At 70.1% G+C, this 55,946-nt stretch carries 50 protein-coding genes, 1 other RNA gene and 1 pseudogene (1 of these 52 running past the window's edge); 13 read left to right on the forward strand and 39 right to left on the reverse strand.

The window, feature by feature from the left end:
• Positions 1–123: 123 nt before the first annotated feature.
• The 25 genes from ACX12L_RS19225 to ACX12L_RS19345 all read right to left on the reverse strand — a co-directional run bounded on the left by ACX12L_RS19225 (position 124) and on the right by ACX12L_RS19345 (position 26,763).
• Entirely contained in the window at positions 124–300 is a 177-nt protein-coding gene (locus ACX12L_RS19225) for a hypothetical protein (protein ID WP_459264047.1), read from the reverse strand.
• A 9-nt stretch (positions 301–309) separates the two neighbouring features.
• A complete protein-coding gene (gene lpxC, locus ACX12L_RS19230) occupies positions 310–1,233 on the reverse strand; it encodes a UDP-3-O-acyl-N-acetylglucosamine deacetylase (protein WP_459264048.1) in 924 nt (307 codons plus the stop codon).
• A 122-nt stretch (positions 1,234–1,355) separates the two neighbouring features.
• Positions 1,356–2,576 (reverse strand): cell division protein FtsZ, encoded by a 1,221-nt coding sequence (ftsZ, locus tag ACX12L_RS19235; RefSeq protein WP_459264049.1) that lies wholly within the window; start codon positions 2,574–2,576, stop codon positions 1,356–1,358.
• Positions 2,577–2,747: 171 nt separating this feature from the next.
• Entirely contained in the window at positions 2,748–3,977 is a 1,230-nt protein-coding gene (gene ftsA, locus ACX12L_RS19240) for a cell division protein FtsA (RefSeq protein WP_459264050.1), read from the reverse strand.
• A 5-nt stretch (positions 3,978–3,982) separates the two neighbouring features.
• Complete coding sequence (locus tag ACX12L_RS19245; protein ID WP_459264051.1) at positions 3,983–4,855, reverse strand: cell division protein FtsQ/DivIB; 873 nt, start codon at positions 4,853–4,855, stop codon at positions 3,983–3,985.
• A 4-nt stretch (positions 4,856–4,859) separates the two neighbouring features.
• Positions 4,860–5,828, reverse strand: coding sequence for a D-alanine--D-alanine ligase (locus tag ACX12L_RS19250; protein WP_459264052.1), 969 nt, complete (start codon positions 5,826–5,828; stop codon positions 4,860–4,862).
• On the reverse strand, positions 5,825–7,258 hold the full coding sequence (murC, locus tag ACX12L_RS19255) for a UDP-N-acetylmuramate--L-alanine ligase (RefSeq protein ID WP_459264053.1): 1,434 nt from the start codon (positions 7,256–7,258) through the stop codon (positions 5,825–5,827). Before murC ends, ACX12L_RS19250 begins: the two co-directional genes overlap by 4 nt.
• Entirely contained in the window at positions 7,255–8,322 is a 1,068-nt protein-coding gene (gene murG / locus ACX12L_RS19260) for an undecaprenyldiphospho-muramoylpentapeptide beta-N-acetylglucosaminyltransferase (RefSeq protein WP_459264054.1), read from the reverse strand. Before murG ends, murC begins: the two co-directional genes overlap by 4 nt.
• 79 nt (positions 8,323–8,401) lie before the next feature.
• A complete protein-coding gene (gene ftsW, locus ACX12L_RS19265) occupies positions 8,402–9,673 on the reverse strand; it encodes a putative lipid II flippase FtsW (RefSeq protein WP_459264055.1) in 1,272 nt (423 codons plus the stop codon).
• Positions 9,670–11,451 carry a UDP-N-acetylmuramoyl-L-alanine--D-glutamate ligase gene (gene murD / locus ACX12L_RS19270; RefSeq protein WP_459264056.1) on the reverse strand — a complete coding sequence of 594 codons (1,782 nt, stop codon included), beginning with the start codon at positions 11,449–11,451 and terminating at the stop codon, positions 9,670–9,672. The genes ftsW and murD overlap by 4 nt, the downstream gene beginning before the upstream one ends.
• Positions 11,448–12,626: a phospho-N-acetylmuramoyl-pentapeptide-transferase gene (gene mraY / locus ACX12L_RS19275; protein ID WP_459264057.1), complete on the reverse strand. Its 1,179-nt coding sequence runs from the start codon at positions 12,624–12,626 to the stop codon at positions 11,448–11,450. The genes murD and mraY overlap by 4 nt, the downstream gene beginning before the upstream one ends.
• On the reverse strand, positions 12,617–14,008 hold the full coding sequence (locus ACX12L_RS19280) for a UDP-N-acetylmuramoyl-tripeptide--D-alanyl-D-alanine ligase (protein ID WP_459264058.1): 1,392 nt from the start codon (positions 14,006–14,008) through the stop codon (positions 12,617–12,619). The genes mraY and ACX12L_RS19280 overlap by 10 nt, the downstream gene beginning before the upstream one ends.
• On the reverse strand, positions 14,005–15,510 hold the full coding sequence (locus ACX12L_RS19285; protein ID WP_459264059.1) for a UDP-N-acetylmuramoyl-L-alanyl-D-glutamate--2,6-diaminopimelate ligase: 1,506 nt from the start codon (positions 15,508–15,510) through the stop codon (positions 14,005–14,007). Before ACX12L_RS19285 ends, ACX12L_RS19280 begins: the two co-directional genes overlap by 4 nt.
• A complete protein-coding gene (locus ACX12L_RS19290) occupies positions 15,507–17,255 on the reverse strand; it encodes a peptidoglycan D,D-transpeptidase FtsI family protein (protein WP_459264060.1) in 1,749 nt (582 codons plus the stop codon). Before ACX12L_RS19290 ends, ACX12L_RS19285 begins: the two co-directional genes overlap by 4 nt.
• Positions 17,252–17,566, reverse strand: coding sequence for a cell division protein FtsL (gene ftsL, locus ACX12L_RS19295; protein ID WP_459264061.1), 315 nt, complete (start codon positions 17,564–17,566; stop codon positions 17,252–17,254). The genes ACX12L_RS19290 and ftsL overlap by 4 nt, the downstream gene beginning before the upstream one ends.
• On the reverse strand, positions 17,563–18,489 hold the full coding sequence (gene rsmH / locus ACX12L_RS19300) for a 16S rRNA (cytosine(1402)-N(4))-methyltransferase RsmH (protein ID WP_459264062.1): 927 nt from the start codon (positions 18,487–18,489) through the stop codon (positions 17,563–17,565). The genes ftsL and rsmH overlap by 4 nt, the downstream gene beginning before the upstream one ends.
• 9 nt (positions 18,490–18,498) lie before the next feature.
• Positions 18,499–18,927: a division/cell wall cluster transcriptional repressor MraZ gene (gene mraZ / locus ACX12L_RS19305; RefSeq protein ID WP_459264063.1), complete on the reverse strand. Its 429-nt coding sequence runs from the start codon at positions 18,925–18,927 to the stop codon at positions 18,499–18,501.
• A gap of 245 nt (positions 18,928–19,172) precedes the next feature.
• A complete protein-coding gene (gene hslU / locus ACX12L_RS19310) occupies positions 19,173–20,513 on the reverse strand; it encodes an ATP-dependent protease ATPase subunit HslU (protein ID WP_459264064.1) in 1,341 nt (446 codons plus the stop codon).
• A gap of 76 nt (positions 20,514–20,589) precedes the next feature.
• Positions 20,590–21,135 (reverse strand): ATP-dependent protease subunit HslV, encoded by a 546-nt coding sequence (gene hslV / locus ACX12L_RS19315; RefSeq protein WP_459264065.1) that lies wholly within the window; start codon positions 21,133–21,135, stop codon positions 20,590–20,592.
• A gap of 59 nt (positions 21,136–21,194) precedes the next feature.
• On the reverse strand, positions 21,195–22,901 hold the full coding sequence (locus ACX12L_RS19320; protein WP_459264066.1) for an STAS domain-containing protein: 1,707 nt from the start codon (positions 22,899–22,901) through the stop codon (positions 21,195–21,197).
• Between the two features lie 31 nt (positions 22,902–22,932).
• Positions 22,933–23,424: an RNA polymerase-binding protein DksA gene (gene dksA, locus ACX12L_RS19325; protein WP_459264067.1), complete on the reverse strand. Its 492-nt coding sequence runs from the start codon at positions 23,422–23,424 to the stop codon at positions 22,933–22,935.
• A gap of 363 nt (positions 23,425–23,787) precedes the next feature.
• Positions 23,788–24,858, reverse strand: coding sequence for a CobW family GTP-binding protein (locus tag ACX12L_RS19330; RefSeq protein WP_459264068.1), 1,071 nt, complete (start codon positions 24,856–24,858; stop codon positions 23,788–23,790).
• Between the two features lie 103 nt (positions 24,859–24,961).
• Positions 24,962–25,192, reverse strand: a complete 231-nt coding sequence (locus ACX12L_RS19335) for a hexameric tyrosine-coordinated heme protein (protein WP_459264069.1) — start codon at positions 25,190–25,192, stop codon at positions 24,962–24,964.
• A 172-nt stretch (positions 25,193–25,364) separates the two neighbouring features.
• On the reverse strand, positions 25,365–26,096 hold the full coding sequence (locus ACX12L_RS19340; RefSeq protein ID WP_459264070.1) for a response regulator: 732 nt from the start codon (positions 26,094–26,096) through the stop codon (positions 25,365–25,367).
• On the reverse strand, positions 26,089–26,763 hold the full coding sequence (locus tag ACX12L_RS19345) for a response regulator (protein WP_459264071.1): 675 nt from the start codon (positions 26,761–26,763) through the stop codon (positions 26,089–26,091). Before ACX12L_RS19345 ends, ACX12L_RS19340 begins: the two co-directional genes overlap by 8 nt.
• A gap of 79 nt (positions 26,764–26,842) precedes the next feature.
• On the opposite strand from ACX12L_RS19345, the gene ACX12L_RS19350 reads away from it, so the two are divergent.
• From ACX12L_RS19350 to ACX12L_RS19365, 4 genes are all read left to right on the forward strand, one after another.
• On the forward strand, positions 26,843–27,229 hold the full coding sequence (locus ACX12L_RS19350; protein ID WP_459264072.1) for a response regulator transcription factor: 387 nt from the start codon (positions 26,843–26,845) through the stop codon (positions 27,227–27,229).
• Positions 27,226–27,987, forward strand: a complete 762-nt coding sequence (locus tag ACX12L_RS19355) for an HD-GYP domain-containing protein (RefSeq protein ID WP_459264073.1) — start codon at positions 27,226–27,228, stop codon at positions 27,985–27,987. The genes ACX12L_RS19350 and ACX12L_RS19355 overlap by 4 nt, the downstream gene beginning before the upstream one ends.
• A gap of 83 nt (positions 27,988–28,070) precedes the next feature.
• Positions 28,071–29,804 carry a sensor histidine kinase gene (locus ACX12L_RS19360; RefSeq protein WP_459264074.1) on the forward strand — a complete coding sequence of 578 codons (1,734 nt, stop codon included), beginning with the start codon at positions 28,071–28,073 and terminating at the stop codon, positions 29,802–29,804.
• On the forward strand, positions 29,801–31,537 hold the full coding sequence (locus ACX12L_RS19365; RefSeq protein WP_459264075.1) for a sensor histidine kinase: 1,737 nt from the start codon (positions 29,801–29,803) through the stop codon (positions 31,535–31,537). The genes ACX12L_RS19360 and ACX12L_RS19365 overlap by 4 nt, the downstream gene beginning before the upstream one ends.
• Here the strand turns inward: ACX12L_RS19365 and ACX12L_RS19370 are convergent.
• From ACX12L_RS19370 to dapF, 11 genes are all read right to left on the reverse strand, one after another.
• The gene (locus tag ACX12L_RS19370; protein ID WP_459264076.1) at positions 31,524–31,880 is read right to left on the reverse strand and encodes a DUF2149 domain-containing protein; all 357 of its coding nucleotides are present in this window, start codon (positions 31,878–31,880) and stop codon (positions 31,524–31,526) included. The two genes, ACX12L_RS19365 and ACX12L_RS19370, sit on opposite strands and share 14 nt — an antisense overlap.
• Positions 31,873–32,388, reverse strand: a complete 516-nt coding sequence (locus tag ACX12L_RS19375) for a MotA/TolQ/ExbB proton channel family protein (RefSeq protein WP_459264077.1) — start codon at positions 32,386–32,388, stop codon at positions 31,873–31,875. Before ACX12L_RS19375 ends, ACX12L_RS19370 begins: the two co-directional genes overlap by 8 nt.
• On the reverse strand, positions 32,385–36,524 hold the full coding sequence (gene cobN, locus ACX12L_RS19380; RefSeq protein ID WP_459264078.1) for a cobaltochelatase subunit CobN: 4,140 nt from the start codon (positions 36,522–36,524) through the stop codon (positions 32,385–32,387). Before cobN ends, ACX12L_RS19375 begins: the two co-directional genes overlap by 4 nt.
• Positions 36,525–36,526: 2 nt before the next feature.
• Positions 36,527–37,255, reverse strand: coding sequence for an energy transducer TonB (locus ACX12L_RS19385; RefSeq protein WP_459264079.1), 729 nt, complete (start codon positions 37,253–37,255; stop codon positions 36,527–36,529).
• Positions 37,252–37,620 (reverse strand): ExbD/TolR family protein, encoded by a 369-nt coding sequence (locus tag ACX12L_RS19390; RefSeq protein WP_459264080.1) that lies wholly within the window; start codon positions 37,618–37,620, stop codon positions 37,252–37,254. The genes ACX12L_RS19385 and ACX12L_RS19390 overlap by 4 nt, the downstream gene beginning before the upstream one ends.
• 2 nt (positions 37,621–37,622) lie before the next feature.
• A complete protein-coding gene (locus ACX12L_RS19395) occupies positions 37,623–38,048 on the reverse strand; it encodes a MotA/TolQ/ExbB proton channel family protein (RefSeq protein ID WP_459264081.1) in 426 nt (141 codons plus the stop codon).
• Positions 38,049–38,061: 13 nt separating this feature from the next.
• A complete protein-coding gene (locus ACX12L_RS19400; protein WP_459264082.1) occupies positions 38,062–40,341 on the reverse strand; it encodes a TonB-dependent receptor in 2,280 nt (759 codons plus the stop codon).
• Positions 40,342–40,630: 289 nt separating this feature from the next.
• Positions 40,631–41,023 (reverse strand): DUF2946 family protein, encoded by a 393-nt coding sequence (locus ACX12L_RS19405; protein ID WP_459264083.1) that lies wholly within the window; start codon positions 41,021–41,023, stop codon positions 40,631–40,633.
• Between the two features lie 60 nt (positions 41,024–41,083).
• Entirely contained in the window at positions 41,084–42,049 is a 966-nt protein-coding gene (locus ACX12L_RS19410; RefSeq protein WP_459264084.1) for a tyrosine recombinase XerC, read from the reverse strand.
• 93 nt (positions 42,050–42,142) lie between these two features.
• Complete coding sequence (locus ACX12L_RS19415; protein WP_459264085.1) at positions 42,143–42,838, reverse strand: DUF484 family protein; 696 nt, start codon at positions 42,836–42,838, stop codon at positions 42,143–42,145.
• Positions 42,835–43,713, reverse strand: coding sequence for a diaminopimelate epimerase (gene dapF, locus ACX12L_RS19420; RefSeq protein WP_459264086.1), 879 nt, complete (start codon positions 43,711–43,713; stop codon positions 42,835–42,837). The genes ACX12L_RS19415 and dapF overlap by 4 nt, the downstream gene beginning before the upstream one ends.
• A gap of 83 nt (positions 43,714–43,796) precedes the next feature.
• On the opposite strand from dapF, the gene ACX12L_RS19425 reads away from it, so the two are divergent.
• Positions 43,797–45,491, forward strand: a complete 1,695-nt coding sequence (locus tag ACX12L_RS19425) for an MBL fold metallo-hydrolase (RefSeq protein ID WP_459264087.1) — start codon at positions 43,797–43,799, stop codon at positions 45,489–45,491.
• Positions 45,484–46,209 carry an RNA pseudouridine synthase gene (locus tag ACX12L_RS19430; RefSeq protein WP_459264088.1) on the forward strand — a complete coding sequence of 242 codons (726 nt, stop codon included), beginning with the start codon at positions 45,484–45,486 and terminating at the stop codon, positions 46,207–46,209. The genes ACX12L_RS19425 and ACX12L_RS19430 overlap by 8 nt, the downstream gene beginning before the upstream one ends.
• A 42-nt stretch (positions 46,210–46,251) precedes the next feature.
• Here ACX12L_RS19430 and rnpB read toward each other — a convergent pair.
• Positions 46,252–46,689, reverse strand: an RNA gene (rnpB, locus tag ACX12L_RS19435) — RNase P RNA component class A.
• 15 nt (positions 46,690–46,704) lie between these two features.
• Positions 46,705–46,875 (reverse strand): hypothetical protein, encoded by a 171-nt coding sequence (locus ACX12L_RS19440; protein ID WP_183043450.1) that lies wholly within the window; start codon positions 46,873–46,875, stop codon positions 46,705–46,707.
• Between the two features lie 166 nt (positions 46,876–47,041).
• Here ACX12L_RS19440 and cysK point away from each other — a divergent pair, with 166 nt between their 5' ends.
• The 3 genes from cysK to ACX12L_RS19455 all read left to right on the forward strand — a co-directional run bounded on the left by cysK (position 47,042) and on the right by ACX12L_RS19455 (position 51,011).
• Complete coding sequence (cysK, locus tag ACX12L_RS19445) at positions 47,042–47,959, forward strand: cysteine synthase A (RefSeq protein WP_459264089.1); 918 nt, start codon at positions 47,042–47,044, stop codon at positions 47,957–47,959.
• Between the two features lie 35 nt (positions 47,960–47,994).
• Entirely contained in the window at positions 47,995–49,155 is a 1,161-nt protein-coding gene (locus ACX12L_RS19450; RefSeq protein WP_459264090.1) for a J domain-containing protein, read from the forward strand.
• Positions 49,156–49,241: 86 nt separating this feature from the next.
• Positions 49,242–51,011 carry an NAD(P)/FAD-dependent oxidoreductase gene (locus tag ACX12L_RS19455; RefSeq protein WP_459264091.1) on the forward strand — a complete coding sequence of 590 codons (1,770 nt, stop codon included), beginning with the start codon at positions 49,242–49,244 and terminating at the stop codon, positions 51,009–51,011.
• Positions 51,012–51,019: 8 nt separating this feature from the next.
• Here the strand turns inward: ACX12L_RS19455 and ACX12L_RS19460 are convergent.
• Positions 51,020–51,520 (reverse strand): annotated as a pseudogene (locus ACX12L_RS19460) (MarR family winged helix-turn-helix transcriptional regulator); the annotation flags it as partial.
• 131 nt (positions 51,521–51,651) lie between these two features.
• Between ACX12L_RS19460 and badH the strand changes: the two are divergent.
• The 4 genes in view from badH to aliA are tightly spaced (at most 45 nt apart) and all read left to right on the forward strand, a layout consistent with a single transcriptional unit that may run on beyond the window.
• Positions 51,652–52,419, forward strand: a complete 768-nt coding sequence (gene badH / locus ACX12L_RS19465) for a 2-hydroxycyclohexanecarboxyl-CoA dehydrogenase (RefSeq protein WP_459264092.1) — start codon at positions 51,652–51,654, stop codon at positions 52,417–52,419.
• Positions 52,420–52,464: 45 nt separating this feature from the next.
• A complete protein-coding gene (badI, locus tag ACX12L_RS19470; RefSeq protein ID WP_459264093.1) occupies positions 52,465–53,247 on the forward strand; it encodes a 2-ketocyclohexanecarboxyl-CoA hydrolase in 783 nt (260 codons plus the stop codon).
• A gap of 19 nt (positions 53,248–53,266) precedes the next feature.
• Positions 53,267–54,424, forward strand: a complete 1,158-nt coding sequence (gene aliB, locus ACX12L_RS19475; RefSeq protein WP_459264094.1) for a cyclohexanecarboxyl-CoA dehydrogenase — start codon at positions 53,267–53,269, stop codon at positions 54,422–54,424.
• A 35-nt stretch (positions 54,425–54,459) separates the two neighbouring features.
• A protein-coding gene (gene aliA / locus ACX12L_RS19480) for a cyclohexanecarboxylate-CoA ligase (RefSeq protein ID WP_459264095.1) crosses the window boundary here: on the forward strand, positions 54,460–55,946 show its 5' portion. Its footprint extends 169 nt past the window's final position; the window shows 1,487 of its 1,656 coding nt (coding positions 1–1,487); its start codon is at positions 54,460–54,462; its stop codon lies off the right edge, out of view.

A 55,946-nucleotide genomic window follows, 5' to 3' on the forward strand; every position in this document is an offset into this window, starting at 1 on the left:
CCTCAAGACGTTCCCATTGGTGATCTGTCAGTTCGTAGCGGCTCGGGCGAGACATTCAGGCTGGTTTCCTCCTACCTGTATCGTCTCATTTCCCATGCGCGTCGCTCTGAATGTCGATTCGCCCTAGAGCACGCGTTCAAGGATCAGCACCAGGAAGAACATGGCCGCCGCGATGACGGTCCACTTGACGGTCACGAGCCCGAAGCGCTTGTAGCGCTGCTGACCCGTGGCCGCGAAGAAGACGAACGACACGGCCGCCACGAGCAGCAGCAGCATGACGGCCCAGCGAAAGAGCAGCATGGCGGCCCGCTACCAGGCGCGCGCCGGCTGGGCGAAGCCCGTGGGCGCCTGGCGCTCGTTGTCGAAGCTCACGACCTCCCAGGCGTCGGGCTGGGCCAGCAGCGCGCGCAGCAGCTGGTTGTTCATGCCGTGGCCCGAGCGGAAGGCGCTGTAGGCCGCCAGCAGCGGCTTGCCCACGAGGTACAGGTCGCCCATGGCGTCCAGGATCTTGTGCTTGGCGAACTCGTCGTCGTAGCGCAGGCCGTCGGCGTTGAGCACCTTGTAGTCGTCCATGACGATGGCGTTGTCCAGCCCCCCGCCCAGCGCCAGGCCGCTGGTGCGCAGCATCTCCACGTCCTTGGTGAAGCCGAAGGTGCGCGCGCGGGCGATGTCGCGCGCGTAGTTGCCTTCCCCCAGGTCGAACTCCACGCTCTGCCCCGTGGAATCGACGGCCGGATGGGCGAAGTCGATCTCGAAGCGCAGCTTGAAGCCATGGTAGGGCTCCAGGCGCGCCCATTTCAGGCTCGTGCCCTCGCCCTCGCGCACCTCGACGGGGCGCTTGACGCGGATGAAGCGCTTGAGCGCGTTCTGCAGTTGCACGCCCGCGCTCTGCAGCAGGAACACGAAGGACGCCGAGGAGCCATCGAGGATGGGCACCTCCTCGGCCGTGATGTCGATGTACAGGTTGTCCAGCCCCAGGCCGGCGCAGGCCGACATGAGGTGCTCCACCGTGTGCACCTTGGCTCCGCCCGCGCCGATGGTGGAGGCCATGCGCGTATCGACCACGGCCGTCGCGGTGATGGGGATGTCCACCGGCTCGGGCAGGTCCACGCGGCGGAACACGATGCCCGTGTCCGGCTGGGCCGGGCGCAGCGTCAACTCGACCCGCTGGCCGCTGTGCAGCCCCACGCCGACGGCGCGGGTCAGGGTCTTGATGGTGCGTTGCTGGAGCATTGCGTGATTTTAGTGGGACCGTCCCCATTCGGCAGGCAGCTCTTCGCTATGGCGCCGATAGCAACGGGAGAGGAAAACCGGCGCGGCCAGGACAGGCCACGCCGGCTTGTGGCAGCGGGAAATCAATCCGCCTGCTTGCGCAGGAACGCGGGGATCTCCAGCTCGTCCATGCCGCCCGAGGACAGCGCGTCCACGCGCGCCGTGGCCGCCGTGCGGGTGCTGCGCCAGACGCTGGGCACCTGCATGTTGCCGTACTCGGCCTGGGCCGCGCCGCCAAGCACGCCGCCCGGCACGGCGGCGCCCGCCATGGGCATCTGGTAGGCCACGTTGTCGGTGCCGGTGCGCAGGGACTGCACCACCTGCATGGTCTGGCGGCGCGCGTTCTGGCGCGACAGGCCCGTGGCCACGACGGTCACGCGGATGTCGTCGCCCAGCGTGTCGTCGTAGGCGGCGCCGAAGATGACGTGCGCGTCGGGCGAAGCGTAGGCGTTGATGGTGTTCATCGCCAGGCGCGACTCGGACAGCTTGAGGCTGCCCTTGCTGGCCGTGACCAGCACCAGCACGCCCTTGGCGCCCGAGAGGTCGATGCCTTCGAGCAGCGGGCAGGCGATGGCCTGCTCGGCGGCGATGCGCGCGCGGTCGGGGCCGCTGGCCGTGGCCGTGCCCATCATGGCCTTGCCGGGCTCGCCCATCACGGTGCGCACGTCCTCGAAGTCGACGTTGACCTGGCCGTACTCGTTGATGATCTCGGCGATGCCGCCCACGGCGTTCTTGAGCACGTCGTTGGCGTGCGCGAAGGCCTCGTCCTGGGTGATGTCGTCGCCCAGCACTTCGAGCAGCTTCTCGTTGAGCACCACGATCAGCGAATCGACGTTGGCCTCCAGCTCGGCCAGGCCCTCGTCGGCGTTCTTCATGCGGCGGCCGCCCTCCCAGTCGAAGGGCTTGGTGACCACGCCCACGGTGAGGATGCCCATTTCCTTGGCCACGCGCGCGATCACGGGCGCGGCGCCCGTGCCCGTGCCGCCGCCCATGCCGGCCGTGATGAACAGCATGTGCGCGCCGGCGATGGCCTGACGGATGTCCTCCTGCGCGGCCTCGGCGGCCTCGCGGCCCTTGTCGGGCTTGCTGCCCGCGCCCAGGCCGTTGCTGCCCAGCTGGATGGTGCGGTGCGCCGTGCTGCGCGTGAGCGCCTGGGAGTCGGTGTTCGCGCAGACGAACTCCACGCCCTGCACGCTGCGCGCGATCATGTGCGCGACGGCGTTGCCGCCGCCACCGCCGACACCGATCACCTTGATCTGCGTGCCCTGGTTGAACTCTTCGGACTCGATCATTTCGATGGTCATGATGCTGCTCCTGAAACTTGCGTTGTGATATGCAATTGCCAAAGGTTTGTGTGTGTTCTTGTCTTGTGACGGGTCGTCCCGCCGGGGGGCGGGGCGGTACTTCGCCATCGCCCCCGTTTCCTGCGGGGCGGTCCGGCGCGCGCGAGCCAGAGCAGTGGGGCCGTCGTCATGTCAGAAGTTCCCCACGATGAAGTCCTTGAAGCGGCCGAAGGCGGTCTTCACCGAGCCGCTCTTGGCCGCCACCTTGAAGCCGCGCAAGCGCGCCAGGCGCGCCTCTTCGAGCAGGCCCATGACGGTGGCCGCGCGCGGCTGGGCGATCATGTCGGCCAGCGCGCTCGAATACTTGGGGATGCCGCGGCGCACGGGCTTGAGGAAGATGTCCTCGCCCAGCTCCACCATGCCCGGCATGACCGAGCTGCCGCCCGTGAGCACGATGCCCGAGGACAGCACTTCCTCGTAGCCCGACTCGCGCACCACCTGCTGCACGAGCGAGAAGATCTCCTCCACGCGCGGCTCGATCACGCCGGCCAGCGCCTGCTTGGACAGCATGCGCGGGCTGCGGTCGCCCAGGCCCGGCACTTCGACCTGCGCCTCGGGGTCGGCCAGCAGCTGCTTGGCGTAGCCGCTCTCGACCTTGATGTCCTCGGCGTCCTTCGTGGGCGTGCGCAGCGCCATGGCGATGTCGCTCGTGATCAGGTCGCCCGCGATCGGTATCACGGCCGTGTGGCGGATCGCGCCGCCCGTGAAGATGGCCACGTCGGTCGTGCCCGCGCCGATGTCCACCACGGCCACGCCCAGCTCGCGCTCGTCGTCGGTCAGCACGGCCTGGCTGCTGGCCAGCGGGTTGAGCAGCAGTTGCTCGACCTCCAGGCCGCAGCGGCGCACGCACTTGATGATGTTCTCGGCCGCGCTCTGCGCGCCCGTGACGATGTGGATCTTGGCCTCCAGGCGGATGCCGCTCATGCCGATGGGCTCCTTCACGTCCTGCCCGTCGATCACGAACTCCTGCGGCTCCACGAGCAGCAGGCGCTGGTCGCTGGAGATGTTGATGGCCTTGGCGGTCTCGACCACGCGCGCCACGTCGGCCTGCGTGACTTCCTTGTCCTTGACCGCGACCATGCCGCTCGAATTGAGGCCGCGGATGTGGCTGCCGGTGATGCCGGTGTAGACGCGCTGGATCTTGCAGTCGGCCATCAGCTCGGCCTCCTTGAGGGCCTGCTGGATGCTCTGCACCGTGGCGTCGATGTTCACCACCACGCCGCGCTTGAGGCCGTTGCTGGGCGCCACGCCCAGGCCGGCGAGCTTGAGCTCGCCGCCCGGCATCACCTCGGCCACCACGGCCATGACCTTGGCGGTGCCGATGTCCAGCCCCACGACCACGTCTTTGTATTCTCTTGCCATAGTTCTCAGTCCTGCCCTCGGTTGTTCTTTGCTGCCGCGCGCGCACGTGCCGCCGCGCGCGCCGCCGCCTTGCGCTCCGCCTCGCGCTGGGCGGCCACGCGCTGCGCCTCGGTGGCCACCGTGGTCACCCCGCGCAGGCGCAGCGCGTAGCCGTCCGCATAGCGCAGGTCGGCGTATTCCAGCGCGTCCACGCCGCGCCCCTGCTGCCTGGCCACGCCGGGCAAGGTGCTCACCAGGCGGCGCGCGCGGTCGAGCACCAGGTCCTGCGTGCCGCTGCCCAGCTCCAGCACGGCGCCGCCGGCCAGGGCGACGCGCCAGCCGCCGTTGCCCGTGAGCTCCAGCGTGTCGATGCCCGCGGCGAGCGGCTCCAGCACGGGCGCCAGGCGCCGGACCATGTCCAGCATCTCGGCGGACCGCCCGGGCGCGCCCAGCAGGCGCGGCAGGCCGTCCTGCTCCACGTCGTCGGCATCGGCCTCGAAGACGTCGCCCTGGCTGTCGACCAGCGTGGCGCTGCCCTCGGGGCCCCAGTAGGCCGCCACGTCGTGCTCCTGCAGCTGTACGCGCAGGCCGCTCGGGAATTCGCGGCGCACGTGGGCGCTGCGCACCCAGGGCACCTGTTCGAAGGCGCGGCGCGCGGCCTCCAGGTCCACGGTGAAGAAGTTGCCCACGAGCTGCGGCGCCACGTTGGCGCGCAGGCTCAGCGCGCTGGTGTGCACCAGGTCGCCCTCGACGGCGATGTGCCCGATCGCGAACGCGGGCTGGCGCAGCAGCCAGGTCCCGCCGGCCGCCAGCACGCCCACGGCGCAGCCCACGAACAGGACCGTGGCGGTCATGTTCATGAGCCTGACGTCGAACGGCGCGGGCAGCGTGGCGTTCATGTGGTCACTTCCCCTGCGATGCGTCCAGCGACGCGCTGGCCAGGATGCGCAGGCACAGGTCGGGGTAGCTGATGCCGCTGGCCTTGGCCGACATGGGCACGAGCGAGTGGCCGGTCATGCCGGGCGAGGTGTTGATCTCCAGCAGGAAGGGCTTGCGGTCGCTGGCGCGGATCATGATGTCGGCGCGCGCCCAGCCGCGGCAGCCCAGGGTGCGGTAGGCCTGGACCACGATGCGCCGGATCTCGCGCTCCTCGGCCTCCGGCAGGCCGCTCGGGCAGTGGTACTGCGTGACGTCGGTGAAGTACTTGTTCTGGTAGTCGTAGTTGCCCTCCGGCGCCACGATGCGGATCACGGGCAGGGCCTGCGCCGCATCGCCCTGGCCCAGCACCGGGCAGGTGGTTTCGTCGCCGTCGATGAACTGCTCGCACAGCACCTCGGGGTCGTGCTGCGCGGCGAGGCGGTAGGCCTGCTCGCACTGGCCCAGCGAGGTGACCTTGGTCAGGCCGATGGTGGAGCCCTCGCGCGAGGGCTTGACGATCATGGGGGCGCCCAGCGCCTGGAAGGCCTGCGCCGTCTCGGCGCTGCTGGAGACGAGCCGCCAGTCGGGCGTGGGCAGGCCCTCGAAGCGCCAGATGCGCTTGGTCATGATCTTGTCCATGGCGATGCTGGAGGCCATGACGCCGGGGCCGGTGTAGGGGATGCCCAGCAGCTCCAGCGCGCCCTGCACCGTGCCGTCCTCGCCGTGGCGGCCATGCAGGGCGATGAAGCAGCGCTGGTAGCCGTGGGTCTTGAGTTCCGACAGGTCGGCGTGCGCGGGGTCGAACGCATGGGCATCGACGCCGCGCGCGCGCAGCGCCTGCAGCACGCCGCCGCCGGACATGAGCGAGACCTCGCGCTCGGCCGAATCGCCGCCCATGAGCACGGCCACCTTGCCCAGCGCCTGCACGTCGATCTTCAGGTCATTTTGGGTCATTGCGCCCGTCCTTCCTGCGCTGGCAGCTCGTTTTTTTGAAGCATCTCGACGATCTTCGCGGGCACGCCGCCGATCGAGCCCGCGCCCATGCACAGCACCACGTCGCCGTCCTTCGCGCCGGCGGCGATGCGCTGGGGCATGTCGGCCACGTCGTCGATGAACACCGGCTCCACCGCGCCGGCCACGCGCAGCGCGCGCGCCAGCGACCGGCCGTCGGCCGCCACGATGGGCGCCTCGCCCGCGGCGTAGACCTCGGTGAGCAGCACGGCGTCGGCCGTGCCCAGCACCTTCACGAAGTCCTCGAAGCAGTCGCGCGTGCGGCTGTAGCGGTGCGGCTGGAAGGCCAGCACCAGGCGCCGGCCGGGGTAGGCGCCGCGCGCCGCAGCCATGGTGGCGGCCATCTCCACGGGGTGGTGGCCGTAGTCCTCGATGAGGGTGAAGCGCCCGCCGTCCTGCGCGGGCAGGTCGCCATGGCGCTGGAAGCGCCGGCCCACGCCGGTGAAGCCGGCCAGGGCGCGCAGCACGGCCTCGTCGGGCACGTTGAGCTCGGTGGCCACGGCGATCGCGGCCAGCGCGTTGAGCACGTTGTGCTCGCCCGCGAGATTGAGCACCACATCCAGGTCGGGCAGCGTGACGCCGTTGCGCCGCTGCACGCTAAAGTGCATCTGCGTGCCCACGGCGCGCACGTCGAGCGCGCGCACCTCGGCGCCCTCCGACAGGCCGTAGCTCGTGACCGGGCAGGTCACGCTGGGCAGGATGTCGCGGATCGCCGGGTTGTCCACGCACAGGATGGCCGTGCCGTAGAACGGCATGCGGTGCAGGAAGTCCACGAACGCCTGCTTGAGCCGGCCGAAGTCGTGGCCGTAGGTCTCCATGTGGTCGGCGTCGATGTTGGTGACCACGGCCATCACGGGCAGCAGGTTGAGGAACGATGCGTCGGACTCGTCCGCCTCGACCACGATGTACTCGCCCTGCCCCAGCTTGGCGTTGGTGCCCGCGCTGTTCAGGCGCCCGCCGATCACGAAGGTGGGGTCCAGCCCCGCCTCGGCCAGCACGCTGGCCACGAGGCTGGTGGTGGTGGTCTTGCCGTGCGCGCCCGCGATGGCGATGCCCTTGCGCAGGCGCATGAGCTCGGCCAGCATCACGGCGCGCGGCACGACGGGGATCTTGCGCTCGCGCGCGGCCAGCACCTCGGGGTTGTCCTGCTGCACGGCCGTGGAGGTGACGACCGCGTCCGCGCCCTGGATGTGCGCGGCCGCATGGCCCACGTGGGTGGCCACGCCCAGCGCGCGCAGGCGGCGCAGCGTGGGGCTGTCGGCCAGGTCCGAGCCCGAGACGCCGTAGCCCAGGTTGTGCAGCACCTCGGCGATGCCGCACATGCCCGAGCCCCCGATGCCGACGAAGTGGATGTGGCGAATGGCTTGCTTCATACGGCCAGCTCCTCGCAAGCGGCAACCACCTCGCGGGTGGCCTGGGTCTTTTGCATGTTTTTTGCCTTCAGCGCCCGTTCCATCAGCACAGGGCGCTCCATATTCAATAGCATATCGGCGAGGCCGCGCGGCGTCAGGTCGGCCTGCTGCACGAGCCAGCCTCCGCCCGCGTCCACGAGGAAGCGCGCGTTGGTCGTCTGGTGGTCGTCCACCGCGTGCGGGAACGGCACGAACACCGCGGCCGCGCCCACGGCGGCGATCTCGGTGACCGTGCTCGCGCCCGCGCGGCAGACGATCACGTCGGCTGCGGCATAGGCCGCGGCCGTGTCGTCGATGAACGGGGTGAGCTCGGCCTGCACGCCCGCGGCCTCGTAGCTGGCGCGCAGCTGCTCGATCTGCGCCGCGCCGCTCTGGTGCGTGACGACGGGGCGCCGCCCCTCGGGGATCAGCGCGAGCGCCTGCGGCACGATCTCGTTGAGCGCGCGCGCGCCCAGGCTCCCTCCCACGACCAGCAGCCTGAGCGGCCCCTGGCGGCCCGCGAAGCGCTCGGCAGGGCCGCCTTGCTGCGTGAACGCCGTGCGCAGCGGGTTGCCCACCCACTGCCCCTTCTTGAAGACGCCGGGGAAGGCCGTGAAGATGCGGTCGGCCACGCCGGCCAGCACCTTGTTGGCCATGCCCGCGACCGAGTTCTGCTCGTGCAGCACCAGCGGCCTGCCGGCCAGCACGGCCATCATGCCGCCGGGGAAGGTGACGTAGCCGCCCATGCCGAGCACCACGTCGGGCCTCACGCGCCGCACCACGGCCAGCGCCTGCCAGAACGCGCGCAGCAGCCTGAGCGGCAGCAGCGCCAGCGTGACGAGGCCCTTGCCGCGCACGCCCGAGAAGTCGATGGTCTCCACGCCGAAGCCATGCTGCGGCACGATGCGCGACTCCATGCTGCCCGGCGTGCCCAGCCAGCGCACCTGCCAGCCGCGCGCGCGCAGCTCCTCGGCCACGGCCAGCCCCGGGAAGATGTGGCCGCCGGTGCCGCCGGCCATGATGAGGGCGGTTTTCTGCCGGCTCATGTGCGGCCTCCGCGCATCGGCGCTACGCGCCTGGCCGTGCTTGCGCACGGCCGCAGCTTGTTCTGGTGAAACAAACTTCTCATGCGCGGCCTCCGCGCATGAGAAGTTTGTTTTCATAATCCACCCGCAGCACCACCGCGATCGCCACGAGGTTCATGAGGATGGCCGAGCCGCCGAAGCTCATGAGCGGCAGCGTGAGCCCCTTGGTGGGCAGCGCGCCCAGGTTCACGCCCATGTTGATGAAGGCCTGGAAGCCCATCCAGATCCCCACGCCCTGGGCCACCAGGCCCGAGAACACCCGGTCCAGCGCGATGGCCTGGCGGCCGATCTGCATGATGCGCCGCGTGAGCCACAGGAAGCATACGATGAGCACGAGCATGCCCACGAGGCCGAATTCCTCGCCGATCACGGCCAGCAGGAAGTCGGTGTGCGCCTCGGGCAGCCAGTGGAGCTTCTCCACGCTGCCGCCCAGGCCCACGCCGAAGATCTCGCCGCGGCCGATGGCGATGAGCGCGTGCGAGAGCTGGTAGCCCTTGCCCAGCGCGTGCGCCTCGCTGAACGGGTCGAGGTAGGCGAAGATGCGCTCGCGCCGCCAGGGGCTGGTCATCACGATGACGGCGAAGGCCGCCACCAGCACGGCGGCGATCAGGAAGAACATGCGCGCGTTCACGCCGCCCAGGAACAGGATGCCCATGGCGATCACGGCGATCACCATGAAGGCGCCCATGTCGGGCTCGGCCAGCAGCAGCGCGCCCACCAGCGCCACGGCCACGCCCATGGGCAGCACGGCGCGGAAGAACCGCTCCTTGACCTCCATCTTGCGCACCATGTAGTCCGAGGCGTAGACGAGCACGGTGAACTTGGCCAGCTCCGACGGCTGGAAGTTCATGATGCCCAGCGACAGCCAGCGCCGCGCGCCGTTGACCACCGTGCCCACGTGCGGGATCAGCACGGCGACGAGCAGCGCGATGGAGGCCACGAACAGCCACGGCGCCATGCGCTCCCAGGTGTTCATGGGCACCTGGAACGCCAGCAGCGCGGCCACGAAGCCCACGCCTATGGCCACCACGTGGCGCACGACGAAATGCGTGGACGCGATGTTGCCGAAGCGCGGGTTGTCGGGCATGGCGATGGAGGCCGAATACACCATCACCACGCTGAAGGCCAGCAGCAGCACCACCACCCACAGCAGCGCCTGGTCGAAACCCAGCACGCGCGCGGGCGTGGCCGTGGTGCGGCGGTATTCGGTGCCGCCCACGCGCACGGGCAGCACGTCGGCCGTCTTCGCCGGCTGCGCGCCGGCCAGGGCGCGCAGGCGCTGCCACAGGCTGGGGCGTGCGGCGGCGGTCATGCGTGCCCCCCTTCGAGCGTCTGGCCTGCGTCCTCGGCCAGCGCCTGCACGGCCTCGCAGAACACGCGGGCGCGATGGGCGTAGTTGTCGAACATGTCGAAGCTGGCGCAGGCCGGCGACATCAGCACCGCGTCGCCCGCATGGGCGCGCTGGCTGGCCAGCTGCACGGCCTCGGGCAGCGTCGCGGCATCGAGCAGCGGCACGCCGCAGCCTTCGAGCGCGGCGCGGATCTGCGGCCCGTCGCGGCCGATCAGCACCACGGCGCGGGCGTAGCGCACCACGGGCGCGGCCAGCGGCGAGAAGTCCTGGCCCTTGCCGTCGCCGCCCAGGATGAGCACCAGGCGCCGGTCGGCCCCCAGGCCGGTGAGCGCAGCCACGGTGGCGCCCACGTTGGTGCCCTTGCTGTCGTCGAAGTACTCCACGCCCTGCACCATGCCCACGGGCTCCACGCGGTGCGGCTCGCCGCGGTATTCGCGCAGGCCGTAGAGCATGGGCGCGAGCGCGCAGCCCGCCGCCTGGGCCAGCGCCAGCGCGGCCAGCGCGTTCAGCGCGTTGTGGCGGCCGCGAATGCGCAGCGCGTCGGCGGGCATGAGGCGCTGCACGTGCAGATCGGCCTCCTGCACCTTGCCGCGGCGCGCGGTCTCGTCGGCCTCGTGCGCGCGCACGAGCCAGGCCATGCCGCTCACCACCTCGATGCCGAAGTCGCCGGGGCGCTGCGGCATGTCGCCACCGAAGGTCACGTGGGCGCGCAGCTGGGGCTTCTGCAGCTTCACGCGCACGGGCGGCGGCAGCATGTCCATGACGAGCGGGTCGTCGCGGTTGAGGACCATCAGGCCCGTCGCCCCGAAGATGCGCGCCTTGGCCTGGGCATAGGCCTGCATGCTGCCGTGCCAGTCCAGGTGGTCCTGCGTGACGTTGAGCACGGCGGCGGCCGTGGGCTCGAAGCCCTGCACGCCGTCGAGCTGGAAGCTCGACAGCTCCAGCACCCAGACCTCGGGCAGTTGGCCCGCGTCCAGGCGCGTGGCCAGCGTGTCCAGCAGCGTGGGGCCGATGTTGCCGGCCACCGCCACGCTCTTGCCCGCGCAGTCGGCGAGCAGGCCGGTGAGCGAGGTGACCGTGGTCTTGCCGTTGGTGCCCGTGATGGCGAGCACTGCGGGCGCGTAGCCGTGGCGCGCGCGCAGCTCGCGCAATGCCTCGGAATACAAGCCCAATTCGCCTTCCACGCTTATCTGGCGGGCGCTGGCAGCTATCGCGACAGGAGCAACGTCGGCAGGCGCGAGGCCGGGCGAGCGGTAGACCGCATCCAGCGCGCGGCCCTCGACCAGCGCGGCGCCGAACGGCCCGGCGATGCATTCGAGCTGCGGCAGCTCGGCGCGCAGCTGGGCGAGCTGCGGCGGGTTCGCGCGCGTGTCGGCCACCGTCACCTGCGCGCCGCAGCGCGCGCACCAGCGCGCCATCGCCAGGCCCGAGGCGCCCAGGCCCAGCACCAGCACGCGGCGGCCCGCCATGTAGCCGAGTACCTCGCCGGGGCGGATGGCGGGCAGCTGGCTTTCGCTTTCGGGCGCGGCGCCGGCCTCTTCTTGCGGGGGCTGCTGCGGCTGCGCGGCGGGCTCTTCGGCGCCGCCCATGTCCGAGAAGATGCGCGCGACGAACTCCTTGGCCTGATCGGCTGCGGAGACGGCCGGCGCCTGGTAGTCGAGCGCGGGCGCAGCCGCCGGGGCCGCCGCTTCGGGAGCGGGCGTCTCGGGGTTCGGGAGATCGGGGCGTTCGTCGTTCATCGCAGTTTCAGGGTGGACAGGCCCACGAGGCACAGCAGCATGGTGATGATCCAGAAGCGCACGACGACCTGCGTCTCCTTCCAGCCGCTCTTCTCGAAATGGTGGTGCAGCGGCGCCATCCTGAGCAGGCGCCGGCCCTCGCCGTAGCGGCGCTTGGTGTACTTGAACCAGGTCACCTGCAGCATCACCGACAGGGCCTCGACCACGAAGATGCCGCCCATGATGGCCAGCACGATCTCCTGGCGCACGATGACGGCGATGGTGCCCAGCGCCGCGCCCAGGGCCAGCGCGCCCACGTCGCCCATGAAGACCTGGGCCGGGTGCGCGTTGAACCACAGGAAGGCCAGGCCCGCCCCGGCCATGGCCGCGCAGAAGATCAAGAGTTCGCCCGAGCCCGCGATGTGCGGGAACAGCAGGTACTTGGCGAAGCCGGCGTTGCCCGTCACGTAGGCGAAGATGCCCAGCGACGAGCCGACCATGATCACCGGCATGATGGCCAGGCCGTCCAGCCCGTCGGTCAGGTTCACGGCGTTGCTCGCGCCCACGATCACGAGGTAGGTGAGCACCACGAAGCCCAGCACGCCCAGCGGGTAGCTCACCTCCTTGAAGAAGGGCACGAGCAGGCCGGCCTTCGGGGGCAGGTCCAGCGAGAAGCCCGAGCGCACCCAGGTGACGAACAGCTCGAACACGCGCGCGTTGGAGTTCTCGGAAATGCAGAACACCAGGTAGAGCGCCGCGGCCAGGCCGATCACGGACTGCCAGAAATACTTCTCGCGCGAGCGCATGCCCTCGGGGTCCTTGTTGACCACCTTGCGCCAGTCGTCCACCCAGCCGATGGCGCCGAAGCCCAGCGTGACGGCCAGCACGATCCACACGAAGCGGTTGGACAGGTCGAACCACAGCAGCGTGGACAGCGCGATGGAGCCCAGGATCATCACGCCGCCCATGGTGGGCGTGCCGCTCTTGGACAGGTGCGACTGCATCGCATAGCCGCGGATGGGCTGGCCGATCTTCAGCGCGGTCAGCATGCGGATGACCCTGGGGCCGGCCATCAGGCCGATGAGCAGCGCCGTCAGGGCCGCCATCACCGCGCGGAAGGTGAGGTACTGGAACACGCGCAGGAAGCTGAAGTCGGGCGACAGGCCCTGCAGCCATTGGGACAGCATCAGGAGCATGCGCCCTCCTCTTCAATGGCCTGCACCACCCGTTCCATCTTCATGAAGCGCGATCCCTTCACCAGCACGCTGCCCACCCCGGGCAGCAGTGCGCGCACCGCCGCGATCAGCGATGCCATGTCCTCGAAATGCCGCGCCCCCGCCACGTAGGCGCTGAGCGCGCCCAGGGCGAACACCTGCTCTATGCCTCTGCTGCGCGCATGGGCGCCGGCCTCGGCGTGGAACTGCGGCCCCTGCCCGCCCACCTCGCCCATGTCGCCGAGCACCAGCAGGCGCGGGCCGGGCAGCTCGGCCAGCACGTCGATGGCGGCGCGCACGGAGTCGGGGTTGGCGTTGTAGCTGTCGTCCACCACCGTGATGGCGCGGCCCTGGCAGCGCACCGCGAACGCGCGCGAACGCCCCTTGACCGGCTCGAAGGCCGCCAGGCCCCGGGCGATGGCGGCCAGCGGCGCGCCGGCGGCCAGGGCGCAGGCGGCGGCGGCCAGCGCATTCGTGACGTTGTGCCGCCCGGCGATGGAGAGAAGCGTGTCGAACGCGCCCTGGGGCGTCTGCACGCGCAGATGCCAGGCGCCGTCCTGCCACTGCGCGTGCGCGCAGCGCACGTCGGCCGCGTCGCCGCCGAAGGTGATGCAGCGGTGCGCGCCCGCCAGTTCGCGCCACAGCGGCGTGAACGCGTCGGCGGCGGGGAACACCGCGGCGCCGCCGGCGCACAGCGCGGCCAGCACGCTGCCGTTCTCGCGCGCCACGGCCTCCACCGTGTGCATGAACTCCAGGTGCTCGCGCTGGGCGTTGTTGACCAGGGCCACCGTGGGCCGCGCGATGCCGGCCAGGTAGGCGATCTCGCCCGGATGGTTCATGCCCAGCTCGACCACCGCCGCCTCGTGCACGGGGCGCAGGCGCAGCAGCGTGAGGGGCAGGCCCACGTCGTTGTTGAAGTTGCCCTGCGTGGCCAAAGCCGCATCGCCCTTCCAGGCGCGCAGCACGGCGGCGATCATCTGCGTGACCGTGGTCTTGCCGTTGCTGCCGGTCACCGCGACCAGCGGCAGCGTCCGCTGCGCACGCCAGCCGGCGGCCAGCGCGCCCAGGGCGGCCAGCGTGTCGGGCACCTCCACGCCCGGCAGGCCTGCGGCCTCCAGGGCGCCATGGGCGATGGCGGCGGCAGCGCCTGCCGCGCGCGCCTGGGGCAGGAAGCCGTTGGCGTCGAAGCGCTCGCCCTTCAGGGCCACGAACAGGTCGCCCGCGGCCAGCGTGCGCGTGTCGGTGTGCACGCGCATGAGCGGCCTGGCGCCGTCGCCCACCAGGCGCGCCGCGGGTATGCGCGCGCGCAGCAGCTCGAAGGCCTGCCGCAGGGTCATCATGGGGGTCGTGCTGGCGTGGCTCATGCCGCTGCTCCTCGGCGCGCGAGCGCGGCGCGCGCATGCGCCATGTCGGAAAACGGCTGGCGCCGGCCGGCCGTCTCCTGGTAGTCCTCGTGGCCCTTGCCGGCGATCAGCACCACGTCGGCGGCTTCGGCCTCGGCCACGGCCAGGCAAATAGCGGCGGCGCGGTCTTCCTCGGCGCGCACGCAGGTAGAGGCGATCGTGCCCAGCAGGATCTGGTGGATGATGGCGCGCGGCTCCTCGCCGCGCGGGTTGTCGCTGGTGACGATGACGCGGTCCGCCTCGCGCTGCGCCACGGCGCCCATCAGCGGGCGCTTGCCCGCGTCGCGGTTGCCGCCGCAGCCGAACACGCACCACAGCCGGCCGCCGCGCTGCGCCGCCATGGGCCGCAGCGCCGCCAGCGCCTGGTGCAGCGCGTCGGGCGTGTGGGCGTAGTCCACGGCCACCAGAGGCTGGCCCGCGAAGGCCAGCTGCTCCATGCGGCCGGGCACGGGCGCGAGCCGCGCGCAGGCGTCGAGCGCCCGCGCCAGCGGCACGCCCAGGGCGCGCATGCCGGCAATCACGCCCAGCAGGTTGGACACGTTGTACAGGCCGATGAGCCGCGTCTGCAGCGGCAGGGCCTGCGTGCCCTCGGCCACGGTGAAGGCCAGGCCCGCGCCGCGGTGCACGATGTCTTGCGCCCGCAGCCGCGCCGGGCCCTGGATGGAGACGCTCCACAGGTCCAGGCCGCGCCCCTGCAGTTCGGCATGGAGCCGCGCGCCATGCGCGTCGTCGATGTTGACCACGGCCGCGCGCAGGCCGTGCCAGTCGAACAGCACGCGCTTGGCCTGCCAGTAGGCGGCCATGTCGGAGTGGTAGTCCAGGTGGTCCTGCGTGAAGTTGGTGAACAGGGCCACGCTTATCTGCGTGCCGGCCAGGCGCTGCTCGGCCAGGCCGATGGACGAGGCCTCGATGGCGCAGGCCCCCAGCCCCTCTTGAGCGAACTGCGCGAAGGCGCGCTGCAGGCGCACGGGGTCGGGCGTGGTCATGCCGGTGCTGCTCAGCCCGGGCGGTACGCCCATGCCCAAAGTGCCCACCAGGGCACACCTGGCAAGCGCGGGCAGCTCCTTTTTCGATAGCCCGTTGAGCGCATCGGCGAGCCACCAGGCGGTGCTGGTCTTGCCATTGGTACCGGTCACGGCCAGCACCTGCAGGCGCTCGCTGGGCCGGCCGAACCATTCGGCCGCGATGAGCCCGGTGGCGGCCTTGAGGCCGGCAAGCGCCGCGATGTGCGCGCCCGCGAGGCCGAAGGACTCCACGCCCTCCTGCTCCACCAGGCAGGCCACGGCGCCGCGCGCCATGGCGTCGCCCACGTGGGCGCGCCCGTCGGTAGCCGCGCCGGGCCAGGCGATGAAGGCGTCGCCCGGCGCGACGAGCCGGCTGTCGGTCTGCAGCGTGCCCGTGACGCGCGCGCGCAGCCAGGCCACGGCCGCGTCCACGGATGCCAGTGCCTGCGGCGCGCTCACAGCGACTCCTCCACCGCGTTGGTGACGATCAGCGGCTTGACGGCCATGTCGGGCGCCACGCCCATCATGCGCAGCGTCTGCTGCACCACCTCGCTGAACACGGGGGCGGCCACGGCGCCGCCGTAGATCACGCCGTTGCTCGGCTCGTCAATCATCACGGCGACGATGATGCGCGGCTTGTCGATGGGCGCCAGGCCCGTGAACCAGGCGCGGTACTTGCCCGAGGCATAGCTCTTGCCCACCTGCTTGCGCGCCGTGCCCGACTTGCCGCCCACCGAGTAGCCCACGGTCTGCGCCTTCTGGCCCGTGCCGCCGGGGCCGGCGGCCATCTGCAGCATCTTGCGCACCTGGTTGGCGGTGCGCTCGGAGAACACCGGCACGCCCACGGCGGGCTGGTCGGTCTTGAGCATGGTGGCGCCGATCACCTTGCCGCCGTTGGCGAACACGGTGTAGGAGCGCGCCATCTGGAACAGGCTGGCCGACAGGCCGTAGCCGTAGGACATGGTGGCCTGCTCCACGGGCCGCCAGCTCTTGTACGGGCGCAGGCGGCCGCTGACCGCGCCGGGGAAGGTGATCTGGGGCTTCTGCCCGAAACCCACGGCGGAGAAGGTCTCCCACATCTCCTGCGCGGGCATCTGCATGGCGATCTTGGTCGTGCCCACGTTGCTCGACTTCTGGATCACGCCCTCCACGGTGAGCACGCCGTAGTTGTGCGTGTCGCTGATGGTGGAGCCGGTGATGGTGATGCGCCCGGGCGTGGTGTCGATCACGGTCTCGGGCCGCACGCGCCCGCTGTTGAGCGCCAAGCCTATGGTGATGGGCTTCATGGTCGAGCCGGGCTCGAACACGTCGGTGAGCGCGCGGTTGCGCAGCTGCTCGCCCGTCAGGTTCACGCGCTTGCCGGGGTCGTAGCTGGGGTAGTTGGCCAGCGCCAGCACCTCGCCCGTGTGGGCGTCGAGCACAACCACGCTGCCGGCCTTGGCCTTGTGCTCGGTCACGGTGTCGCGCAGCTTCTGGTAGGCGAAGAACTGCACCTTGCTGTCGATCGAGAGCTGCATGTCCTTGCCGTCGACGGGCAGCACGTCGGCGCCCACGCCCTCGACCACGCGGCCCAGGCGGTCCTTGATGACGCGGCGCGAGCCGGGCTTGCCGGCCAGCTCCTTGTCGAAGGCCAGCTCCATGCCCTCCTGGCCATGGTCCTCCACGTTGGTGAAGCCCACCACGTGGGCGGCCGATTCGCCCTCGGGGTACTGGCGCTTGTATTCCTTGCGCTGGTAGATGCCCTTGATGCCGAGGGCATGGATCTGCTGGCCCACGTCCCAGTCGAGCTGGCGCTTGATCCACACGAAGGTCTTGTCCTCGTCGGCCAGCTTGGCCATGAGCGCGGGCAGGGGCATGCCCATGAGGCGCGCGAGCTCCTTGAGCTTGGGCTTCACCTCGGGCTTGTCGGTCTCCACGTCCTCGGGAATGGCCCAGATACTGGCCGCCGGCACGCTGGAGGCCAGGATCAGGCCGTTGCGGTCGAGGATGCGGCCGCGGTTGGCCGGCAGCTCCAGCGTGCGCGCGAAGCGCACCTCGCCCTGGCGCTGGAAGAAGGCGTTGCCGAACACCTGCACGTAGGCGGCGCGCCCGGCCAGCGCCAGGAAGCCCAGCGCCATCAGCGCCACGATGAAGCGGCTGCGCCACAGCGGCGTGCGGCTCGCAAGCAGGGGGCTGGAGGTGTAGTTCACGCTGCGGCTGCTCATGGCCTGCCCCCCGCCGCCACGGGCGCCGCGGGCGCCACCACGGGAGCGCCCGCGGCCGTCACGTACTGGGTGATGGCCGGCGTGGCCGTGCGCATCTGCAGCTTGTCGCGCGCCAGGCGCTCCACGCGCAGCGGCGTGGCCTGGGCGCGCTTTTCCACCTGCAGGCGCTGGTGCTCGGTCTCCAGGCGCCGCGACTCGGCCAGCGCACGGTCGAACTCGGTGTACAAGCGCCGCGACTGGTACTGCGTGTGCACGAGGTAGAGCGCGCTGGCCATCACGGCCAGCAGCAGCACCGCGCTGACCCTGGTCATGCCGGCACCTCCGTGCGCTCGGCCACGCGCATCACGGCGCTGCGCGCGCGCGGGTTGGCCGCCACCTCGGCAGCAGAGGGCTTGACGCGGTCCAGCGCCTTCAGGCGCATGGGCGTGGGCGCGGCAAACGGCGCCCGGCGGTCGAACACCTCCTTGGAATGCCGCGCGATGAACTGCTTGACGATGCGGTCTTCCAGCGAATGGAAGCTGATCACGACCAACCGCCCGCCGGGCGCGAGCACCGCGAGGCTGGCCTCTAGCGCCTGCTGCAGTTCCTCAAGCTCGGCGTTGATGAAAATCCGAAGAGCCTGAAATGTGCGCGTTGCAGGGTTCTGGCCCGGCTCGCGGGTCTTGACCGCGCCAGCCACGATGTCGGCCAGCTCGGCGGTGCCGGCAATGGGGCCGCTCTGCGTGCGCCTAGCAACAATCGCCTTTGCAATGGGGCCAGCAAACCGTTCTTCACCGTAGTCACGTATCACCTCCGCAATCTGCGCCGCTTCGGCCTCTGCCAGCCACTCGGCCACGCTCTGGCCGCGCGTCGTGTCCATGCGCATGTCCAGCGGGCCGTCGAAGCGGAAGCTGAAACCCCGCGCCGGATCGTCGATCTGCGGCGAGCTGATGCCCAGGTCCAGCAGTACGCCGGCGACGCTGGCGGCGGGCAGCTCGCCCAAGTGGCTGAACCCCTGGTGCCGAATGGAAAAGCGCGCATCGTGGATGCGCGCCGCTTCGTGAATGGCTTCGGGGTCCTTGTCGAAGGCCACCAGGCGCCCCTGGGCGCCAAGCCGCTGCAGGATAAGCCGCGCATGCCCTCCCCGTCCGAAGGTGCCATCGACGAAGGTGCCGGCAGGCGCGGCGCCTCCACCGAGAAGGGCGCTTACCGCTTCATCCAGCAAAACCGTGGTGTGCTGCAGGGGCTGGTTCACGCGCAGCCCTCAGAAAGAGAAGTCCTTGAGGACATCGGGCATCTCGGCCTGCATGGCCGCCGCTTCCTTGGCCTCGTAGGTTGCCTTGTCCCACAGCTCGAAATGGCTGCCCATGCCCAGCAGGATGGCATCCTTGGCCAGGCCGGCCGCCTCGCGCAATTCGGGCGAGACCAGCACGCGGCCCGTGCCGTCCATATCCACGTCCATGGCATTGCCCAGGAAGATGCGCTTGGTCCATTGGGCGGACATGGGCAGCTTGGCAATGCGCTCGCGCACCTGTTCCCACTCCGGGCGCGGAAACACCATCAGGCAGCCGTCGGGGTGCTTGGTGATGGTCAGGCTGCCGCCAGCCTGCGCCAGCAGGGCGTCGCGGTGCCGGGTCGGCACGGAAAGCCGCCCCTTGGCATCCAGACTCAGCGATGACGCCCCTTGGAACACGAATCGAGACCTCTGTTTGGAAGAGCCCTTTCAGCCCCCAAACCGGGCTTGCAGGGCACTTTTCACCACTTAATTGCACTTTTTTGCACTGTAGCAGGAAAAGCACGCCAGACAACAGGGGAATCGACAAAATTTTGTAATGAAATCAAGGACTTAGAGCCCGATTTAGAGGTTGGAATCGGGCAAAAATCCTTATTGATTAAGCACTTACATGCGGGTATGCAAGTGATTTGTAAAGCCTGCCCTCACAGGATGTAGCGTGACAGATCCTCGTCCTGGCTCAGGGACTGCAGGCGCGCGTTCACGTAGTCCGCATCCACCACCACCGCCTGGCCCGAGAGCCGGGTCGCGTCGAAGCTGACCTCGTCGAGCAGGCGCTCCATCACCGTGGAGAGGCGCCGCGCGCCGATGTTCTCGGTCCGTTCGTTGACGTCGTAGGCGATGTGCGCCAGGCGCGTGATGCCCTCGGGGGTGAATTCCAGCGCCACGCCTTCGGTCGCCAGCAGCGCCTGGTACTGCTTGACGAGCGAGGCATGCGTCTGCGTGAGGATGGCCTCGAAGTCCTGCACCGACAGCGAGCCGAGCTCCACGCGGATCGGGAAGCGCCCCTGCAGCTCGGGGATCAGGTCGCTGGGCCTGGACAGGTGGAACGCGCCCGAGGCGATGAACAGGATGTGGTCGGTCTTGACCATGCCGTACTTGGTGGACACGGTGGTGCCCTCCACCAGCGGCAGCAGGTCGCGCTGCACGCCCTGGCGCGAGACGTCGGCGCCGCTCGCCTCCTGGCGCGCGGCCACCTTGTCGATCTCGTCGATGAAGACGATGCCGTTCTGCTCGGCGCTGGAGACCGCCCGGGTCTTGACCTCTTCCTCGTTGACGAGCTTCGCGGCCTCCTCGTCGGTCAGCAGCCTGAGGGCCTCGGCGATCCTGAGCTTGCGCGTCTTGCGCCGTTCCTGACCGAGGTGGCTGAACATGCCGCGCAGCTGCTCGGCCATTTCCTCCATGCCCTGCGGACCCATGATTTCGAGCTGCGGGCGCGCGTCGGCCACGTCGACCTCGATCTCCTTGTCGTCGAGCTGGCCCTCGCGCAGCTTCTTGCGGAACACCTGGCGCGCCGTGCCGCCTTCGCCGCTCTCGCCGCCGCGCGAGGCCTCGAAGCCGGCGCCGCGCGCCGGGGGGATCAGCACGTCGAGGATGCGCTCCTCGGCCGCGTCCTCGGCGCGGGCGCGCACCTTCTTCATGTCGGCCTCGCGCGTCTGCTTGACGGCCACCTCGACGAGGTCGCGCACAATGGAGTCCACGTCCTTGCCCACGTAGCCGACCTCGGTGAACTTGGTGGCCTCGACCTTGATGAAGGGCGCATCCGCCAGCCGCGCCAGGCGCCGCGCGATCTCGGTCTTGCCCACGCCCGTGGGGCCGATCATGAGGATGTTCTTGGGCGTGATCTCCTGGCGCAGGCCGGCCTCGACCTGCTGGCGGCGCCAGCGGTTGCGCAGCGCGATGGCCACGGCGCGCTTGGCGGCCGCCTGGCCCACGATGTGGTGGTCGAGTTCGGAGACGATTTCCTGGGGGGTCATGGAAGACATAGTGCAACCCAAATCAGCCTCTAGCGCTTATCCGGCAAGCGCCAGCAGCTATGAAAAAATAGTCCTCGCCACGAGACTACAGCGTCTCTATGGTGTGGTGCATGTTGGTGTAGATGCACAGCTCGCCGGCGATCTCCAGCGACTTCTTGACGATCTCCGCGGCGGGCAGCTCGGTGTTGTGCAGCAGCGCCTTGGCGGCCGAATGGGCATAGGCCCCGCCCGAGCCGATGGCGACGATGCCCTCCTCCGGCTCCAGCACGTCGCCGTTGCCGGTGATGATGAGCGAGGCGGAATGGTCCGCCACGGCCAGCATGGCCTCCAGGCGGCGCAGCACGCGGTCGGTGCGCCAGTCCTTGGTGAGCTCGATGGCCGCGCGCGTCAGATGCCCCTGGTGCTTCTCCAGCTTGGCCTCGAAGCGCTCGAACAGCGTGAACGCATCGGCCGTCGCGCCCGCGAAGCCCGCCAGCACCCGGCCCTGGTAGAGCTTGCGCACCTTGCGCGCCGTGCCCTTGACGACGATGTTGCCCAGGGTAACCTGGCCGTCGCCCCCGAGGGCGAGCTGTATGCCGTGCGCCGTCTGGCGGCGCACGCTGAGGATGGTGGTGCCGTGGTACTGTTCCATGGGAATGCCATATGGGGGCGGCCTGCCGGTTTGCAAGCCGGACGCGCGCAAAGCCGCGCTCAATTCGCGCGCGGCACCACCCAGGCGTGCTCGTTGATGCCGATCACGTTGAAGAGCACGGCCACCAGGCGATGCAGGTGGGTGAACTGCACCACCTGCCCTTGCGCCTGCTGGGCGGCGGCCCAGTTCAGCACCGAGCCGACCGCCGCGAAGTCGATGCGAACCAGCCGCTCGCAGTTGATGGTGAGCGGCGCGCCGGGGCGCGCCATGGCCTGCAGCGATTCCAGCGCCGGCGTGGCGTCGCCCTCGATATGCCCCTCCAGGACGGCCACTGGGCCCTCCTGTGCCTGCGCCGGCTGCGACGGCGCGAAGCCGGACAGGAGCGGGTCGCTGTCCGCCATGTCCGGGCCCTGCGCGGGCTGCACGCCATCGTCGCCGCTGTAGCCGCAGCGCGGCGGCACCCAGGACGGAGGCGAGACCTCATAGGTCACGCAGTAGTCCAGCGCCACGAGCTCGAACTCGTCGGGCTGCCCCATCAGGCGCAGCGCCGCCATGCGCAGCCGCCACCACTGCGGCTCGGCCTCGCGGTCCCCCGAGGGCGTGTGCGCATGCAGCAGGGCCTGCAGCGCCTGCACGCCCACGAACCGGATCTGCCCGTCGCGCCCGGCCCATTCCTCGAACTGCTGGGCCAGCGCGGACACGGCGGGCGGCTCCACGTCGATCAGGCGCGACCAATTCATCGTCCACGGCGGCGCGCTGCGCGCCAGCGAGGCCTGCAGCGCCGCCACCGACTGCTGGGTGAGCGTGGGCGGCGCACTCCAGCTCAGCTCGTGCAGCGCGGCGCCGGGCTGCTGCGGCACCGCCTGCAGGCCCAGCTGCTCGGGCAGCGAGAGCCACAGCGGCGCCGAACGGCCGAAGCGCGCTGCATAGTCGATGGACAGCATGTCGAACGGCTCCTGCTGGCCGGTGGCGCGGTATAGGTCGAACAGCGTCATCCAGATATCGTGCTGCTGGTGCGGCCCGTCCTGCCGGCGCTGCGCCAGGACCTCCTTCAGCGCAGACTCGGCCTGGACGTAGTCGCCGCTGGCAAAGCGGATCGCGGCCTCCTCGAGGTCGGGCTCGTGCACGAACGGCTCGGCCGCGGGCACCGCCGCCTGGCCGGCTTGCGCGCCATCGCCCCACGCGGCCATGCCCGGGGCACCCGCACCGGCAAGCAGCGGCGGCGGCGCGCCGTCGAGCATGGCGGGCAGGCTCAGCGGCACGGTGGGCGCGAAGGCGTGGTCCGGATTTGCGTGCAGCAGGGGGGAAGCCGGAGCAGCCGGCTGCGCCACGGCGGGCGGCTGCAGGGGCGCGGCGGGCGCGGCAGGCGCGGCGGAGGGCGGCGACGTGTCGCCCGGCCGCGTGCCCCGCCACCATTGCTGCGACATCTGGGCCTCGATCTCGTCGATCTTCTTGAGCGTGACGGCCCGCTCGTCGGGCGAGGTCATGCTGGTCTGGAAGAACGAGGCGCGCGCCAGCGCGTCGTCGAGGCGGCGGCCCTGCTGGGCCTCGCGCTGGCGCAGCTTGCGCAGCTGGTCGAACTCGCGGCGGCGCACGAAGTCGTTGCGCCGCTTGCGCTCGATCATCTCCTTGAGCATCTGCTTGCTGTACTGGCTCTCGCGATCGGTGTCGATCGCGTCGAGGTCGGACCAGCTCACGGTGGGATTGCGCACAAACTTCACCACCTTGGACAGCAGTCCGCCGGGTGTCGTGTCGTCCTTGCTCATGGATTCGCTGGTGCCTGCGGCAGGGGGATCTTCAGTCGCCAAACATCTTCTGCTTGAGCTCGCGGCGTTGCTGGGCCTCGAGCGACAGGGTGGCCGTGGGCCGGGCCAGCAGGCGGCCCACGCCTATGGGCTCGCCGGTTTCATCGCAGTAGCCGTAGTCGCCCGCATCGATGCGCGCGATCGACTGCTCGATCTTCTTGAGCAGCTTGCGCTCGCGGTCGCGCGTGCGCAGCTCCAGCGCATGCTCTTCCTCGATGGTGGCGCGGTCGGCCGGATCGGGAACGACCACGGTGTCCTCGCGCAGGTGCTCGGTGGTTTCGCCCGCGTTGTTGTGCATGTCCTGCTTGAGCTGCACCAGCTTGTGGCGGAAGAACGCCATCTGCTTGTCGTTCATGTACTCGCTGTCGGGCATGGAAAGCACTTCGGCATCCGTCAGCTCTTCGGCAGGCTTGGTTTTCCAGTTGTTGGCCAGCTTGGGATCTTTCTTGGCGGCCGCCACAGGGGTTTGCAGGGTCGTAGTCATGGTCTTAATGGAAGCTGGCTGTGGAGGCGCGGCGCGCCCCCGTATGGGCCGTTGATGGTACGTTCAATCGCATGGAGCCGGAAACACAAGGCCCGGCGGTCCGCACGGCCGCTGCGCCTGCGCGCAGCGTGCGTGCCATGGGCCTGGCGTGGCTGGACTCGGTTGTCACTTCCTGACTCCTCGCGGTTCGAACAATTGCGACCGTCCATGGGCCTGGGCACATGGACGGCGCAGCGCGGATGGCATGCCTGAAGGGGCCTTTTAGCCGGGGCGCGATTGTATAGAGCTAAGCAGGCGATGGGCAAAGCGTTGCATATACCACACAGGCGCAGTGCGTTTTGCCGCCGGCCCTGCATCGCCCGCTCAAGGCACCAGGCATTGCTCCAGCCCCTGCAGCAATATGTCCTGCGGCAGGTCGATGCCGATGAACACCATCTTGCTCTGGCGCGCCTCGCCCTCGCCCCACTGCGGCCCCAGGTCGCTGCCCATGAGCTGGTGCACGCCCTGGAAGATCACCTTGCGGTCCGTGCCCTTCATGTGCAGCACGCCCTTGTAGCGCAGCATGCGCGGGCCGTAGATGTTGACGATGGCGCCCAGGAAGTCCTCCAGCCTGGCAGGGTCGAAGGCGCGGTCCGCGCGGTAGACGAAGCTCTTGACGTCGTCGTCGTGATGGTGGTGGTGCGGGTGGCTGCAGGGCGCGCCATGCTCGTGGCCATGGTCGTGGTGCCCGTGGCCGCAGTGTTCGTCGTGCACGTGGTCATGGCCGTGCGCGTCCTCTTCCTTGAGGAAGTCGGGGTCGATATCGAGCCTGGCGTTCAGGTTGAAGCCGCGCAGGTCCAGCACCTCGGACAGGGGCACTTCGCCGAAATGCACGGCGCGGATGGGCGCGCGCGGGTTCATGTGCTTGAGGCGGTGGATGAGGTCGTTCTTCTCGTCCTCGCTCACCAGGTCGGTCTTGGACAGGAAGATCTGGTCGGCGAAGCCGACCTGGCGGCGCGCCTCCTGGCGGTCGTCGAGCTGCTGCTGGGCATGCTTGGCGTCCACCAGGGTGATGATGGAGTCGATGAGGTAGGTCTCGGCGATCTCGTCGTCCATGAAGAAGGTCTGGGCCACGGGGCCGGGGTCGGCCAGGCCCGTGGTCTCGATGACCACGCGGTCGAACTCCACGAGGCCCTTGCGGCGCTTGGCGGCCAGCAGTTGCAGCGTCTCGCGCAGGTCTTCGCGGATGGTGCAGCAGATGCAGCCGTTGCTCATCTGCACGATCTGTTCCTTGGACTCGGTGCGCAGGATGTCCGTGTCGATGTTCTCCTCGCCGAACTCGTTTTCGATCACGGCGATCTTCTGGCCGTGCATCTCGGAGAGCACGCGCTTGAGCAGCGTGGTCTTGCCCGAGCCGAGGAAGCCGGTGAGGATGGTGGCGGGAATCAGGGACATGGGAGGGCTTTCCAAATGCAAAGCGGCGACCGGGTGGTCGCCGCGGAACAAACCAGGGCTCAGAGCGCGTCTACGCTCGCAGTGTAGCGAGCCCGTCAAGCCATTACTTGCGCCAGTAATTGTTGGCCGCGGCCACGGTCTGGAAGTTCAGCGCGACCACCTGCGATGCGGCCGTCAGCGCCGCATGGTCGTTGGCGTATTCGGGACGCAGCTTGTGCAGCACCTCGGAGTCGGGCTGGGTGTATTTGACGCCGCGCCGGCTCAGGGTGATGGCCAGTTCGAAGCCCTGCTGCGGGGTGTCGGTGATCAACGTGGTCAGCCAGGTATCAGTCATGGGGTTTCTCCTAGTATTGAGCGAATCGCTCGAATTCCAGCAGCCAAGGCCGGTCTGTGCGCCTTGTTTGCCGAACCAGCCGGCGCACTGCCGTGCAGCCTGCGCCTATGAAACGGAGAGTGGCGATTGTGGGGCAAAGGCCGTTACCCCATCGGCAGTGCCGGATAACGGCTCAGGCTCCGCACTGCGTCCGGTACGCCAGAACCTGCTGGCGCAGATGCTGCCAGTCGGCACGCATGGGTGGCAACACCCCCCGGGCGGCCTGGTCCTCGATGCTGCGCGCCAATTGCGCGGCGCGCTCCTGGCCCAGCAGGGCCAGCACCGACTTGAGGTTGTGCACCACGCGGTGCAGCGCCGGCGCATCGCCATGGTCCGCGGCCCTGTCGCCATCGGCCACGTCGATGGGGAACTGCTTCAGGCACATCCCCCGGTAAGCCACGTAGAGCGCGCGATCGCCGCCGAAATACCGCGCCACCACGCTTGCCTCGGCCATCCCCTGCGGCCCCTCCTGCCCCGGGCCGGCCAGATGCAGGGCCAGGGCCTGTTCCACGCAACCGATCAAGCCGCCGACCGAAACCGGCTTGTGCAGCACGCGCCAGACGCCCTGCTGCAGCAAGCGCTGGCTCAGCCCCTCGTCCACCCCGCCGCTGAAAACCACGGTACGGCAATCGCCGCCCCGTTCCCGCAGCCAGCGCAGCAGGTCCAGGCCCGAGCCATCGGGCAGGTGCAGGTCCGCCAGCACCAGCGCCACCGCATGGGACGAAAGCATCCGGCGCGCCTCGGCCAGGCTGGCGCAGGGCAGCAGCTCCAGCGCCATGCCATCGAGCGCCTCCCGCACGAAATGGCGCACCAAGCCATCGTCTTCGAGCAGCAACACGCGCGGCACGGGCGGGCGCTCAGGCATACAGGGCATCCTTCAACAGGACCGGCAAGTCTTCCGCCATGCGCGGCTTGTGCACCACCGGCAAACCCGTGAGCGCAAAGGCATAGGCACTGCGCTGCGCCTCGTCGAGCGAGGTGAGCACGATCAAACGGCTGCGCTGGAACTGCGGGTGCGAGTGCAGCCGCGCAATCAGGGTGGCGCCATCGATGCCCGGCAGGAGAACATCCACGAGCAGCACATCGGGGCGCAGCTCGCCCGCCATCGCCAGGCCGACGATGCCGTCCTCTGCCACGTGCAGGTCGACCTCGGGGAAATTGTGTACCACCAGGAGGCGCACCAGGTTCTGGAAATGGGCAGAGTCCTCGATGAGCAGCACCTGCGCACGGCGATCCGCCCCGGGGACGTCGCCGCCCATGGCCGGCACTTCCGGCGCTGCATCCCTGGCGACCACGGCGGGCGCATCGGCGTCTGCCGGCGCCTTCTCGGCAGGCCCTTCCTTGCGGCGCTCGGCCACCCAGCGCTCGACCGAGGCGCGCGAAATGCGCCGGTGCCCCCCTGGAGTCCTCCAGGCCTCCAAATCACCCCGATCCACCATGAGTTGCACCGAGCGCACAGCCAGGCCCAGGGCCTGTGCCACATCACGCGTACTGCATTCATTCGGCAAAAACAGTAACGATTTTGTCAGCATGCGTAAATTCTATCACTTCAAAAGTATATTTATGTTACATTCGATAAAGTTTTAGATTGAAAATTACATCCTGCTCCTCATGAGCCTACGCATCCTGATCGTTGAAGACCATGCAGACATCCGCAAGCTGATCCGCATGACCCTGGAATTCGAGAACCACGAAATCCACGAGGCCTCCAATGCCGACGAGGGCCGGGAGGCCGTGCGCCGCCTGCGCCCGGACCTGCTGCTGCTGGATATCATGATGCCCGGCAACATGAACGGGCTGGATCTGTGCCGCCTGCTCAAGTCCGACGCGAGCCTGGGGCTGCCCCGGGTGATCCTGCTCACCGCGCGCGGCCAAAGCCAGGACATCGAGGCAGGCATGAATGCGGGGGCCGACGCCTATCTGCTCAAGCCGTTCAGCCCCCTCAAGCTGATCGAGACGATCGACAGCCTGGGCCAGCGTCCCGCCCCAATGCCATGAGCCAGCCCGTGGGAGAAGCCACCCAGTTCAACCCGGCCGCGGCCAGGCAGATGGAGAAGATCATCATCGACCTGGGCCGCATGTACCAGGAGCGCAACGAGGCGCTGCAGGAAGTGGCGCACGCCCACCACGAGGCGCTGTTTCTTCTGGCCGTGGCTGCCGAGTACAAGGACAACGACACGGGTGTGCACATCGTGCGCATCGGCTTCCTGGCCGAGGCGCTGGCGCTGTACCTGGGCCAGCCCGGCGCATGGGCGCTGCTGCTGCGCAAGGCCGCGCCCATGCACGATGTCGGCAAGATCGGCATACCCGACAGCGTGCTCAAGAAGCCCGGCAGCCTGACCGCCGAGGAGCGCCAGATGATGAACCGCCACACCTCCATAGGCGCGGACATGCTGGGCAAGTCGCGCATTGCGCTGTTCCAGCTGGCAGCAGAAATCGCCCACGCCCACCATGAGCGCTGGGACGGACAGGGCTATCCGCGGGGCCTGGCGGGCGAGGCCATTCCACTGTCCGTGCGGATCGTGAGCGTGGTGGATTTTTACGACGCCCTGACCATGGACCGGGTCTACCGCCCTGCCTTCAGCCACGAGAAGGCCCTGGAGATGCTGCTGGAGCAGCGCGGCAAGGCCTTCGACCCGGCCGTCGTGGACTGCTTCATGCGCCATGCCGACGCACTGCGGGCCCTGCACCTGCGCATCACCGAATGCCACATGAGCTTCGCCGACCTGGTGCAGGCCCCGACCCCAGTCCTATGAACCCGCTCACCCGCCAGCCCCATGCGAAGAGGGCGGCGCATGGCGCCATGCGCAACTGAAACATCCCCCAGCAGGCCCTTGCCATGCGGATGCCCCCCTTTCTCCGACTCTTCCTGCCGCCGGCCCGCCGCCGCGTGCTGGCCATCGGCACCGCTCTGGCCCTGGCCGTTCTGGTCGGCACGCTGGTCCTGATGTGGCGCGAACTGGGCACCCTGCGCGCGCCCCTGCTGTTCATGGCGCTGGCGATCACGCTGATCGGCCCGATGACCCGCATCGCGTGGCGCAATGCCCGCGCCCGCGAAGCAGCGCAGCACAGACTCGAAAAAGCCCGGCAGCAGACGGCGCAGCGCGAGCAGGAACTGTCCATCCTGTTCAAGAGCGTGAAGGAGCTGATCTTCCGCACCGATGCGCAGGGCGCGATCCGCTTCGTCAATCCGCGCTGGCACCAGCTGACGGGCGAGCCTCCCGCCGCGGCCCAGGGCAAGCGTCTGTGCGACGTCGTGGAGCCCCAGTCCGCCCCCGTCGTGGCGGCGCTGTTCCAGGCCGGCCGTTCCACCGGCTGGCGCAGGGGCAGGGCCAGCCTGCGCGGCCTCAACGGCAAGGCCCGGGTGCTGGAGATCACCGTCATGCCGCTGACCCACAGCGACGGCCAGTTGTACGGCTACGCCGGCAGCGCGGTGGACATCACGGCCCTGCACGGTGCGCAAAAAAAGCTGCAGCACCAGCTGGCATTGACGGAGCGCGTGCTCGAAGGCAATCCGCTGCCCCTGTGCCTGACCGACATGCAGGGCCGCTTCATCACCGTCAACGCCGCCTGGGAAAGCTTCATGGGTGTGCCGCGCAGCCATGCGCTCGGCCGCCTGAACCGCGACATCCTGCCCGCGGCGCAGGCGCAGGCCTACGACGCGCACACCGAGCAGTTGCTGCGCGAAGGCGGCACCGTGCGCTACGAAGAGCGCGTGCCCCGGACCGATGGCAGCGTGCGCGACGTGCAGATCACCAAGGTGCTGCTGCACTCGGCGCAGGGCGAGCCCATGGGCGTGCTGATCAACAAGCTCGACATCACCGACTTCCTGGCCGCACGCCACCAGGCGCAGGAGGCATCGCGCACCAAGAGCGAGTTCGTCGCCAACATCAGCCACGAGCTGCGCACGCCGCTGCAGTCCATCCTGGGCTTTTCCGAACTGGGCATGGTCCGCGCCCGCCAGCACGAGAAGTACGCCGCCATGTTCGGGGACATCCACGCGGCCGGCCAGCGCATGCTGGGACTGATCAACGACCTGCTCGACCTGTCCAAGATCGAGAGCACGGTCGGTGCATTCCACTTCGCGCGCAATGACGTGCGCGACCTGCTCGAGGACGTGGCCGCAGAGCTGCAAGTGCTCCTGGAGCGCAAGGGCCTGGCGCTGCGGCTGGAACTGGGCCGCACGCCGCTCGTCTCCAAGGTCGACCCCACGCGCTTTGCACAGGTGGTGCGCAACATCCTGTCCAACGCGGTGAAGTTCTCGCCCGAGGGCAGTGCCATCGAAATCAGCGCCGGCACCCCGGACGAGAGCACGATCCTCGTGCAGGTGCGCGACCATGGGCCCGGCATCCCGCCTGCCGAGCTCGAGACCGTGTTCGATGCCTTCGTGCAGTCGAGCAAGACGCGCGACGAATCGGGCGGCACGGGCCTCGGCCTGGCCATCTGCCGCAAGATCGTCACGGCCCACGGCGGGCACATCCATGCCACCAATGCCCCCGGCGGCGGAACGATCTTCCACATCACCCTGCCCACGGCGATATACACCGACACCATGCCCTCGCCCCTCGTATGAACCCGCCCTCCACATCGCGCCGGGGGCTTCAGCCCGCAGCCCTGAAATACTCCATCGCGGCCTGTGCATTCAGCGCCCTGGTGCTGCTGGGCACCTGGGCCACCATGGTCTCCATGCTGCACTGGCAGTGGAAGGAAACCCTGAACGCGGAAATGCGCCAGAACACCAACACGGCCATAGCCCTCAAGGAGCACACCCTGCGCATCCTGGACACGGTGGCCCAGGCCATGGCACTGGTTCAACGCGCGGCGGCCGACCACGCGCTCGGCGGCGACGCGCTGGTGCGCATCGCCAACGACACGGGCATGACGCCGAACATCCTCACGCAGCTGTCCTTCATCGATGCCGACGGCATCTTCCAGGGCAGCAATCTCGACCCGGATGGCTCCAAAAGCAAGAACGTCAACCTCATGGAGCGCGAGCATGTGCGCGTGCACCTGCAGCCCGAAAGCACCACCGCCAAGCCGATGAGGAACGGGCTTTTCATCAGCAAGCCCCTCGTGGGCAAGGTCTCGGGCGTACGCACCATCCAGCTCACGCGCAAGATCGTCGCAGCGGACGGCAGCACGCTCGGCGTGGTCGTCGCATCGCTCAACCAGAGCCATTTCATCAACGTCTACCGGGACGTGGATCTCGGCGCGCGAGGCGGCGTAGCGCTTGCCGAGCTCGACGGCGCGCTGCGCGTGCGCGTCATAGGCGGCGCCAACGCGGAAATCGTCCACCCCCTGCCCGAGCCCATGATCAAGGCCACCCGCCTCAGGGCCAACGGCGCGCTCAAGGTCATGTCGTCCGACGGCATCGAGCGCATCGTCGGCTTCAGCCGCGTGGGCGACTACGACCTGACCGTGCAGACCGGCACCTCGACCGAAGACGCCTTCGCCTCCTGGCGCGAGATGCGCAACACCGTTCTGCTGCTCACATCGCTGCTGAGCGTGGCGGTGATGGTGTTCGTCGCCGCCTTCCTCGCCAGCATCCGCCGCCTGGCGCGCAGCAACGAGGCGCTGCAGCACAGCGAAGCGCAGGCGCAGAGCGCCAGCCGCGCCAAGAGCGAGTTCCTGGCCGCCATGTCGCACGAGCTGCGCACACCGCTCACCAGCATCCGCGGCTTCGCCGAGCTCATGGAGCTGCGCAGCAAGGACCCGATGGTGCGCGAGCAGTCGGCGCTGATCCGCCAGGGCTCGGAGCACCTCAACGCGCTGCTCACCGAGATCCTCGACCTGGCCAAGGTCGAGGCCGGCTCGATGCCCATCCACCCCGAGCCCGTGGCCCTGCCGCAGCTGCTGCCCGAGGTGGCGGAGCTGTTTCGCATCAGCGCCGTCGCCAAGGGGCTGGCGCTGGAAACGCTCCAGCATCCCGCGGCGGCCCAGCCCCTGCTGACCGACCGCCTCAAGCTCAAGCAGATCCTGAACAACCTGCTGTCCAACGCCATCAAGTTCACCGCCGAGGGCGGCGTGGAGCTGGCCGTCGAGCCCAGCGCGGACGGCCGGTGGATGTTGTTCCACGTCACCGACACGGGCCCCGGCATCGCCCCGGAGCTGCAGGAAGTCATCTTCGAGAAATTCAGCCAGGGCAACGCCCGCGTGAGCTACCAGCACGGCGGCACGGGCCTGGGCCTGTCGCTGTCGCGCGCGCTGGCCACGCTGCTGGGCGGCACGCTCACGGTGCAGTCCAGCCCCGGCGAGGGCGCGCGGTTCACGCTGGCGCTGCCGACCCGGCCCGCTACGGCCGCGTAGCGCCGCCGCCCGGGGCCTCGGGCACATAGACCATGCTGCCGTCCTTCATGCGGTAGGCCACGCCGGCCTTCATGCCCTGGCCTTCGCCGATCTGGCCCGAGGACTGGTACTGCTTGAGCTCGCTGCCCTCCTTGACCAGCATTTCCATGTCGGGCCTGCCCGCGTTCTTGATGACCACCACGTCCTGCGTGGCAAAGGGATTCAGCGGGTTCTCGGCCACGGCGATGAGCAGCACGGCGATCACGACGAGGAACACGTCGATGATGTTCACCACGCTGAGGATGGGGTCGTCCTCGTCGGAGTCGCCCAGGATGTCGATGCGCATGCGGCGGGGGTCAGCCATGGGCCAGCTCCCGGGTGGCGCGCGCGGGCGCAGCGTCCAGGCCGATGAGCAGCGCGTTGAGTTCCTCCATGAGCCAGCGCTTGCGCAGCGTCTGCACCACGAAGGTGATGGCCGCCGCCAGCAGCGCCACGATCACGGCGGCAAAGGCCACGACCAGGTTCTGCGCCATGCCCTGCGTGTTGCCCGCCGCCACGGCCACCAGTGCCGGGCCCATGGGGATCATGGTGGCCACCAGCCCCAGCAGCGGCGCCACGCGGCTGACGATGCGCTGCAGTTCGAGCTGCTTGAGCACGTACAGCTCCAGCCCGTCGCTGCCCAGGTGCGCGTGGCGCTGCCAGTAGCGGTGCAGGGGCTGCAGGCCGCGCGGCTGGCGCACGCGCGCCACGGCCTCCACCAGCACCTGCCCCAGGCTGAACAGCGCATAGGCGAACATCAGGCACAGCAGCACCAGCACCGGGGTGAGGAAGAACTTGGAGATTTCGTAGAGGAAGCTTTCAAGGGCGTTCATGCGGAGGCTTTCAGGGAAGGAGAAAAGGAATGGCGGCTGCGGCGCACGCGCCAGGCCTGCCAGGCCATGCCCGCCAGCACCACGGCGCCCAGCAGCCAGGCGTAGACCCAGATGAGCCGCTGCACGGGCGTGGTGCGCAACACCTCGCGCAGCTCCTGGCCGCGCACCACGGGGGGCGGCGCAGGCTGCTGCTGCGGTGGCGGCGGTTCAGGCTGCACAGCCGCCTGCGGGGGGCGCGCAGCCGGCGCGCCGGGCGCAGCGGGCGCGGGCCGGGGCCCGATGCCAAAGCCCTGCGCCAATTCGGCCACGTAGGCCTTGAAGGTGTCGTTGCTGGTGTGCACGTCGTGGCGCGCGGCCAGGTCCTGGTAGGTGGCCACCAGTTCGCGCCGGGTGCGTTCGTCGGCCTTCCAGTAGTCCTTGCGGATGGCTTCGAGCATGCGCTCGGCCACCTGCGCCAGCGCCGTGGGGTTGTTTTTCTCGAACCACGCGCGCGTGCCCAGGCGGTGGCGGTCGTTCACGTAGGTTTCGTGGAACTCCTGCCACTGGTCGTCGCGCACCACGTTGCGGTCCATCACCTGCCAGCCCCAGAAGTTGTTGACGGTGTTGAGCATCTGCAGCGTGCCGCTGTAGCCCTCTTTCATCATCTCCTTCATCCAGTTCGGGTGCTGGTACACGCTGCGCAGTTCGGTGGCCATGAACTTTTCGGCCGTCTGCAGGCGCGCACGGTTGGGGTCGCGCATGTTGGAGATGTAGAGCTGCGGGTTCTTGCCATCGAGGTGCTTGACCGCCATCGAGATGCCGCCCAGGTACTCGAACGGGTGGTCGGTGTCGAGCAGGCCGCGCAGGTTGGACGAGCGCGAGAACACCGCCGCGCTGGTGCCGCGCAGGTGCTCGGCGTAGGTGTTGATCTCGCGGCCCGCAGGGTCGGCGAGCTTGCGGCTCCAGTGCGCGGTGTTCGGGCCGTAGGCCCAGGACATGCGCGAGAGGTAGAGCTTTTCCAGCTTGCCGTCGCCCTCCTCCCACATGCCGGAGGCGAGCGAGGCGTCGGTCAGCTTGGTGCTGTAGTCGCCGCTTTCGTTGCCGAAGATGCGGGTCAGGGCAAATTCGCGCGCGTCCTGCGCCGCCACGCCCTGCTGGCGCAACGCGGCCTCGATGCGCTCCGTATTGGCGCGGACGAAGTTCTGCCCGCGCGGCTCGGGCTGCGCCGCGAGCAGCTGGATGGCCTCGTTGAAGCGCTCCATCACGTTGGGGAACTGGTCGCGGTACAAGCCGGTGAGCGAGATCACCGTGTCGATGCGCGGGCGCCCCAGCTCCTGGAGCGGGATCACCTCCATTCCCACCACGCGCCCGCCCTCGTCCCAGCGCGGCCGGGCGCCCATGGCGTAGAGGACCTGCGCCTCCAGCATGCCCAGGTGGCGCAGCGTCTCGGTGCTCCACATGCTGAAGGCCAGCTTTTCGGGGAACTTGCCGTGCTCGGCCTGGTAGGACTGGATCAGCGCCTGCACCGCCTCCTTGCCCGCCTCGTAGGCGGCGCGCGTGGGGATGCGCGCGGGGTCGAAGCCATACATGTTGCGCCCGGTGTGCAGCGCGTCGGGGTTGCGGATCGGGTCGCCGCCGTAGGACGGGTCGATCCAGCGCGCCGACAGGCCCTGCAGCACGCCCTCCACCTCCCAGGCGGCGCGCAGCGTGACCAGGAAGCGCCGCCCCTTCTCGGCCAGCAGGCGCAGCGGCGCGTCGTCCAGCTCGCGCAGCGGGCGCTCGCTGAAGACCCAGTCTTCGACGAAGCGGTAGGGCGGGGACTGGGGCAGGTCCTGGTAGCCGCCCCTGAACGCGGCCTTGGCGTTCTTCACGCCCGTGGCCTCGTAGAGCGGCTGGCCCAGCATCTGCATCACGTTGCTGACAAGGTGGGCGCGCTCGGCGTCCAGCCCCAGGGTGTGCAGGCCCAGCGGCTGCTGGGCGGCGCCCAGGTCTTCGAGGTAGTCTTCCAGGGCGCGCAGGAACTTGTCGAAGTCGCGCTCCAGGCCGGCCACCTTCCATTGCAGGTCTTTGTGGATGTTCATCTTCACCGCCTGCGCCACGATGAGCTTGCGGTTGTTGTCCTTGACCAGGCCGGAGTCGAGCGACTGGTATTCGCGGATCAGGTCGTTGATGCGCACGAAGTCTTCCGGCAGGCCAGCGGGTGCGAACGCCGGGGTCTGGTGGCTCACGATCACGCCGCGGCCGCGCCGCTTGACGTGCAGCGCCTCGCCGATGTTGTCCACGATGTACGGGTACACCACCGGCGTGTTGCCCACCAGCAGGTTGGGGTCGTCGTAGGCCCACAGGCCGCGCTCCTTGCCGGGCGTCCACTCCTGCGAGCCGTGCGTGCCAAAGTGCACGATGGCGTGCGCGGCGTGCTGCTCGCGCGCCCACAGGTAGGTGGCCAGGTAGAAGTGGTTCAGCGGCACCTTGGTGTCGTGGAACAGCTTTTTCTCGTCGTGGTGGCCCGCCGCCGTCTCGCTGCGCATGGGCTGGGGCAGCACCACGAGCCGGCCCAGCTTCAGGCGCGGGATGACGAAGCCCTGCTGCCCCTGGTGGCGCACCACCCAGGGGCTTTTCGCCGGCGCGCCCCAGAAGGCGGTGATGCGCTCGCGCACCTCGGCGGGCAGGCCCTGGAGCCAGCGTTCGTAGGCCGCCAGGGGCAGGAAGTCCCAGTGCGGCGTCTTCATCAGCTCGCCCAAAGTGCCGCTGCGGTACGACGGGCGCAGCATGGTGGCCACGGCGGCGATGATGTTGGCCTCGCTGGCGGCGGCTATGGCGTAGCCCTCGGCGCGCAGGCGCTGCACCAGGTGTTCGATGGAACGCGGCACGTTGAGGTTGGAGGCGCCCTGGTTCTTTTCCCCCGGCGGATGGTTCCAGAAGAACAGCGCCAGGCGCTTGCCGGCGTTGGGCGTGGACTGCAGGCGCGCCAGGTTCACGGCCTTGCCCGCAAGCAGGTCCACCTGCTCGGGCAGGGGCACGAGTTCGCCGCCCTCGTTGGCGCTGACGACCACCGGGTCCTGCAGGCCGATGTACTCGGCATTCGTCAGCGCGAACGGCAGGTTGAAGCTGCTCACGCCCACGGTGTCGCGCAGGTAGTCGGCGCGCGTGCCCTGGCGGTAGGAGAGCATGTTGATGACCGGCACGCCCATGGCGCGGTGCCAGGCCTTGCGCGCATCGGGGTTCACGCCCAGGAAGGTGTTCACCAGCAGCACCTGGGGCAGCACCTTGCCGTCCAGCGTGATGATGGGTTCGTCCACCTCCACGGCCGCCAGTTCCTGGGGGTTGGGAAAGCCCGGCCCGGCATACGGCCCGGCGGCAATGTCCGCCGTCCGCACCGGCCGGGCCGCTACGGCGGCGCCCTGGGCCTCGGCAGCCGCGCGCGCCACGCGGCTGCTGCGGTAGAACACCAGCGGCAGCGCGCCGCGCGCCTCCAGCGCGGCAATGGTGGCGTCGAGCACGCGGGTCTGCCCGTCGGACAGGTAGCTGGACGACATCTCCATGCCGACCACCGGCGCGCCCTGCGCGGCGCTGCCCTTGCGCGCCTGCCACCAGGCGAGGTAGCTGCGCAGGTCGGCAAACACACCCTTGTCGTAGGCCGGGTGGTAGATGCCGCCGTTGGGCAGCGCCACCGGCCCGGGCACGGCCGCGGTGTCCGTGCCCTGCAGCACGGCGCGCAGGTACTGGAACAGGCGCTCGTGGTTCACGCGCATGCCGCCCACGTAGTAGTCGAACACGCGCTGGGCCTGCGCACTCGGCAGCCCCATGGGGCGCAGGCGCACGGGCGGGCTCATCACGTGGATGCCCACGCCCGGCAGGCGCGCGGCGCGGATCTGCGCCCCGGCCACGCGCTCGATCAGCGCCTGGTCGTCGGCGCGCGGCGCGTCCACCAGCACCAGGCGCGCGCCGTCGAGCACGCGCGCCACGCCTTTCTCACCCTCGGTATCGACCTGCGTCCAGGCCAGTTCCATGCCCTGGGTGCGCGCAGCGTCCTGCATGAGCTGGAACTTGCGCTCCAGCACCATGGTGCTGCTGATCAGGGCCACCTTGTCGGCCGCCGCGGCGGGGGCCGCGAGTGCGCAGCACAGGGCTGCGACCATCCATATCCAGCGTGTCATGTTCAGGATTCCGTCAATTCATAAACGATGGGAATGCGCAGGTCCGCCGCGCGGCCCGGCGCCATCTGCGCGGCCAGCGCCTGGGCCACGCTGCGCACCAGTTGCTCGGCCGCAAGGTCCAGCGCCTTGAAGCCCGAGGAGTGGTGCAGCACGCAATGCAGCAGGCTGCCGTCGGCCGCGATGCGCAGGTGCACCACCACGGTACCGCTCTGGCCCATGCGGCGCGCGCTGGCCGGGTAGCGCTTGCCCTGCTGCAGGGCCTGCTCCAGCCGGGCGCGCCATTGCTGATAGCCCTGTTCGTCCTGCGGCGCGGGCGGCGCCACGGCGCTCGGTGGCGCCGCAGGGACCGCGGCAGCCACCGGGGGCGAGGGCTCGGCCGGGGCCGCAGCATTGGCGGGCGTGGCCACCGTGGGCTCGGATTGCAGCGGCTGCGCCTGGGGCTGCGGCGCCTGCACCGGCACCTGGGGCGCCGGTGCAGGCCGGGGCCGTGCCGCTGCCCGCTGGCGCGGGGCCGGCTCGTGCGCCGCCTGCGGGGGCTCGGGCGCAGGCGGCTTCGGTTCGGGCGCGGCCCAGCGCACGGCCACGTCCAGGCGCTGCACGGCGGGCGGCGGGGCCACGCCCCACCAGAGCGCCGCGCCCAGCAGGCTGGCATGCAGCACGGCCGAGAGCAGCCAGTCGCGCGAGGCCATGCGCGCTGACACCGAGGCCGCAGTCAAGGTGTGCGCGCTCATGTGCGGCGCACCTCCAGCGCCACCTTCTCGAAGCCCAGCGCCTTCACGCGGTCCACCAACTCGACGAAGTCCGTCAGCGCCAGGGCGCCGTCGGCGCGCACCGTCACGGGCTGGGCGCGCCCGAAGCGCGCCAGGGCCGACTCCAGGTCGGCCACGCGCTCGTCGTTCAGGTACAGCATCTTGTGGCTGGTGAGGGTCAGCACCACGGGGACGGGCGTGGCCGGGGCCGGCTGGGCCGATTGCGCCAGGTCCACCGGGATGCGCCCGGTGACCACGAAGGTGGCCGTGGTAAGCACGATGGTGAGCAGCACCAGCATCACGTCGACCAGCGGCACGATGTTGATGGATTCGATGTCCTCGTCCATGCTCAGCCTCCCTGGGCTTCGTCGAACTCGGCGAGCTTTACGCGCACCACGCGGCGCAGCGCGTTGTTCAGCCCCACGCAGGGGATCGCCACGCCGATGCCCACGGCCGTGGCCTTGAGGGCCAGGGCCAGGCCGGTCATGATGGTCTTCACGTCCATGGCGCCGCTATGGCCCAGCGCCTCGAAGGTCAGCATGATGCCCAGCACCGTGCCCAGCAGGCCGATGTAGGGCGCGTTGGCCGCCACGGAGCCGATCACGCCCAGGCGCTGGGTCAGCTCCGTCTCCAGCCGCACGCGGCTGCGGTAGCTGCGTACCTGCACCTGGCGGTAGAAGCGCCAGCGCTCCAGCGCCACCGCCACGGCCCAGGCGCTGAGCGCCAGCAGCAGGCCCACCACGCCCCACTCCACCATCGACTTGAATTCCTGCATGGCGTGCCTCCCGTCAGAACTGCAGGCTCAGGCCCAGGCGCCAGGTACGGCCCGGGTCCACCACGATGGACGGGTCCTGGCTGTCGTAGCGGCCGTCCATGTTCGAGTCGCCCGCGCCGCGCGCGGTGATGTAGTAGCGCTTGTCGAACAGGTTTTCCACGCGCAGGAAGGCGCTCAGGCGCGCGCCGGGCCACGAGGAAAGCTTGGCGCCGTACTGCGCCGTGAGATGCAGCAGGGTGCGGCCGGGGAGCTTTTCCTGGTTGATCTCGTCGGCCCAGGACGCGGCCTTGGCGTCGATCTCGCCGCTGAGCGCCCAGCCCGGCGCGGGCTGGTAGTTGGCGCGCAGGTTCAGCTGGTGCGGCGACGTGCGCGGGATCTTCCTGCCGGTGTTGTCGTAGCGCTGCACGGTGAAATTGCTTTGCCAGAAGCCCGGGGTGGCGCGCTGCGCCGCCGTGGGGCTGGCGACGAACGCGCCGTTGGCGTTGCCATAGCTCTGGTAGTAGCTTTCGTAGCGGGTGAACCAGGCATCCAGGTAGGTGTAGGCCGCATCGAAGGACCACTGGCGGTGCGGCTGCATGCGCAGCTCCAGCTCCAGGCCGCGGCTGCGCGCGCCGCCGATGTTGCGGAACTGCGAGCCGCCACCCGACGGGTTGTTGGAGCCCGCGTACTGGCCGTTGCTGTCGAGGATGAAGTCCTTGCGGTCCACCTGGAACAGCGTGGCGTTCAGGCTCGACGGCCAGCCCGCGAGTTGCGTCTGGTGCTTGAGGCCGATCTCGAAACTGATGGCCTTTTCCGGCTTCAGGTCGGGGTTGCTTTGCACCAGCGCGTTGGTGGTGATCTGCCCGCGGTAGAGCTGCTCGGCCGTGGGCGCGCGAAAGCCCGTGGACACCGCCGCGTGCAGCGCGGTGGCCTGGTCCAGCGCGTGCGTCAGGCCCAGGCGGTAGCTGCTCACGTCGAAATCCTTGCGCTCGGCCACCGGGCGGTTGCCATTGCCCGCCACGGGCTGCGCATTGAAGCGCACGCCGATGCGGTCGTGCCGCAGGTTGAAGGTGGCGGCCGTCTTCTCGCCCAGGCCGAGCTTGGCCTCGCCGTACAGCGCCTGGGTGGTTTCGATGGTGTCGTCGTCGCTCAGCACCATGCCCGCCGGAGTGACCGGCCCGGCGGGGCGGGTGCGGTAGCTGTTGAGCGTGGAGACGCGGTTGTCGTAGCTGTTGCGCTTGAGCTCCAGCCCGCCCATCAGCGCCAGGCGCTCCAGGCGCGTGCGGTACTCGGTCTTGAAGCCGCGCTGCACCTGGGTGTAGTCGTTGAACAGGCTGTAGTCGTTGATGCCAGCGGTCGGCGCGCCCGCGGCCGTGAAGCGCATGGGGTTGGCCCAGAAGGTGGTGTCGTCCTGGAACTGGTAGAGCACGGCGAGCAGGTTGCTGCGCTCGTCCAGGTCGTTGGAGTAGGTGAGGTTGACGCGCGCCAGGTCGACGTTGAAATTGCGGCTGTAGCCGCGCCCGCCGTCCAGGCCGCGCGGGTCGGCCAGGGCATTGGCCGCGCCGGTGACCGTGCCCTCGCGGTCGCGCAAGCGCTCGGACTTCTCGAAGCCCAGGCTCAGGTCGCTGCGTGCGTCCAGCGCGTACTTCAGGTTGCCCGACCAGGTCTTGCTGTAGGTGCGCGACATGAAGTAGTAGCCGTCCTGGTCGCGGTCGCTGTACTGCAGGTGGCCGCTGAGGTCGTCGCGCGCGAAGCCGGCGCGCACCATGGCGCGGCGGTAGCCGAACGCGCCCGCGTCCGCCTCGGCCTTGACGCCCCGCTGGCTGGCGCCGCGCCTGGTGGTGATGACCACGGCGCCGGCGAGCGCGTCCTCGCCGTAAAGGTAGGAGGCGCTGCCCTTGATGACCTTGATGGACTCGATGTTGTCGATGTCGATGTTCACCTTGCCGGTGCGCTCGAACACGGGCACGCCGTCGATGATGATGGCCACGCCGGGCTTTTCGCCCATGTAGCGCTGGTTTTCCACGCCGCGCAGCTTGATCTTGATGGTGTCGCCGTCGCCCTGCAGGTCGGCCGTGACGCCGCTGACGGCGCGCAGCACCTCGATCAGGTTCTTGGCGTGCTGGTCCTCGACCTCCTTGCGGCCGATGGTGGTGGAGGACACCGGGTCGGTGGCGCTGGACAGGAAGCGGTCGTCGATGGCCGAGCCAGTGATGGTGATGGGGTCGAGGGCATCGCCCGCCTGGGCGAGTCCGGGCACAGGCAGGCCGCAGGCCAGCAGGCAGGCCAGGGCAATGGTGGAGTGACGCAGCATGGTGCTTTTCCTCTGGAGAGGGGAAGGTCTGAACGGGTGTGGCGCGGCATGCCACGGCCATGCCGTGGGCAGCGGGGACGAACCGGCGGGCGCGCATGCGGTGTTGCATCCAGGCGCATCACGAGGCGCGCAGCCGCAGGCGGTGCCATGGCATGGCGGAGCGCAGCGACGCTAGCGAGGCGTTTGAATGCCGGGCCGCATCAGGGGCGCGGCGGGCCGGGCAGCAGGCGAACGGGGAGAGGGAGGGACGGCACCCGCCGCCCGCAAGGCTCAGGCGCGGGGAGTGCGGTCAGCCGCGCGCTGCGGGAGGCGCGCGCGAGAGGGCATGCAGCCAGACGGTGGACGTGGGCCCGGTGCGGTAGAACGCCACGGGCATGGCCTGCGCACAGCCCAGCAAGGGGAGCGCGGCTGCGGCGACGGGCGGCGGCGCCGCCACGGCATGCATGCCGCACCACAGACAGGGCTTTTGCATCGGGGAGTCCTGTGGCCCGTCGCCGCCGGGCTCCGTGCCGGAGTCGGCCTGCACCAGCAGCATGCCGGTACTGGTGCACACCTCCATCGCCAGCTCCGGGCTGGCACCGGACACCACGGTGTGCGCCATGAGCGGGGCCAGCGCGCCGAACGTCACGGCCAGCATCGCCAGCAAGGCGACAAGACGGCGGTGGAGGCGCGCAACGAGCATCGGTGGATTGTAACCAGCCGCTGTGGCCCGGCCCTTGCGCGAACGCAAGAGCGCACCGCCCTACTTGCTGCGCCGCGCGCGCGGATGGGCCTGGTCGTACACCCGGGCCAGGTGCTGGAAGTCGAGCCGCGTGTAGACCTGGGTGGTGGTGATGTTGGCGTGGCCCAGCAGCTCCTGCACGGCGCGCAGGTCGCCGCTCGATTGCAGCAGGTGGCTGGCGAACGAGTGGCGCAGCATGTGCGGGTGCACGGGCGTGGTCAGGCCGGCGCGCTGGCTGCGCTGGCGCAGGCGCAGCCACACGGACTGCGCCGACAGGCGCGCGCCGCGCCGGCCGATGAACAGCGCGGCATCCGCCGCCGCGCCGCCGAAGGGCTGGCCGCGCACGGCCAGCCAGCCTCGCAGCGCCTCGGCCGCCGCCCGGCCCACGGGCACGCTGCGGCGTTTGCTGCCCTTGCCGAACACGTGCGCCTCGCCCGCCTGCAGATCGATCCAGCCGCGCCCCTGCTGGTGCGTGGCCGGGCTGGGCGCCACGTCCAGGCCCACGAGCTCGCCCACGCGCAGGCCGCAGCCGTAGAGCAGCTCGACGATGGCGGCGTCGCGCGCCTCCAGCCAGGGGTCGGCGCCGCTTTCCTCGTGCTCGGCCAGGCGCACCGCCTCGTCCACGGGCAGGGCCTTGGGCAGCGGCTTGGGCGCCTTGGGCGCGCGCACATCCTGCACCGGGTTGTGCGGCACCAGGCCCTGGCGCGCGGCCCAGGCGTAGAAGCCGCGCCAGCCCGAGAGGATGAGCGCGATGCCGCGCCCGCTGCGCCCCGCCGCGTGCATCTGCGCGACGAAGCGGCGGATGTGCGCGCCGGTGAGCCGCAGGAGCGGCAGCCCGGCGTCCGCGGCAAAGGCCGCCAGCCGCTGCAGATCCAGCGTGTAGAGCGTGAGCGTGCGCGCGGCCAGGCGCTTTTCCACGCGCACGTGCTCCAGGTACTGCAGCGCCTCGGGCGGCAGTCGCGGGGACGGCGGGGTTTCAGGTTGCATCTGATTTGATAGCTGCCAGCGCTTGCCATTCAATGGATTCAACATGAAAATATGCTTGAACCGGCTTCAGGCAAGCGCAGACAGCTCGCTTTTTCAAAGCAGCCGCGACAGCGCAGCGCTGGCCAGCTCGGCCATGCGCGCGAGGAATTCCGTGCCCATGGTGGCCTCGAAGCGGTGCGGATCGGGCGAGCCCAGCACCAGCAGGCCGAAGGCGGGCTGCTCGGCGCTGTCGATGGCGCCGCGCCGCAGCGGCAGCAGGGCCAGCGACTGCACCTGGCCGGCCTGCGCGAGCCAGGCCGTGGCCTCGAAGCCCAGGTTGGGGCCGCAGAACGGCATGGTCAGCGACGAGGCGAAGGAGCGCACGTCCTCGCTCACGCCCTGGGCGAACGGCTGCCCGGCATGCCCGGGCGCCATGCCCCACAGGCGCAGCGCGACCTGCGGCACGTCGAACAGGGCCTGCATGCCCTGCTCCACGGCCTGCGGCAGCGCGGCCGCGTCGCGCTCGGCCAGCAGCTGGCGCGACCACTGGTGGATCCTGTCGGCGATGGCGGCGTTCTCGTGGCCGTGGCGCACCATGTCCATGACGCGGTGCTCCAGGCCCTTGATCTTCTCGCGCAGCATCTCCGCCTGGCGCTCGTGCAGGCTCACGGCGCGCTGGCCGTGCGGGCTGGCGATGGTGACGCTGGCCAGCAGCTCGGCGTGGCGCTCGAAGAAGCCCGGCGTGTTGGCCAGGAAATGCGCGATGTCGTCTTCGGTGATGGGGGAAACGGGGGAGGAGGAAGAGGTCATGGTGTCTCGGGAATGTCGATCTGGCCTTCGAAAACGGTGGTGGCGGGGCCGGTCATGAACACGGGGTCATCCAACCCGCCGGCCCAGGCGATGGTGAGCAGGCCGCCGCGCGTGTGCACGTCCACGCGCGCGTCGAGCAGGCCCAGGCCCACGCCCGCGACCACGGCCGCGCAGGCGCCCGTGCCGCAGGCCAGGGTCTCGCCCGCGCCGCGCTCGTACACGCGCAGGCGCACCTCGGTGCGGCCCACGACCTGCAGGTAGCCCGCGTTCACGCGCTGCGCAAAGCGCGGGTGGCCCTCGATCAGCGGGCCGGTGCGGGCCACGGGGGCGCTGTCCACGTCATCGACCAGCTGCACGGCATGCGGGTTGCCCATGGACACGGCCACTACCATTACGGTAGCTTGCGGCGCTTGCCCATCCAGCGCCAGAGGCCATTTTTGTACAAAACCCTGCGGCACGGGCACGAGGCCCGCGGTGTCGAACGGCAGGTGCGCGGGGTCGAGCACCGGGCGGCCCATGTCCACCGTCACGCGCCCGTCGGCGGTGAGCTCGGGCGCGATCACGCCGGCCATGGTCTGCACGCGGATCCGGTCCTTGGCGGTGAGCCCCTTGTCGCGCACGTAGCGCGCGAAGCAGCGCGCGCCGTTGCCGCACTGCTGCACCTGGCCGCCGTCGGCGTTGTGGATCAGGTATTCGAAGTCGATGCCCTCGGCGGGCGAGGGGCGCACGGTGAGGATCTGGTCGGCCCCCACGCCGAAGTGGCGGTCGGCCAGGAAGCGGTACTGCGCGGGCGTGAGGCCCAGGCGCTCCCGGGTCTCGTCGAGCACCACGAAGTCGTTGCCCGCGCCCTGCATCTTGGTGAAGCGGATCTGCATGGCGCGATTATCCGCCGCGATCCGTCGCACGCGCGCGGGCGGGCACCGCCACCTGGCGGGCCGCTCTTGCCGATAATGCGGCGATGCCACGCCAGAACCAACAGCTCCACCCCCACCGCGAACCCGTCACCCCCTTGGACGCAGCCACCGTGCTGCTGCTGCGCGACGCGCCCCAGCCCGGCGGCGCGAGCGCGCTGGAGGTGCTGATGACGCGCCGCTCGGACAAGGCCAGCTTCGTGCCCGGCGCCTACGTCTTCCCCGGCGGCGGCATCGAGCCGCAGGACGCCGACCCCGCCAGCCACGCCCTGGCCGAGCACCGCCCGGCGCAGGACTCCGCGCGCCTGACCGACGCCATGGCCGCGATCCGCGAGAGCTTCGAGGAGCTGGGCGTGCTGCTCGCGCGCCGCGCCGACGGCAGCTGGGCCGACGCCACCGACATCGCCGCCCTGGAGCGCAAGCCGGCGCCCGGCACCGCGTTCGCCGCGCAATGCGCCGCGCGCGGCCTGCGCCTGGCGGCTGACGCCGTGTACCAGCTCGCGCACTGGACGGGCGACCGCAACCTGCCCAAGCGCTTCGCCGTGCCCTTCCTCGTGGCGCGCATGCCCGCGGGGCAGGAGCCGGTGGCCGACGAATCCGAGCAGTTCGAGCCCGTGTGGGTGCGCCCGGCCGACGCGCTGGCGCGCCACGAGGCGGGGCAGTTCTTCATGATCTTTCCCACCATACGCACGCTGCAGCGCCTGGCGCAGTTCGCCGACGTGGACGCCGTGCTGGCCGCCGTGGCGGGCGAAAAGCCCCTGTGGGCCAGCAGCCCGCGCTCGGGCATGCTCGCGGGCAAGGAGGCGCGCTTCATGGAGCACGAGCCGCCCTACGGCGAGCTGGCCCTGGTCACGCCCACGGGCCGCTGCGAGCATGTGCTGGACTGGCAGAGCGAGACGCCCGTGCCCCTGCTCAGGAACGTGCAGCGCCTGACCGCGCCCAACCCCGGCGTGATGACCGGCCCCGGCACCAACAGCTACCTGGTGGGCGACCCCGGCACGGGCTACATCGCCATCGACCCCGGCCCGGCCGACCTGGAGCACCTGGAGCGGCTGTGGCGCGCCGCGGGCGGCGACATCCGCATCATCGCGTGCACCCATTCGCACCCCGACCATTCGCCCGGCGCCGCGCCGCTGCAGGCCATGGTGGCGGCGCACGGGCGCCCCAGGCCACCCGTCCTGGGCCTGCCCTCGGCCCCCACGGCGCGCGCGGCCAGCCAGTTCACACCCGACCGGCCGCTACAGGATGGAGAGCTGCTCGCGCTTGCCGGGCAAGGGCCGGATGCCAAAATCACCCATACCCTGCAGGTGGTGCACACCCCCGGCCACGCGGCCAACCACCTGTGCCTGCTGCTGCGCGAGGACGGGCTGCTGTTCTCGGGCGACCACGTCCTCAACGGCAGCACCACGGTCATCGACCCGCCCGACGGCAACATGGCCGACTACCTCGATTCGCTCGACCGCCTGGACGCCCTGTGCGCCGAGCACGGCGTGGAATTCATCCTGCCCGCGCACGGCTACGTGCTGGGCGAGGCGCGCGCCGCAATCGCGCGCCTGAAGGCCCACCGCCTGGCGCGCGAAGCCAAGGTGCTGGCCGCCATGCAGGCCCAGCCCGATGGCAGCATGGACGACTGGGTGCGCCTGGCCTACGACGACGTGCCGCCGCGCATGTGGCCCGTGGCGCAGCGCTCGCTGCTCGCGCACGTGGAGCGCATCCGCATGCTGGAGCCGGGCAATGACTGAAGCCGGCGCCGGCGAGGCCGTGCGCCTGGCCAAGCGCGTGGCGCAGCAGCTGGGCTGCTCGCGCGCCACGGCCGAGCAGTACATCGAAGGCGGCTGGGTGTCGGTGGACGGCCAAGTCGTCGAGGAGCCCGCGGCGCGCGTCGCGCCCGCGCAGGCCGTGGCCCTGGCGAGCGACGCCAACCTGCTCGACCTGCGCCCGGTCACCCTGCTGCTGCACCGGCCCGCCAATGCGGATGCCCAGGAATGCCTGCGCGCCGAGCGCCACGCGGCCGAGCTCGACCCGCCCGGCACGCGCGTGCTGCGCCGCCACCTGCGCGCGCTCGAATGCGCCGCGCCGCTGCCCGCCGGCGCCAGCGGGCTGGCGGTCTACACGCAGGAGCGGCGCATCGCGCGCCGGCTGGCCGAGGACATGGCGCTGCTGGAGCAGGAATGCATCGTGCACGTGGAAGGCCGGATCGCGCCCGACGGCCTGCAGGCCCTGGGCCGCAACCTGCCGCACCACGGCGGCCCGGCCGCGCCGCACCTCAAGGCCAGTTGGCAGAACGAGACCCACCTGCGCCTGGCGCTCAAGGGCGTGGACATGGCGCACATCCCCGAGCTGTGCGCCGCCGTGGGCCTGCGCGTGCTGGGCGTGCGGCGCATACGCATGGGCCGCCTGCCGCTGGCGCGCCTGCCCGAAGGGCAGTGGCGCTACCTGCAGCCCTGGGAACGGTTCTGAAAGAGCGGAACGGCCCCCTCTGGGGGAGCCGGCGATGAAAAAGTGTGAAGCGCGCCGATAAGCCGGATTCTGTGCGCCCGGTTGCCCGGGCGTGACCGCCATTACTCTGGGCCGGGGGTCGCCCACCCGGCTCGATGCCACCTACCCGCACACTCCGGGGGCCCCGTCAACGTGTGCCTACTTGGTGTTGCTGCGCGTAGAGATTGCCCGTTTCACCCGAAGCGGGCGGCGCCCGCTTCGGGTGGCTATGGTCTTTGCGGCTTGCGCCGCAAACCGTCTGGCTTGCGCCAGCCGTGCCCGCTTGCGCGGGCGACCGATAGAACACCGTCGGTGGCTTGCTGCCTGCCTCGACTCGTCTCTGTTGCTCTGATCCTCACCTCACGGTGGACAGCCGTTAGCTGCTACGCTGCCCTGTGCAGTCCGGACGTTCCTCCAGTGCGGCCTTCTCAAGCGCGCACCAGCGGCGGTCTGGCGTGCTTCACGGCCGCCATTGTCTCACCGCGCGGGCAGCTGTTCATAGATGTTGTAGGCAATGATCAGGAGCGAGCCCACGATGCCCAGCATCATCAGCACCGGACCCCAGCGCGACTCGCGCGCGGAAAAGCCTATGAGCAGCAGCGCGCAGCTGGCGGTGAGCATGAGCATGGTGGACTGCAGAAGGGTCATGGTGTCTGGCCTGTCGATGACGATCCCTCCATTGTGCTGCGCATGGACCATGCGCATATCACGGCTGCGACATATCGATATCGCGACGCGGCACGACAAGTCCTCCACAATCGGCGTCTGCATCCCGCTGTGCCGGCGGATTTCCACCTCTTTTTCCGGAGACACCATGCGAGCCGACAACGTCCTGCAAACCATTGGCAACACCCCCCATATCCGCATCAACCGCCTGTTCGGCCCCGGCGCCAACGTGTGGGTCAAGTCCGAGCGCGCCAACCCCGGCGGCTCGGTGAAGGACCGCATCGCGCTGGCCATGGTGGAGGACGCCGAGAGGTCCGGCGCCCTCAAGCCCGGCGGCACCATCATCGAGCCCACCAGCGGCAACACCGGCATCGGCCTGGCGCTGGTGGCCGCCGTCAAGGGCTACAAGCTGATCCTGGTCATGCCCGACAGCATGAGCATCGAGCGCCGCCGCCTGATGCTGGCCTATGGCGCGCAGTTCGACCTCACGCCCAAGGAAAAGGGCATGAAGGGCGCCATCGCCCGCGCCGAGGAACTGGCCGCGCAGACGCCCGGCGCATGGATTCCCCAGCAGTTCGACAACCCCGCCAACGCCGACGTGCATGCGCGCACCACGGCGCAGGAGATCCTGGCGGACTTTCCCGAAGGCATCGACGTGCTCATCACCGGCGTGGGCACGGGCGGGCACCTGACGGGTTGCGCGCGCGTGCTCAAGGCCAAGTTCCCGCAGCTCAAGGTGTTCGCCGTCGAGCCCTCGCTCTCGCCCGTGATCTCGGGCGGCGCGCCCGGCCCCCATCCCATCCAGGGCCTGGGCGCGGGCTTCATCCCCAAGAACCTGGACACCAGCCTGCTGGACGGCGTGATCCAGGTCGATGCCGAGCCCGCGCGCGAATACGCACGCCGCGCCGCGCGCGAGGAAGGGCTGCTGGTAGGCATCTCCTCGGGCGCCACGCTGGCGGCCATCGCGCAGAAGCTGCCCGACCTGCCCAAGGGCGCGCGCGTGCTGGGTTTCAACTACGACACGGGCGAGCGCTACCTGTCGGTCGAGGGCTTCCTGCCGGCCTGACCCGCGCGGGAAAGGGGGCGGGCACAATCGCCCCCATGCCCGCCCCCTCCCGCAACGCCCCCATCCACATCGGCGCCGCAGACTCCGCGGCGCCCCTCAGTCCCCAGCAGAAGAAGTTCAACACCCAGGTGCAGCGCATCGCCGCGCAGCGCGAACTGCTCACCGCCTGGGACGAGGCCGCCACGGCCTGCCGCGCGCGCCACGCCAGCGAATACGCGCCGCTGCTCGCCACGCACCACGCGCTGCTGTGCGAGCTGGCGCAGTGGCTCGACACCGACGCCTCGCCGCGCAAGCTCTCCAAGGCCGACCGCGCCACCCTGGGCGAAGCCATCGCCGCCCTGGCCGCCGGCCTGGCCGACAGCGCGCGCGACGAGGCCACGCGCGCGGCGATGAAGGCGCTCTACAACCGCTACGCCCAGGCCGACTTCGACGCCGGGCAAGCCGAGGCCGAAGAAGCCGCCAGGACGCTGGCGCGCACCATGGCGCAGGAGGTGTTCGGCCTGGACCTCGAAGGCGTCGACCTGGACTCGCCCGAGGACATCGCGCGCCATGTCGACGAACAGATGCGCGAGCGGCAGGCCCAGGCCGAGCGCGCCCGCGAAGCCCACCAGGCCGAGCGCCGCAGGAAAAAGCCCGGCGCCCGCGAGCGCAAGGCGCAGGAGGAAGCCAGGCAGGCCAGCCAGTCGGTGCGCGAGATCTACCGCAAGCTCGCAAGCAGCCTGCACCCCGACCGCGAAACCGACCCCGCCGAGCGCCAGCGCAAGACCGCGCTCATGCAGCGCGTGAACCAGGCCTACGCCGCCAACCGCCTGCTCGACCTGCTGCAGCTGCAGCTGGAGGCCGAGCAGATCGACCCCGCGCACATCGCCAGCCTGGGCGAGGAACGCCTCAAGCACTACAACCGCGTGCTGGCCGAACAGCTGGGCGAGTTGCAGCGCGAGGTGCGGGCCGTCGAAGACGGACTCTGCGAGGAGTTCGGGCTCGACCCGTGGCGCCGCCACAAGCCCGCCAAGCTCATGGGCCACCTGCGCGCGGGCATCCAGTACCTGCAGGCGGACATCCAGCACCTGCGCCAGCAGATACGCACGCTGCGGGACGACCCGGCGGAACTCAAGCCCTGGCTCAAGGAGCAGCGCGCCGCGCTGCGCGAACAGGACGATTTCCCCGGCGACCTGCTCGACCTGATGGGCCGGTAGAATCAAAAACGATAGCTTCCAGCGCTTTCCACACAAGCGCTACAGCCACTTTTCATTACAAACCCTTTGCTTGATCGCCACAAGCCATGCTCCGCCTCTCCGAACTGCGCCTGCCCCTGGCCGCCCTGCCCCTCGAACCCGAACGGCACCCCGAAGCCGCCCTGCGCGCCCTGGCCGCGCAGGCGCTGGGCGTGGACGGCGGCGCCATCGCCGCGCTGCAGGTCCACAAGCGCAGCTTCGACGCGCGCAAGGCCGACCTGCTGGCCGTGTACATCGTCGACGTGGCGCTGGCCGACCCGGCGCAGGAGAGCGCGCTGCTGGCGCGCCACGCCGCCGACCCGCACATCCAGCCCACGCCCGACATGGCCTGGCGCCCCGTGGGCCATGCCCCGGCCGCAGGCATGGAGCGCCCCGTGGTCGTGGGCTTCGGCCCCTGCGGCATCTTCGCCGCTCTGGTGCTGGCGCAGATGGGCCTGGCGCCCATCGTGCTCGAACGCGGCAAGGCCGTGCGCGAGCGCACCCGGGACACCTGGGGCCTGTGGCGCAGGCGCGAGCTCAACCCCGAGAGCAACGTGCAGTTCGGCGAGGGCGGCGCCGGCACGTTCTCGGACGGCAAGCTCTACAGCCAGATCAAGGACCCGCGCCACCTGGGGCGCAAGGTGCTGCAGGAGTTCGTCGCCGCGGGCGCGCCGCCCGAGATCCTGTACACGGCGCACCCGCACATCGGCACCTTCCGGCTGGTGAAGATGGTGCAGGCGCTGCGCGCGCAGATCATCGCCCTGGGCGGCGAAGTGCGCTTCGAGCAGCGCGTGACCGACGTGCTGCTGGAGGGCCGCCACCTGCGCGCCCTGCGCGTGCTCGACCTGCGCACGGGGCAGGAGAGCGAGCTCGCCACGTCGCACGCCGTGCTGGCCCTGGGCCACAGCGCGCGCGACGGCTTCGCCATGCTGCACGCGCGCGGCGTGGCCATGCAGGCCAAGCCGTTCTCGGTGGGCGTGCGCATAGAGCACCCGCAAGGCGTGATCGACCGCGCGCGCTGGGGCAAGCATGCGGGCCACCCCCTGCTGGGCGCTGCCGACTACAAGCTGGTGCACCACGCCCAAAACGGACAAGCACGCGGGCGCACCGTCTACAGCTTCTGCATGTGCCCCGGCGGCACCGTGGTGGCCGCCACCAGCGAGCCCGGGCGCGTGGTGACCAACGGCATGAGCCAGTATTCGCGCGCCGAGCGCAACGCCAACGCCGGCATGGTGGTGGGCGTGGACCCGCGCGACTATCCGCGCGACCCCGCCGTCTTCGAGGCGCTGCTGGGCGCCACCCATGGCGTGGAGGCCCTGCCCCCGGGCCAGACGCACCCGCTGGCCGGCGTCGTGCTGCAGCGCCAGCTCGAATCGCGGGCCTTCGCGCTGGGCGGCGGCGACTACAACGCCCCGGCGCAGCGCGTGGGCGACTTCCTCGCGCGCCGCGCCTCCACGGCATTGGGCGAGGTGGAGCCCTCCTACAAGCCCGGCGTGACCCTGGCCAGCATGGACGACGCCCTGCCCGCCTACGCCACCGAGGCCATGCGCGAGGCCCTGCCCGCGTTCGCGCGCAAGATCCGCGGCTACGACATGGCGGACGCCGTGCTCACGGGCGTGGAGACGCGCACCTCCGCCCCGCTGCGCATCGACCGCGGCGAGGACTTCCAGAGCCTGAACACCCCCGGCCTGTACCCCGCGGGCGAGGGCGCGGGCTACGCGGGCGGCATCCTGTCCGCCGGCGTGGACGGCATCAAGGTCGGCGAGGCCGTGGCCTGCGCCATGCTGGGCCTGCCGCTGCCGTCCTCGGGCACGCGCGGCTCGGGCGGCGCGGCCTGAACTCCACCCGGCCCGTCCCCCTCGTCCGCGCCCTGCGCGGCGTCAATGCGCTGCATGTTGTCCAGCAGCTTCAGCAGGTAGTGCAGCGCGTGCACCTGGTCGCTGGCCGAAAAACCCTCCAGCGCCCGCGCGTAGTAGTCCTCGATCTTGGCCTGGGCGCCCTGCTCCCAGGTAGTGCGCCCCTCCTGCGTCATCGCCACCAGGCGTGAGCGCCGGTCGCGCCCGTCGGGCGCGCTGCGCACGTGGCCCTCGCGCTCCATGCGGCCGATCAGGCCCGCCAGGTTCTGCCGGCTCACCATCAGATAACGCGCCAGCGCCCCGATGCTCATGCCCTCCGGGGCGCGCGAGAGCGCGCCCAGCACCGCCCACTGCTGCGTGGTCAGCCCTTCCGACTCGACGGCGCGCGACCCTGTTTTATGCAACATGTTTGCGCATTGATACAGTTTGAAGAACAGCCTGTTGGCCAGCTCCATACGCGCAGCATCGCGCTCATTATTCTGGTTTTCCATGATGCACCTTCCATTCGAACTCTTGCCTTTGCACGATTGCAGGCTTAATATAGGCAACATATTTACATAAATACCGATGGCGGGCCAGTGACCGCCAAGCACGAGCAACCACCGACCAGGAGATAGAGCACATGCAAGGACTCAAGAACCAGACCGTCATCGTGACCGGCGGCGGCGGCGGCATCGGCAGCGCCACCTGCCGCCGTTTCGCGGCCGAGGGCGCCAAGGTCGCGGTGTTCGACATGAACCCCGCCGCCGCCGAGGAGGTGGCCGCCGGCATCCGCGCCGCGGGCGGCCAGGCCGCCGCCTTCCGGTGCGACATCACCGACCGCGCCCAGGTGGACGCCGCCGTGGCCGCCACCGGGGCCCAGTTGGGCCCCGTCAACGTGCTGGTCAACAACGCCGGCTGGGACGTGTTCAAGCCCTTCGTCAAGACCGTGCCGGCCGAGTGGGACAGGCTGATCGCCATCAACCTCACCGGCGCGCTGCACATGCTGCACGCCGTGCTGCCCGGCATGTCCGAGCGCAGGTCGGGCCACATCGTCAACGTGGCCTCGGACGCCGCGCGCGGCGGCTCCTCGGGCGAGGCCGTGTACTCCGCCTGCAAGGGCGGGCTGGTGGCGCTGTCCAAGACACTGGCGCGCGAGCATGCGCGCCACGGCATCAACGTGAACGTGGTCTGCCCCGGCCCGACCGACACCGCCCTGCTGGCCGGCGTGGCCGAGGGCGCGCGCGACCCCGCCAAGCTCATCGAGGCCTTCAGGAGCGCCATCCCCATGGGCCGCCTGGGCCGGCCGGAGGACCTGGCCAGCGCCATCGTGTTCTTCGGCAGCGACGACGCCTCCTTCATCACCGGCCAGGTCATCAGCGTCTCCGGCGGCCTGACCATGCACGGCTGACCCCGGCCCCCTTCCCCTCCCCTCTTTTTCCCCAAGGAGCACCTCATGCAATTCGAAGACATCCTGTACGAAGTGAAGAACGGCGTGGCCTGGATCACGATCAACCGGCCCGAGAAGATGAACGCCTTCCGCGGCACCACCTGCGACGAGCTCATCAAGGCCCTGAACAAGGCCGGCTACGACCGTGACGTGGGCGCCATCGTGCTGGCCGGCGCGGGCGACCGGGCCTTCTGCACCGGCGGCGACCAGTCCGCGCACGACGGCAACTACGACGGGCGCGGCACCATCGGCCTGCCGATGGAGGAGCTGCACACCGCCATCCGCGACGTGCCCAAGCCCGTGATCGCGCGCGTGCAGGGCTACGCCATCGGCGGCGGCAACGTGCTCGCCACCATCTGCGACCTGACCATCTGCTCGGACAAGGCCCAGTTCGGCCAGGTCGGCCCCAAGATGGGCTCGGTGGACCCGGGCTACGGCACGGCCTTCCTGGCGCGCGTGGTGGGCGAGAAGAAGGCGCGCGAGATCTGGTACCTGAACCGCCGCTACAGCGGCGCCGAGGCCGTGGCCATGGGCCTGGCCAACTTCTGCGTGCCGCACGACCAGCTCGACGCCGAGGTGCAGAAGATCGGCGAGGAGCTGTGCGAGCGCAGCCCCACGGCGCTGGCCATCGCCAAGCGCAGCTTCAACATGGACACGGCGCACCAGGCGGGCATCGCCGGCATGGGCATGTACGCGCTCAAGCTGTTCTACGACACCGAGGAGTCGCGCGAGGGCGTGACCGCGCTCAAGGAAAAGCGCAAGCCCGAGTTCCGCAAGTACGCCAGGTAAGGCGCCCCGGAGAGCCGCGATGAGCCCGAACCCCTACATCAACGAAGACCTGCAGGCGCTGGCCGGGACCGCGCGGCGCTTCGCCCAGGAGCGCGTGGCGCCGGGCTTCCTGGAGCGCGACAAGACCCGGACGCTCGACCGCGCGCTGATGCGCGAAATGGGAGAGCTCGGCTTCCTGTGCCCCGAACTGCCCGAGCGGTTCGGTGGCCTGGACATGGGCTGCCTGGCCGCGGGCGTCATCCACGAGGAGATCGCGCGCGCCGACCTGAGCGTTTCCTACCTGAACCTCCTGTCCTCCCTCAACGGGCAGATCCTCTCGCGCTATGGCGACCCCGAGGTGGTCGGCCCGTGGCTGCGCAGGCTGGTCTCGGGGGAGGCCCTGTGCGCCATCGCGCTGACCGAGCCCCGCGGCGGCTCCGACGCCGCCAACCTGCGCCTGCGCATCGAGCGCAGCGGCGACTCCTACGTCATCAACGGCGAGAAGACCTCCATCTCGGCCGCCGACCAGGCCGACATCGCCGTGGTCTTCGGGCGCACGGGCAGGCCCGAGGACGGGGCCCATGGCGTGACGGCCCTGCTGGTCCCCATGGACACCCCGGGCATCACCACCAACCGCTTCGACTGCCATGGGCAGCGCGCGATCGGCCGCGGCTCCATCTTCTTCGAGAACGTGCGCGTGCCGGCGAACCACCGCCTGGGCGACGAGAACAAGGGCTTCGTCCAGGTGATGCAGGGCTTCGACTACTCGCGCTCGCTGATCGGCCTGAGCTGCCTGGCGGTGGCGCGGGCCGCGCTGGAGGAAACCTGGCAGTACATCACGCAGCGCGAGGCGTTCGGCCAGCCGCTCTCGGCCTTCCAGGGCGTCACGCATCCGCTGGCGGCATTCGATACCGAGGTGGAGGGCGCGCGGCTGCTCAGCCTGCAGGGCCTGTGGCTCAAGGACAAGGGCCTGCCCCATTCCGCGGAGGCCGGCATGGCCAAGTGGTGGGGGCCCAAGCTGGCCTACGACGTGATCCACCAGTGCCTGCTGTGCTTCGGCCACGGCGGCTACGACCGCGGCCCGATGGAGCAGCGCCTGCGCGACGTGCTCGGTTACCAGATCGGCGACGGCACGGCCCAGATCATGAAGACCATCATCGCCCGCGCCCGTGCCGGGCGCAGGAACGTGCCCGCCTGAAAGAGCGCGGCACACGACACCGAAGGAGACAAACCATGGAATTCGACGCCGTACTGCTGCCCCCGCGCCGCGCCCGCATGACCGCCCAGGGCCTGTGGCGCGACCGCACCATCAACGACTACCTGGACGCCTGCGTGGCCGCCTGTCCCGACAGGCCCGCGCTGTCCGCGCTGCAGGTGGAGTCGGGCGCCATGCGCCGCTTCAGCTACCGCGAGCTCGCGCAGATGGCCGACCGCATCGCCGTGGGCCTGGCACGCCTGGGCGTGGGCCGTAACGACGTGGTGGCCTGCCAGCTGCCCAACTGGTGGCAATTCACGCTGGTGTACCTGGCGTGCTCGCGCATCGGCGCGGTGATGAACCCGCTGATGCACATCTTCCGCGAGCGCGAGCTGTCGTTCATGCTCCGGCACGGCGAGGCCAAGGTCATGATCGCGCCCAAGGCCTTCCGCGGCTTCGACTTCGAGGCCATGCTCGCCGCGCTGCAGCCCAGCCTGCCGGACCTCAGGCACCTGGTGGTCGTGGGCGGCAGCGGCGCCAACAGCTTCGAGGCGCTGCTGTCCGGCCCCGAATGGGAGAAGGAGGCCGACGCGCAGGACATCCTCACGCGCAGCCGCCCCGGCCCGGACGACGTGACCCAGCTCATCTACACCTCGGGCACCACGGGCGAGCCCAAGGGCGTGATGCACTCGGCCAACACGCTGTTCTCCAACATCGTCCCCTACGCCGAGCGTCTGCGCCTGGGCGCGGACGACACCATCCTCATGGCCTCGCCCATGGCGCACCAGACCGGCTTCATGTACGGGCTGATGATGCCCGTGCTGCTGCAGGCCGGCGCCGTGCTGCAGGACGTGTGGGAGCCGAAGAAGGCCGTTGCGCTGATCCAGGCCGAGCGGGCCACCTTCACCATGGCGTCCACGCCCTTCCTGACCGACCTGGCGCGCACGGTGGCCGAGTCCGGGCAGGGCGTGCCCACGCTGCGCACCTTCCTGTGCGCCGGCGCGCCCATCCCCGGGCCGCTGGTGGAGCAGGCGCGCTCCGCGCTGGGCGCCAAGGTGGTCTCGGCCTGGGGCATGACCGAGAACGGCGCGGTGACCCTCACGCGGCTCGACGACGACGACGAGCGCTCCGTCCACACCGACGGCTGCCCGCTGCCGGGCGTGGAGATCAAGGTGGCCGGCGTGGACGGCCGCGCCCTGCCGCCCGGCGAGCCGGGCCGGCTGCTGCTGCGCGCGTGCTCGAACTTCGGCGGCTACCTGAAGCGCGCCCAGCTCAACGGCACCGACGAGGGCGACTGGTTCGACACCGGCGACCTAGCCCGCATCGACGAGCGCGGCTACGTGCGCATCACGGGCCGCAGCAAGGACGTGATCATCCGCGGCGGCGAGAACATCCCCGTGGTGGAGATCGAGTCCCTGCTCTACAAGCACCCCGCCATCGCCATGGCCGCCATCGTGGCCTACCCCGACGAGCGCCTGGGCGAGCGCGCCTGCGCCGTGGTGGTGCCCAAGCCCGGCCAGAGCAT

This window comes from Alicycliphilus sp. T452 (assembly GCF_054512775.1).

Bases quoted from the DNA above. Each gene is read 5' to 3' on its own strand.
- ACX12L_RS19225 (WP_459264047.1), bottom strand. From the start codon at position 300: ATGCTGCTCTTTCGCTGGGCCGTCATGCTGCTGCTGCTCGTGGCGGCC.
- lpxC (WP_459264048.1), bottom strand. From the start codon at position 1,233: ATGCTCCAGCAACGCACCATCAAGACCCTGACCCGCGCCGTCGGCGTG.
- ftsZ (WP_459264049.1), bottom strand. From the start codon at position 2,576: ATGACCATCGAAATGATCGAGTCCGAAGAGTTCAACCAGGGCACGCAG.
- ftsA (WP_459264050.1), bottom strand. From the start codon at position 3,977: ATGGCAAGAGAATACAAAGACGTGGTCGTGGGGCTGGACATCGGCACC.
- ACX12L_RS19245 (WP_459264051.1), bottom strand. From the start codon at position 4,855: ATGAACGCCACGCTGCCCGCGCCGTTCGACGTCAGGCTCATGAACATG.
- ACX12L_RS19250 (WP_459264052.1), bottom strand. From the start codon at position 5,828: ATGACCCAAAATGACCTGAAGATCGACGTGCAGGCGCTGGGCAAGGTG.
- murC (WP_459264053.1), bottom strand. From the start codon at position 7,258: ATGAAGCAAGCCATTCGCCACATCCACTTCGTCGGCATCGGGGGCTCG.
- murG (WP_459264054.1), bottom strand. From the start codon at position 8,322: ATGAGCCGGCAGAAAACCGCCCTCATCATGGCCGGCGGCACCGGCGGC.
- ftsW (WP_459264055.1), bottom strand. From the start codon at position 9,673: ATGACCGCCGCCGCACGCCCCAGCCTGTGGCAGCGCCTGCGCGCCCTG.
- murD (WP_459264056.1), bottom strand. From the start codon at position 11,451: ATGAACGACGAACGCCCCGATCTCCCGAACCCCGAGACGCCCGCTCCC.
- mraY (WP_459264057.1), bottom strand. From the start codon at position 12,626: ATGCTCCTGATGCTGTCCCAATGGCTGCAGGGCCTGTCGCCCGACTTC.
- ACX12L_RS19280 (WP_459264058.1), bottom strand. From the start codon at position 14,008: ATGAGCCACGCCAGCACGACCCCCATGATGACCCTGCGGCAGGCCTTC.
- ACX12L_RS19290 (WP_459264060.1), bottom strand. From the start codon at position 17,255: ATGAGCAGCCGCAGCGTGAACTACACCTCCAGCCCCCTGCTTGCGAGC.
- ftsL (WP_459264061.1), bottom strand. From the start codon at position 17,566: ATGACCAGGGTCAGCGCGGTGCTGCTGCTGGCCGTGATGGCCAGCGCG.
- hslU (WP_459264064.1), bottom strand. From the start codon at position 20,513: ATGTCTTCCATGACCCCCCAGGAAATCGTCTCCGAACTCGACCACCAC.
- hslV (WP_459264065.1), bottom strand. From the start codon at position 21,135: ATGGAACAGTACCACGGCACCACCATCCTCAGCGTGCGCCGCCAGACG.
- ACX12L_RS19320 (WP_459264066.1), bottom strand. From the start codon at position 22,901: ATGAGCAAGGACGACACGACACCCGGCGGACTGCTGTCCAAGGTGGTG.
- dksA (WP_459264067.1), bottom strand. From the start codon at position 23,424: ATGACTACGACCCTGCAAACCCCTGTGGCGGCCGCCAAGAAAGATCCC.
- ACX12L_RS19330 (WP_459264068.1), bottom strand. From the start codon at position 24,858: ATGTCCCTGATTCCCGCCACCATCCTCACCGGCTTCCTCGGCTCGGGC.
- ACX12L_RS19335 (WP_459264069.1), bottom strand. From the start codon at position 25,192: ATGACTGATACCTGGCTGACCACGTTGATCACCGACACCCCGCAGCAG.
- ACX12L_RS19340 (WP_459264070.1), bottom strand. From the start codon at position 26,096: ATGCCTGAGCGCCCGCCCGTGCCGCGCGTGTTGCTGCTCGAAGACGAT.
- ACX12L_RS19345 (WP_459264071.1), bottom strand. From the start codon at position 26,763: ATGCTGACAAAATCGTTACTGTTTTTGCCGAATGAATGCAGTACGCGT.
- ACX12L_RS19350 (WP_459264072.1), top strand. From the start codon at position 26,843: ATGAGCCTACGCATCCTGATCGTTGAAGACCATGCAGACATCCGCAAG.
- ACX12L_RS19355 (WP_459264073.1), top strand. From the start codon at position 27,226: ATGAGCCAGCCCGTGGGAGAAGCCACCCAGTTCAACCCGGCCGCGGCC.
- ACX12L_RS19360 (WP_459264074.1), top strand. From the start codon at position 28,071: ATGCGGATGCCCCCCTTTCTCCGACTCTTCCTGCCGCCGGCCCGCCGC.
- ACX12L_RS19365 (WP_459264075.1), top strand. From the start codon at position 29,801: ATGAACCCGCCCTCCACATCGCGCCGGGGGCTTCAGCCCGCAGCCCTG.
- ACX12L_RS19370 (WP_459264076.1), bottom strand. From the start codon at position 31,880: ATGGCTGACCCCCGCCGCATGCGCATCGACATCCTGGGCGACTCCGAC.
- ACX12L_RS19375 (WP_459264077.1), bottom strand. From the start codon at position 32,388: ATGAACGCCCTTGAAAGCTTCCTCTACGAAATCTCCAAGTTCTTCCTC.
- cobN (WP_459264078.1), bottom strand. From the start codon at position 36,524: ATGACACGCTGGATATGGATGGTCGCAGCCCTGTGCTGCGCACTCGCG.
- ACX12L_RS19385 (WP_459264079.1), bottom strand. From the start codon at position 37,255: ATGAGCGCGCACACCTTGACTGCGGCCTCGGTGTCAGCGCGCATGGCC.
- ACX12L_RS19390 (WP_459264080.1), bottom strand. From the start codon at position 37,620: ATGGACGAGGACATCGAATCCATCAACATCGTGCCGCTGGTCGACGTG.
- ACX12L_RS19395 (WP_459264081.1), bottom strand. From the start codon at position 38,048: ATGCAGGAATTCAAGTCGATGGTGGAGTGGGGCGTGGTGGGCCTGCTG.
- ACX12L_RS19400 (WP_459264082.1), bottom strand. From the start codon at position 40,341: ATGCTGCGTCACTCCACCATTGCCCTGGCCTGCCTGCTGGCCTGCGGC.
- ACX12L_RS19405 (WP_459264083.1), bottom strand. From the start codon at position 41,023: ATGCTCGTTGCGCGCCTCCACCGCCGTCTTGTCGCCTTGCTGGCGATG.
- ACX12L_RS19410 (WP_459264084.1), bottom strand. From the start codon at position 42,049: ATGCAACCTGAAACCCCGCCGTCCCCGCGACTGCCGCCCGAGGCGCTG.
- ACX12L_RS19415 (WP_459264085.1), bottom strand. From the start codon at position 42,838: ATGACCTCTTCCTCCTCCCCCGTTTCCCCCATCACCGAAGACGACATC.
- dapF (WP_459264086.1), bottom strand. From the start codon at position 43,713: ATGCAGATCCGCTTCACCAAGATGCAGGGCGCGGGCAACGACTTCGTG.
- ACX12L_RS19425 (WP_459264087.1), top strand. From the start codon at position 43,797: ATGCCACGCCAGAACCAACAGCTCCACCCCCACCGCGAACCCGTCACC.
- ACX12L_RS19430 (WP_459264088.1), top strand. From the start codon at position 45,484: ATGACTGAAGCCGGCGCCGGCGAGGCCGTGCGCCTGGCCAAGCGCGTG.
- ACX12L_RS19440 (WP_183043450.1), bottom strand. From the start codon at position 46,875: ATGACCCTTCTGCAGTCCACCATGCTCATGCTCACCGCCAGCTGCGCG.
- cysK (WP_459264089.1), top strand. From the start codon at position 47,042: ATGCGAGCCGACAACGTCCTGCAAACCATTGGCAACACCCCCCATATC.
- ACX12L_RS19450 (WP_459264090.1), top strand. From the start codon at position 47,995: ATGCCCGCCCCCTCCCGCAACGCCCCCATCCACATCGGCGCCGCAGAC.
- ACX12L_RS19455 (WP_459264091.1), top strand. From the start codon at position 49,242: ATGCTCCGCCTCTCCGAACTGCGCCTGCCCCTGGCCGCCCTGCCCCTC.
- badH (WP_459264092.1), top strand. From the start codon at position 51,652: ATGCAAGGACTCAAGAACCAGACCGTCATCGTGACCGGCGGCGGCGGC.
- badI (WP_459264093.1), top strand. From the start codon at position 52,465: ATGCAATTCGAAGACATCCTGTACGAAGTGAAGAACGGCGTGGCCTGG.
- aliB (WP_459264094.1), top strand. From the start codon at position 53,267: ATGAGCCCGAACCCCTACATCAACGAAGACCTGCAGGCGCTGGCCGGG.